42 protein-coding genes and 2 riboswitches (1 of these 44 cut by a window edge) are annotated in these 52,044 nt (G+C 63.0%); of the genes, 18 read left to right on the top strand and 24 right to left on the bottom strand.

Going from position 1 to position 52,044, the window contains the following annotated elements; translation table 11 throughout:
- Positions 1-413 precede the first annotated feature (413 nt).
- Entirely contained in the window at positions 414-2,585 is a 2,172-nt protein-coding gene (locus Q4G32_RS09305) for a 3-hydroxyacyl-CoA dehydrogenase NAD-binding domain-containing protein (RefSeq protein WP_303350914.1), read from the bottom strand.
- Positions 2,586-2,691: 106 nt separating this feature from the next.
- On the opposite strand from Q4G32_RS09305, the gene Q4G32_RS09300 reads away from it, so the two are divergent.
- On the top strand, positions 2,692-3,300 hold the full coding sequence (locus tag Q4G32_RS09300; protein WP_303350912.1) for a GNAT family N-acetyltransferase: 609 nt from the start codon (positions 2,692-2,694) through the stop codon (positions 3,298-3,300).
- Between the two features lie 64 nt (positions 3,301-3,364).
- On the opposite strand, the gene Q4G32_RS09295 is transcribed toward Q4G32_RS09300, so the two are convergent.
- The 4 genes from Q4G32_RS09295 to Q4G32_RS09280 all read right to left on the bottom strand — a co-directional run bounded on the left by Q4G32_RS09295 (position 3,365) and on the right by Q4G32_RS09280 (position 8,430).
- Positions 3,365-4,195: a DUF4870 domain-containing protein gene (locus Q4G32_RS09295; protein WP_303350911.1), complete on the bottom strand. Its 831-nt coding sequence runs from the start codon at positions 4,193-4,195 to the stop codon at positions 3,365-3,367.
- 32 nt (positions 4,196-4,227) lie between these two features.
- Complete coding sequence (locus Q4G32_RS09290; RefSeq protein ID WP_303350910.1) at positions 4,228-5,469, bottom strand: cystathionine gamma-synthase; 1,242 nt, start codon at positions 5,467-5,469, stop codon at positions 4,228-4,230.
- Positions 5,466-6,935: an O-acetylhomoserine aminocarboxypropyltransferase/cysteine synthase family protein gene (locus Q4G32_RS09285; protein ID WP_303350909.1), complete on the bottom strand. Its 1,470-nt coding sequence runs from the start codon at positions 6,933-6,935 to the stop codon at positions 5,466-5,468. The genes Q4G32_RS09290 and Q4G32_RS09285 overlap by 4 nt, the downstream gene beginning before the upstream one ends.
- Before the next feature lie 49 nt (positions 6,936-6,984).
- Positions 6,985-7,094, bottom strand: a riboswitch (SAM riboswitch).
- A 10-nt stretch (positions 7,095-7,104) separates the two neighbouring features.
- Positions 7,105-8,430, bottom strand: coding sequence for an acyltransferase family protein (locus Q4G32_RS09280; RefSeq protein ID WP_303350907.1), 1,326 nt, complete (start codon positions 8,428-8,430; stop codon positions 7,105-7,107).
- 365 nt (positions 8,431-8,795) lie between these two features.
- On the opposite strand from Q4G32_RS09280, the gene Q4G32_RS09275 reads away from it, so the two are divergent.
- The 4 genes from Q4G32_RS09275 to Q4G32_RS09260 all read left to right on the top strand — a co-directional run bounded on the left by Q4G32_RS09275 (position 8,796) and on the right by Q4G32_RS09260 (position 12,952).
- A complete protein-coding gene (locus Q4G32_RS09275; protein ID WP_303350905.1) occupies positions 8,796-9,233 on the top strand; it encodes a hypothetical protein in 438 nt (145 codons plus the stop codon).
- Positions 9,234-9,383: 150 nt separating this feature from the next.
- Entirely contained in the window at positions 9,384-10,634 is a 1,251-nt protein-coding gene (locus Q4G32_RS09270; RefSeq protein ID WP_303350903.1) for an NAD-dependent epimerase/dehydratase family protein, read from the top strand.
- Between the two features lie 8 nt (positions 10,635-10,642).
- Positions 10,643-11,851, top strand: coding sequence for a glycosyltransferase family 4 protein (locus tag Q4G32_RS09265; protein ID WP_303350901.1), 1,209 nt, complete (start codon positions 10,643-10,645; stop codon positions 11,849-11,851).
- A 60-nt stretch (positions 11,852-11,911) separates the two neighbouring features.
- Positions 11,912-12,952 carry a serine hydrolase gene (locus tag Q4G32_RS09260; RefSeq protein ID WP_303350899.1) on the top strand — a complete coding sequence of 347 codons (1,041 nt, stop codon included), beginning with the start codon at positions 11,912-11,914 and terminating at the stop codon, positions 12,950-12,952.
- Positions 12,953-12,964: 12 nt separating this feature from the next.
- Here the strand turns inward: Q4G32_RS09260 and Q4G32_RS09255 are convergent, their stop codons facing one another.
- From Q4G32_RS09255 to Q4G32_RS09230, 6 genes are all read right to left on the bottom strand, one after another.
- Positions 12,965-14,029, bottom strand: a complete 1,065-nt coding sequence (locus Q4G32_RS09255; RefSeq protein ID WP_303350898.1) for a hemolysin family protein — start codon at positions 14,027-14,029, stop codon at positions 12,965-12,967.
- Positions 14,026-15,474, bottom strand: a complete 1,449-nt coding sequence (locus Q4G32_RS09250; protein WP_303350896.1) for a hemolysin family protein — start codon at positions 15,472-15,474, stop codon at positions 14,026-14,028. Before Q4G32_RS09250 ends, Q4G32_RS09255 begins: the two co-directional genes overlap by 4 nt.
- Positions 15,471-15,608, bottom strand: coding sequence for a hypothetical protein (locus Q4G32_RS09245; RefSeq protein ID WP_303350894.1), 138 nt, complete (start codon positions 15,606-15,608; stop codon positions 15,471-15,473). The genes Q4G32_RS09250 and Q4G32_RS09245 overlap by 4 nt, the downstream gene beginning before the upstream one ends.
- Before the next feature lie 245 nt (positions 15,609-15,853).
- Entirely contained in the window at positions 15,854-16,528 is a 675-nt protein-coding gene (locus tag Q4G32_RS09240) for a C40 family peptidase (RefSeq protein WP_303350892.1), read from the bottom strand.
- A 1-nt stretch (position 16,529) separates the two neighbouring features.
- Positions 16,530-16,705, bottom strand: a riboswitch (cyclic di-AMP (ydaO/yuaA leader).
- Positions 16,706-17,072: 367 nt separating this feature from the next.
- Positions 17,073-17,852 (bottom strand): FadR/GntR family transcriptional regulator, encoded by a 780-nt coding sequence (locus Q4G32_RS09235; protein ID WP_368660384.1) that lies wholly within the window; start codon positions 17,850-17,852, stop codon positions 17,073-17,075.
- Between the two features lie 5 nt (positions 17,853-17,857).
- The gene (locus Q4G32_RS09230) at positions 17,858-19,531 is read right to left on the bottom strand and encodes an L-lactate permease (RefSeq protein ID WP_303350891.1); all 1,674 of its coding nucleotides are present in this window, start codon (positions 19,529-19,531) and stop codon (positions 17,858-17,860) included.
- Positions 19,532-19,681: 150 nt separating this feature from the next.
- Here Q4G32_RS09230 and Q4G32_RS09225 point away from each other — a divergent pair, with 150 nt between their 5' ends.
- From Q4G32_RS09225 to Q4G32_RS09210, 4 genes are all read left to right on the top strand, one after another.
- Complete coding sequence (locus Q4G32_RS09225) at positions 19,682-20,536, top strand: (Fe-S)-binding protein (protein WP_303350889.1); 855 nt, start codon at positions 19,682-19,684, stop codon at positions 20,534-20,536.
- Entirely contained in the window at positions 20,533-22,356 is a 1,824-nt protein-coding gene (locus Q4G32_RS09220; protein ID WP_303350887.1) for a LutB/LldF family L-lactate oxidation iron-sulfur protein, read from the top strand. Before Q4G32_RS09225 ends, Q4G32_RS09220 begins: the two co-directional genes overlap by 4 nt.
- Entirely contained in the window at positions 22,353-23,000 is a 648-nt protein-coding gene (locus Q4G32_RS09215; protein WP_303350885.1) for a LutC/YkgG family protein, read from the top strand. The genes Q4G32_RS09220 and Q4G32_RS09215 overlap by 4 nt, the downstream gene beginning before the upstream one ends.
- A 108-nt stretch (positions 23,001-23,108) precedes the next feature.
- The gene (locus Q4G32_RS09210; protein WP_303350883.1) at positions 23,109-23,591 is read left to right on the top strand and encodes a glutathione peroxidase; all 483 of its coding nucleotides are present in this window, start codon (positions 23,109-23,111) and stop codon (positions 23,589-23,591) included.
- 97 nt (positions 23,592-23,688) lie between these two features.
- Here Q4G32_RS09210 and Q4G32_RS09205 read toward each other — a convergent pair whose 3' ends face one another.
- From Q4G32_RS09205 to Q4G32_RS09185, 5 genes are all read right to left on the bottom strand, one after another.
- Complete coding sequence (locus Q4G32_RS09205) at positions 23,689-24,663, bottom strand: hypothetical protein (protein ID WP_303350881.1); 975 nt, start codon at positions 24,661-24,663, stop codon at positions 23,689-23,691.
- 150 nt (positions 24,664-24,813) lie between these two features.
- Positions 24,814-25,581 (bottom strand): aquaporin Z, encoded by a 768-nt coding sequence (aqpZ, locus tag Q4G32_RS09200; RefSeq protein ID WP_303350879.1) that lies wholly within the window; start codon positions 25,579-25,581, stop codon positions 24,814-24,816.
- Between the two features lie 599 nt (positions 25,582-26,180).
- A complete protein-coding gene (gene galK, locus Q4G32_RS09195; RefSeq protein ID WP_303350877.1) occupies positions 26,181-27,419 on the bottom strand; it encodes a galactokinase in 1,239 nt (412 codons plus the stop codon).
- A complete protein-coding gene (galT, locus tag Q4G32_RS09190; RefSeq protein ID WP_303350875.1) occupies positions 27,416-28,537 on the bottom strand; it encodes a galactose-1-phosphate uridylyltransferase in 1,122 nt (373 codons plus the stop codon). Before galT ends, galK begins: the two co-directional genes overlap by 4 nt.
- On the bottom strand, positions 28,518-29,300 hold the full coding sequence (locus Q4G32_RS09185; protein ID WP_303350873.1) for a DeoR/GlpR family DNA-binding transcription regulator: 783 nt from the start codon (positions 29,298-29,300) through the stop codon (positions 28,518-28,520). The genes galT and Q4G32_RS09185 overlap by 20 nt, the downstream gene beginning before the upstream one ends.
- A 137-nt stretch (positions 29,301-29,437) precedes the next feature.
- Between Q4G32_RS09185 and Q4G32_RS09180 the strand changes: the two genes are divergently transcribed.
- Positions 29,438-31,687 (top strand): alpha-galactosidase, encoded by a 2,250-nt coding sequence (locus tag Q4G32_RS09180; protein ID WP_303350918.1) that lies wholly within the window; start codon positions 29,438-29,440, stop codon positions 31,685-31,687.
- Between the two features lie 81 nt (positions 31,688-31,768).
- Here the strand turns inward: Q4G32_RS09180 and Q4G32_RS09175 are convergent, their stop codons facing one another.
- From Q4G32_RS09175 to Q4G32_RS09160, 4 genes are all read right to left on the bottom strand, one after another.
- Positions 31,769-34,903 carry a glycoside hydrolase family 2 TIM barrel-domain containing protein gene (locus Q4G32_RS09175; protein ID WP_303350872.1) on the bottom strand — a complete coding sequence of 1,045 codons (3,135 nt, stop codon included), beginning with the start codon at positions 34,901-34,903 and terminating at the stop codon, positions 31,769-31,771.
- A 74-nt stretch (positions 34,904-34,977) separates the two neighbouring features.
- Positions 34,978-35,871: a carbohydrate ABC transporter permease gene (locus Q4G32_RS09170; RefSeq protein WP_303350870.1), complete on the bottom strand. Its 894-nt coding sequence runs from the start codon at positions 35,869-35,871 to the stop codon at positions 34,978-34,980.
- Entirely contained in the window at positions 35,871-36,809 is a 939-nt protein-coding gene (locus Q4G32_RS09165; RefSeq protein ID WP_303350868.1) for a carbohydrate ABC transporter permease, read from the bottom strand. Before Q4G32_RS09165 ends, Q4G32_RS09170 begins: the two co-directional genes overlap by 1 nt.
- A gap of 117 nt (positions 36,810-36,926) precedes the next feature.
- Complete coding sequence (locus Q4G32_RS09160) at positions 36,927-38,267, bottom strand: ABC transporter substrate-binding protein (protein ID WP_303350865.1); 1,341 nt, start codon at positions 38,265-38,267, stop codon at positions 36,927-36,929.
- Between the two features lie 452 nt (positions 38,268-38,719).
- Between Q4G32_RS09160 and Q4G32_RS09155 the strand changes: the two genes are divergently transcribed.
- Both Q4G32_RS09155 and Q4G32_RS09150 read left to right on the top strand, forming a co-directional pair.
- A complete protein-coding gene (locus Q4G32_RS09155) occupies positions 38,720-39,880 on the top strand; it encodes an ABC transporter ATP-binding protein (RefSeq protein WP_303350863.1) in 1,161 nt (386 codons plus the stop codon).
- A gap of 300 nt (positions 39,881-40,180) precedes the next feature.
- On the top strand, positions 40,181-41,335 hold the full coding sequence (locus tag Q4G32_RS09150; RefSeq protein WP_303350862.1) for a peptidoglycan recognition protein family protein: 1,155 nt from the start codon (positions 40,181-40,183) through the stop codon (positions 41,333-41,335).
- Positions 41,336-41,417: 82 nt separating this feature from the next.
- On the opposite strand, the gene Q4G32_RS09145 is transcribed toward Q4G32_RS09150, so the two are convergent.
- Entirely contained in the window at positions 41,418-42,116 is a 699-nt protein-coding gene (locus Q4G32_RS09145) for a M50 family metallopeptidase (protein WP_303350860.1), read from the bottom strand.
- Positions 42,113-42,637: a GNAT family N-acetyltransferase gene (locus Q4G32_RS09140; protein ID WP_303350858.1), complete on the bottom strand. Its 525-nt coding sequence runs from the start codon at positions 42,635-42,637 to the stop codon at positions 42,113-42,115. Before Q4G32_RS09140 ends, Q4G32_RS09145 begins: the two co-directional genes overlap by 4 nt.
- A gap of 271 nt (positions 42,638-42,908) precedes the next feature.
- Between Q4G32_RS09140 and Q4G32_RS09135 the strand changes: the two genes are divergently transcribed.
- From Q4G32_RS09135 to Q4G32_RS09110, 6 genes are all read left to right on the top strand, one after another.
- Positions 42,909-43,226, top strand: coding sequence for a hypothetical protein (locus tag Q4G32_RS09135; protein WP_303350856.1), 318 nt, complete (start codon positions 42,909-42,911; stop codon positions 43,224-43,226).
- Positions 43,223-44,833, top strand: coding sequence for a HAMP domain-containing protein (locus Q4G32_RS09130; RefSeq protein WP_303350854.1), 1,611 nt, complete (start codon positions 43,223-43,225; stop codon positions 44,831-44,833). Before Q4G32_RS09135 ends, Q4G32_RS09130 begins: the two co-directional genes overlap by 4 nt.
- On the top strand, positions 44,830-46,377 hold the full coding sequence (locus Q4G32_RS09125) for an SLC13 family permease (RefSeq protein ID WP_303350852.1): 1,548 nt from the start codon (positions 44,830-44,832) through the stop codon (positions 46,375-46,377). Before Q4G32_RS09130 ends, Q4G32_RS09125 begins: the two co-directional genes overlap by 4 nt.
- 31 nt (positions 46,378-46,408) lie before the next feature.
- A complete protein-coding gene (locus Q4G32_RS09120) occupies positions 46,409-47,644 on the top strand; it encodes a glycerate kinase family protein (protein WP_303350850.1) in 1,236 nt (411 codons plus the stop codon).
- Positions 47,645-47,850: 206 nt separating this feature from the next.
- Positions 47,851-48,942, top strand: coding sequence for an alanine dehydrogenase (gene ald / locus Q4G32_RS09115; protein ID WP_303350848.1), 1,092 nt, complete (start codon positions 47,851-47,853; stop codon positions 48,940-48,942).
- Positions 48,943-49,341: 399 nt separating this feature from the next.
- A complete protein-coding gene (locus tag Q4G32_RS09110) occupies positions 49,342-50,076 on the top strand; it encodes a CPBP family intramembrane glutamic endopeptidase (RefSeq protein ID WP_303350846.1) in 735 nt (244 codons plus the stop codon).
- 85 nt (positions 50,077-50,161) lie between these two features.
- Here the strand turns inward: Q4G32_RS09110 and Q4G32_RS09105 are convergent, their stop codons facing one another.
- Together Q4G32_RS09105 and Q4G32_RS09100 are read right to left on the bottom strand one after the other, a co-directional pair.
- The gene (locus Q4G32_RS09105; RefSeq protein ID WP_303350844.1) at positions 50,162-51,262 is read right to left on the bottom strand and encodes a HoxN/HupN/NixA family nickel/cobalt transporter; all 1,101 of its coding nucleotides are present in this window, start codon (positions 51,260-51,262) and stop codon (positions 50,162-50,164) included.
- A 5-nt stretch (positions 51,263-51,267) separates the two neighbouring features.
- Positions 51,268-52,044 carry the 3' portion of an urease accessory protein UreD gene (locus Q4G32_RS09100; RefSeq protein WP_303350842.1) on the bottom strand. It continues 78 nt past the right edge of the window, so 777 of the gene's 855 nt are visible here — the last part of the coding sequence; its start codon lies off the right edge, out of view; its stop codon occupies positions 51,268-51,270.

Below are 52,044 nucleotides of genomic sequence, written 5' to 3'. Positions count from 1 at the left end.
ACAAACCAGTAGAACCAACCACCCACCAACACGGCAGACAACCAGAACCCCGGGGTTTGAGCCCGCTTCTCAGCGAGCCACGGCCAGAAAACTATACCCTACTCCGCCATCCCGTGCAACTAGCTCATGGAGCGCAGCGCAACTGACAGCTACAGAAGTAGTGGAAAGTTTGCCGACCGGCTGGGCCGCCACCGTTGAATTTGTCCTGTTGGACGCCTCTCCGGCTCGCGGCGACAGGTGAATACATTACACAGGCCCACGAGCCTCCGCAAGGCGGGTGCGGGCGATGCCCATCACACCCCACTGCTCTTGGCTGCCGAGCGTCCGAGTTTGGTCGTTTTCGGAGCCAGAAAGCGACCAAACTCGGACGCTCGGCAGCCAAGGGGCAGTCATGGGGTGGGGGGATCCGGCCGTTAGGCGCTCAGGCGCCGTCCGAGCATCCGCTCGCTCGCACCCACCCTGTCCAGGTGGGGCGTGATGCCACCCAGGTAGAAGGGCCAGTTGGCCCCCAGAACCATGCAGACGTCCACATCTTCAGCCCGAGCCACCACACCTTCCTCCAGCATCAGGCCGATTTCCCCGGCAAGGGCATCCTCGACCGACTGGAGCAGTTCTTCTGCGGTGGGGACTTTGGCATCAGACGTATCGGAGAGACCGCCCAGCGTGCTCTTGCGCAGCTCTTCGGCTGCCTCAGTCAAGTAGGTTCCTCCCGCAGTCGCTGGAGTTCCCCGCTGCGGGAGCACGTGTGTCTCCCCCTCCTTGACCACGGCCTCCATCCACGGTGACACATGGAAACGCTCCGGGTAGGCCTGGTGCATGCGCTCCCCCACGTGATGCAGCACGGCGGGCCCCACAAAGTCGAGCAGTTGCAGGGGCGTCATGGGCAGGCCCAAAGGATCCAGCGCGTGATCGGCGGCTTTCGGGTCCATACCTGCATCCAAGGCCACCAACACGGGGTCGAACATGCGCAGCAACAACCGGTTGACCACAAAGCCCGGCGCATCACTGACCCGCACTGCCGTTCGCTTCATGGCTTTGGCCAGATCAAAGGCCGTGGCCAAGGCCTCTTCGGAGGTCTGTTCGGTGGTGATGATTTCCAGCAGGGGCGTGGCATCCACCGGGTTGAACACGTGGAACCCCACAAATCGGCCCGGATTCTCCACCGCCTGGGCCATCTCTGTCACGGACAACGACGACGTATTGGTGGCCAGCACCGCATCCGGCCCCACAATGGTGGCCCAGTGGGAGAGCACTGCCTTCTTGATCTTCATTTCCTCCGGTGTGGCTTCAATCAGGAAGTCCACATCCGCCAGATCGGAGTCCTGCTGCGCACCGGTGACCAGTTCAGTCAAAGCTCGTGCTTGTTCCGGCTTCAGCCTCCCGCGGTCAACCTCCTGCTGGAACTTGTCAGCCACCCACTGCACGCCTTCGGCCAGACGCTGTGCGTCAATGTCCGTGAGGACCACTGGCACCTGCAGGGATCGCGCGAACAGAGCGGCCAGTTGCCGGGCCATGAGACCCGCACCGACGACGGCGACCTTCTTGATCTGGCGCCCGGCAACATCGGGCCGGTCGGGGGTCTTCCGCGACCGTGAGTCCACCAGTTGGAACGTCCGCAGGCTCGCCCTGGCAATGTCGCCGGTGACCAGATCACCAAAGCAGTCGATGGCCGCCTGCCCGTTCTCCACTCGACTCTGAGTGGCAGCGGCTTCAATCAAATCCAGCGCTGCCAAAGGCGCTGGAGCCGCACCGCGCCACACTTTCTGGGCTTTGGAGCGGGCGGCATCCACTGCAGCTTGCCACTGCTGCGCGTGCTCTGCGTCCAATCCAGAGTTGGCATCCGATCCAGGTGCAGTGTCTGCGGCGGACTCCCCCGCGCCGTGTTGTTTGCCTTCGGCTTCCCGGTTCAGCAGCTCAACGACGGCGCTCTGCCAGGCCTCCGTCCAGCCTTCCTGCCCGGGGGCTACTTCAAGGAGCGTGTCCAGCAGACCGATCTCCTGCGCCTTGGCCGGTCTGACGTATCGCCCTTTGAGTGCGTCAAAGGTGATCATGTCAATTGCGGCCTGGGGGCCAATGAGATGCGGCAACAGGTACACACCGCCCCAGCCGGGAAAGAAGCCGAGGCGGCATTCGGGAAGGCCCAACACAGCCCCACCGCGATGACCCACGCGGTGGTCCGCGTGGAGAGCCAGCTCCAGCCCACCGCCCAACGCCTGGCCCGTGATCACGGCAATGGTTGGTACAGAAGCCTCCGCCAGTAGCCCAAACACTTCATGGCCGGCGGTGATAAACGCTTGGCCGTCACCGTTGTTCTGGGCATGACGGATCTCGTCAAGATTGGCCCCGGCACCAAAGGACCGCCTATTGCCGATCACCACCACGGCCTCTACCGCACTTTGCTCAATCCCCGTCAAGGCTTCTTTCAGGTCAGCCAACGCTGCTGAACTCCACAGGATGAGCCCATTGGACAAGGTTGAATCCAGCTGAAGCACCGCCGTGGGGAGTTCGCGTCCGGGAAGGGTCACGTTCTCCACGGAGATGGACACGGTGGATGGAAACTGTGCGCTGGGGGTGGGTGAGGACATCGTCGTCGTACTCCTGGCAGGTGACTGGAAAATTATCTGAGTCAGACGGTATCACTTAGTTTTGTGACCTCACGCACAGTGCGCTGCGGCAAGACGGACAGCGGGCATGGGACGTAGGCTGATTGCTGTGAAGGACCTGCTGCCCTTGGAAACTGAGCGCCTCTACTTTCGGCGTTTCACGGAAGCCGATCTTGAAGAGATGCACTCCTATCAGTCCCGGGAGGATTACGCCCAACATGCTTGGCGCGGACCCCGCACCTGGGAACACTCCTACCGGGTGATCGCCGAACACCGCGGTCCGCGTGCTTTTGTTGGCGACGGCGATTCGGTGCGATACGCCTTTTCCCCCAAGGGCGGAGACGGCGAGTTGTACGGCGAGATTGTGCTGACCCTGGTGGATGCCGAGTCCAAGCAAATAGAGATGGGGTGGGTGGTCAACCCCGCCTACACGGGACAGGGATTGGCCAAGGAAGCAGCGACGGCGGCCATCAGGGCAGTCTTTGAACGGCTGGGAGCCCACCGCGTTTTCGCCCGACTGGATGCCCTCAACGTCAGCTCAGCCAAAGTCTGCGAGCGCCTTGGGATGCGCCGCGAAGCCGAGCTGAAGCAATCTCACTATCAGTTGGGTGAATGGCGCGACGAGTACATCTACGCAATCCTGGCGCACGAACTGCTGGGTCCGGAGGCCGCACAGTCCGTGGCTGAGCAGCCCTGATCCGGGCCTGGCCCAGGGTCAGATCAGACCAAAGTGGGTTGGGCTGATCTGACGCCGGGTTGGGTCACTTCAGGATGCCGACCTGGAAGGGGTACTTGTACGCCTCACCCTTGTTGCCCGCTATGGCGCCCAGGACCCCAAAGACCACCTGGACAATGAAAACAATCATCAGCACCAAACCGGTCAGGGGCATCAGCAGACCCAAGGTCACAATGCCCACGGCCCAGGCTCCGATGCTGACCAGCATGAGCGCAAAGTTGAAATTGAAGGAACCGGCGGCTGCCTGCCGGACCAGGGGATCCTTTTCCTTGAAGATCAGCCACAGCACCAACGGTGCTATGAATCCCGCAAAGCCCGCCGAGAGCAGGTACAGCGCGGGGGCGGCAAGGTGGGTCAGGGTGGCCCACAGGCGGGCATCTTGCGGCTGCATCCCACTGAAGTGATACGGGCCCGACTGGTAACCCCCTTGAGCCCCCTCCCCGTAAGGCCCGGAAGCATTGCCGTACGGCGGAACCCCGTATTTCTGCTGGCCGCCGGCCTGGTATCCAGATTGTTGGCCAGCGCCTTGGTAACCGTACTGCGGCCCACCCGGCTGCTGGCCCGGCTCTGAGCGGCCCGGCTGATAGCCGTACTGCTGATCGCCGGTGGGCTGCTGCCCATGGTGCTGACCACCAGAGGGCTGCTGCCAATACTGCTGCCCGCCGACCGGGGGTTCGTACTGCTGGCCGCCGGTCTGCTGACTTCCCAACTGCGGCTGCCCCGCAGACGGTTCAGCACCTTCTTGCTGGCCCTCGGGTGTCTGGGCAGGCTGCTGCGTTTGGTGCGCGCCGGCGTCGTCGGAATTCGGTTGGGGGTCAAAGTGCGGGGGGCGTGCAGTGGCGTCGTCATTGCTCATGGCGAGCATCTCCTTGATCGTGGATCTGGAAGTCAACGTGCAAACGTCCGAGTGTCTTTACCCACCAGCCTAAGCGCATCCGACACCGCGCCAGAGATTGTGAACGCCTTTTCCAAATCCTCCAGGTGATCCTCCAGGTCCTCGATACCCACCGAAAGCCGGACCAGATCTGTGGGGACAGCCTGCGCGGTTCCCACCACGCTGCCGTGGGTCATCTCCGACGGCCAGCAGATCAGCGACTCCACACCACCCAGGGAAACGGAGAGCTTGTACATCTGGGTGGACTCCGCAAACTGCCTGGCCGCAGCCTCTCCCCCGCGCAATCTGAAGGAGACCATGCCGCCAAATCCGTCCATCTGCCGGGCTGCCAACTGGTGACCGGGGTGATCGGGCAATCCTGGGTAGAGAACCTGAAGCACCTCCGGGCGGTCGTACAACCATCGAGCAATCTGCCCGGCGTTCTCTTGGTGTCTTTGCATCCGCAGGGACAGCGTTTTGAGCCCGCGCGCGGCCAGGTAACTGTCCTGTGGGCCAGCTACGGCACCCCCGGCAAACTGCTGGAAGCCCACCAACTCAGCCAGGGTGGTCCCGGGGGTGAATCCGTGGGCGGGGTCCACGGCCCACTCCCGGTCCGCCACCACCACGGCTCCTCCCAGCACATCCGAATGGCCCCCCACGTATTTGGTGGTGGAATGCACCACCGCATCCGCCCCGTACGCCAGGGGGCGCTGAAGATACGGGGAGGCAAAAGTGTTGTCCACCACCAGCAGGGCATGGTGTTCATGAGCCAGCTCGGCAAGACCCGCCAGATCAGCAATACCAAGCAGGGGGTTGGTGGGAGTTTCCACCCACAGCAACCGGGTTTTGGGGGTGATGGCCTGGCGCACTGCATCCAGGTCCGTGGCATCAACCGGCGTGTGATCAACCTGCCACGGGGCAAGAATCCGGCTGATCAAGCGGTTGGTGCCCCCGTAACCATCAGCGCCCAGCACCACATGATCACCGGGTCGCAACAGCGCACGCAGCAGGGCATCCTCGGCAGCGATTCCAGAAGCGAAAGCAAAACCGCTGGCGCCGCCCTCCAAAGCGGTCAACTGCTGTTCCAGTCCGTTACGGGTTGGGTTGGAACCGCGGGAGTATTCGTGGCCGTCGCGCAGCACATTGATGCCATCCTGCACAAAGGTGGACGTCTGATAGATCGGTGGAATCACGGCCCCCGTCAGACGGTCCGGCTCTTGGCCCGCGTGGACGGCCAGTGTGGTGAAGCCACTCATGCCCCAACCTCCCGGTGTGCAGCGGCCAAGCGGGCCTCGGCCGCTGGAGCCCCCACGTGACTGCTGGCTGCCGCTTGAGGAGCACCGGCAGCGGTTCCGGTCTGACTGCCGCTGGTTCCAAACCGAGCAGCGTTGCTGCGCAGCAAATCGTCCAGAGAGGACTGCAGGTCCGCAATCAAGTCATCCACGGACTCCAACCCCACGGACAGCCGCAGCGTCTCCCAGGTGATGCCACCGGCCAACCGCTGCTCCTCCGTCAGCCGACAGTGAGTCATGGCCGCCGGATGGGCAATCAGTGAGCGGACATCACCAATATTGGCCACCAGCTTGAACAACCGCAGAGAATCAACAAACGCGGGGACACAGTCGCGGGCGCAATTCAGTTCAAAAGCAAACACCGAACCCGTGCCCAGCGGATAATCCCGCAGGGCGATTTCCCGGTCCGGGGAGGAATCCACCGCCGGGTGATGAACGCTGCGCACTGCGGGATGCGACTCCAGGAACCGAGCAATGAGTGCGGCGGACTCCGTGTGGCGGCGAATCCGCAGATCCAGAGTTTCCAGACCCTGAATGATCTGAGATGCGTTGAACGGGGACAAGGTCAAGCCCAGGTCATGGACAAACTTGGCTCGGCACAGGTGCAGGAAAGGTGAGCCGCCGCGGCATTTCTCCACCAGGCTCACGTGCCCCCAGCGCTCGCGGGGTTGGGTGAATTGCGGCCAGCGCTGCGGCTCCTTCTCCCAGTCAAATCCCCCGGAGTCCACGATCACACCGGCCAATGCGGTCCCGTGACCGCCAAAAAACTTGGTGGCTGAATGCACCACGATGTCTGCGCCGTGCTCAAACGGCCGATAGAGCACGGAGGTGGCCAGCGTGTTGTCCACCACCACAGGAACCCCCGCTGCGTGCGCCACGTGCGAGATGGCGTCAAGGTCCGCCAAGGTGGACAGCGGGTTACCAATCGACTCCAGGAAAAAGCCGCGGGTCTGCGGTGTTACGGCCTGCTCCCACGCGGAAGCGTCCGTGGGGTCAACGTACGTGACCGTGACACCGAGATCCGCCAGCGTGTCCCCCAGGAGATCAACGGTGCCGCCATAGATTTTTTCCGAAACCACCAGGTGCTTTCCGGGACCCGTGCTCACCAGTGCCAACAGGGCAGCTGCCACCGCGGACTGCCCGGAACCCAGTGCCAGCCCAGCAATGCCACCTTCCAGGTCTGCCGCCCGAGCCTCCAACACTGCAACGGTGGGATTGCCGGTCCGCGAATACGTGAACCCCGGTTGCGTTTGAGCAAACATGGCGGCCGCAGAGGCATGGTCTGGAAATTCAAAAGCAGAGGATTGGTAGATCGGGACGGGCAACGTGGCCTGGGTGGGGGCGTCAGCGGAACCTGCACGGCCGGCATGAATCTGCCGCGTGGCCAATGAGGACGAACCGTTGATGTCTGCCGATGGTGCCAGAGTCATCTGGAAACTCCATGGGGTGAGGTGCTCTTGACCTGCACGGTTACCCACGGGAATGTTCGTGCACTGCGGGCGTAGCAGGCCGCTTCGTCATCCGAACCACCCGTGAACATGGGGTTGGTGTGCGATCAAGTCGGAGCTTGGCGAACGCATCTCGTGAAGCTCCGCCAGATTAGCCCACGTCAGTGGCGCCGCGCCAGCGCGCACGCCAAGAGATGGCCACAGCCCGCCATGGCGCGCGTAACACTACGACGGCGCCCACGTAACTCACCGCTCCACCGACCACCAACCACGGGGTGAGCAAGTATCGAATTTCCAGTACCGCAGGGATCACCACCAGACCCGCAGCCAGAAGTACAGCAGACCAGGATCGGGGTGTTGTGTGGCCCGCTGGGAGGACCGCAGTGGCTTCAACCGGTCCCACCAGACGAACCACCAGCAGTACCGCCAACCAGCAGATCCCCGCAATGGGGACACGCCACCACCACCACGCTGCGCTTGGCACAGCAGGCTGGGGCCCGTCCAGCAGCCACCACACAGCGGTGACGCACACGATGACCGGGAGGTGCCACAGATACAGCGAAACCGGTCGGGCACCAATCAACCAGGCCGAACCCTGCGCGGGCCGCAATGTCATCACTGCACGCAAAGCCGGAGTCAGAACTTGCAGCAAACAGGCCTGCCCCAGTCCCAGCAGGAACAAGGTCAGCGTGGGTGGATTCAAATTGGTCAGCATGTCCCGTGACCAGGCAGGAAAAGAAGTCAGCACGGCGAGGCCCGCGTAACTGGCGGCTGCCAGGAGAAGCAGGCCCCACAGAGGGCACCGGGCAAAAGCCCCGTCCGCCCGGAAATAGCCCAGCTGATGGATCGCCAGCCAGATGGGAGCCAACCCCAGCAGCCCCCACCACGGCTCATCCAGCGCAATGCGCAGCACCTCCACCGCTGCTCCTGCAGCCACCAACAACCCCAGGGTGAGCAGGGGACGGGATCGGTGGGCCGCGACTGTGAACGGAACCGCCATCACGCACAGCGTGTAAGCACCCAGAAACCACAAGTGCATACCGATCCCGGGCAGGGCCGCATCCACATACTCCGGCGGGGCGCCGGCCACCCGCGCCAGGAGATAGACCACTGCCAGAAACACCCACAGCAACGCCGCCGGCTGCGCCAGTTTCAGCACACGAGCTGCCACCCAAGCAGTCTCACCCGCCCCGCCGGTCCCGCCACCCCCTTTGGCCGTGACTCTGTTCCAGGAAACGGCGGAGGCATAACCACCCACCACAAAAAACAGCGGCATGATCTGCACCATCCACGTGACCCACCAGAACCACGGATACTGCGTGGGGACCATGACGTTGGTCACGTGCCCGGAGACCGGATCGGTCATCAGGGTCACCAGGAGAATGTGTGCGCAGACCACAAAAGCCAGAGCGGCCACCCGGGCGGCATCCACTGCAACGTCACGCTGATCACCCTGCCCCACCCCCGGCCGGACCATCCACCACGCCCCCTTTCTCAGACCCCTGCACCCTGATGACTCCTGCAACTCCTGCGACCACAAGCACCCGGTCACGGGCATGAGTCTGCCAAACAGTGAAGGCCCACACGCCTGCGAGCCAGTGTGTGACAACGGCAATGCAGTCACCCTCATCTGCACTGATCAGACGGCTTATTACTAATTGGTAGTTGTCATGTCAACATGTGCGGTAATTCACCCGACACCAGCCCTGTACGGAACGCGGGCGGTGGCCTAGCCTTGGATTGGGTTCCGATCAACAACGGAGTCGACACACACCCCAATTACCGCATCTGCGGAAAGCACGACGCCCACCCGCAACACCGATCCCCCACGGAGTCGAAACGATGCCCACCTCCGCCCAACGCCTTGGACGGCTTGGCTCGCCGAACCAGCGCCCCACCGCGTTGCGGACGCCAACGTGCCAACAGTGCACCACGGACTACTACCTGAAGTTCATGGCTATTGTGCCCACGGGGATCGCCACCGCAGCTGCACCAGAGCGCCGCTCGGGCTTGACTGCTTTCCGCACCCTCCTGAACAAGCTGCGTCACGGTGCACGCACCGTGGCATCCGGCGGACACGTCAAATACTTTTGCCAGAAGTGCGGGACTTTCCACCACCACGAATTCCCCCAGGGTTGGGAGCCCACAACCCGTGAGCCGAGTCCCAGCGACTTTGAACAGCTACCCACCCTCTACGTGGGCCCCGGGGAGTCCAGGCAAGCCCGTGACATCAATGAAGTGATGGTGCGCGTTCGGCAGAGGCGATCCGTGGCCTCCTGAAACCGCACGTGCTGGGGCACAAACCGCTGCACCCGCGCCACCGTCTGCCAGAATTGGCACGGGCGGGACATTGAAGTGCGATCAGCGCAGAATCCCGTCCGGATGACTCACGCACAACTTGTGTGACGCGGCGGCAGAAACGGAGACCAAGTGAAGATCGCAATCCTGGGTGGAGACGGATTCTGCGGCTGGCCGGCGGCCCTACATCTGTCCAACCAGGGGCACGATGTCACCATCGTGGACAACTTCTCCCGCCGTCAGATAGATGACGAATTGGGTGCACAATCCCTGACGCCCATTCGGTCCCTGCCGGACCGCCTGCAGGCATGGCGGGAGGTCACAGGTCACCAGATTCAAGCGGTCACCCTGGATGTGGCCCAGGACTACGACGCACTGTTGGAGTTGCTGCGTGAGCAGCGTCCTGATGCCGTGGTGCACTTTGCCGAACAGCGTGCAGCCCCCTACTCCATGAAGTCTGCGCGCACCAAGCGCTACACCGTGGACAACAACGTCAACGCCACCCACAACCTCCTGGCAGCCATTGTGGAGGCTGACCAGGACATCCACGTGGTGCATTTGGGCACCATGGGGGTCTACGGCTACGGCACGGCCGGGATGAAAATTCCGGAAGGTTATTTGGATGTGGAGATCCCGCAGGACGAACGGGACAACATAGAGACTCAGATCCTCTACCCCACCAACCCCGGCTCGATCTATCACATGACCAAGTCCCTGGATCAGCTGCTTTTTGCCTTCTACGCCAAGAACGACCGTGTCCGGGTCACAGACCTGCACCAGGGCATCATCTGGGGCACCAACACAGCAGAGACCCTGTTGGACGAACGCCTGATCAACCGGTTTGATTACGACGGCGACTACGGCACCGTGCTCAATCGGTTCCTGATGCAAGCAGCCGTGGGCTACCCGCTGACCGTGCACGGAACGGGTGGACAGACGCGCGCGTTCATCCACGTCCAAGACATGGTCCGGTGCGTGGAAATTGCGCTCAGCAACCCGCCCACCGTAGGGGATCGGGTGATGATCCTGAATCAAATGACGGAAACACACCGGGTACGTGACCTTGCCGAGCTGGTGGGTCGAATCTCCGGCGCCACCGTGGAGATGGTGCCCAACCCGCGGCAGGAGTCCGCGGAAAATGATCTGCATGTCTCCAATGACACGTTCCTGGACCTGGGGCTGGAGCCCACCACGCTTTCTGAGGGGTTGCTGCTGGAGGTCGAGGACACTGCCCGGCGTTACGCGCACCGCGCCGATTTGGCCAAGATCCCCGCGACTTCCTTGTGGAACCGGCGGACCCATGCGGGAGTACCTGCTTCTTTGAACCACCCGGCGGCTGCCGAGGGCACAACTGACCAGCCCACACCGGATCACGGAAACTGAGCCACCCGGTGCGCATTGCCCTCTACACAGAGGTCTTCCTACCCAAAATCGACGGTGTGGTCACCCGGATTCTGCGCTCTTTGGAGCAGTTGGAAGCCCTGGGCCATGAAGTTGTGGTTTTTGCCCCCGGCAATCCTCCGTCCAGCCATGCCGGGCACACCGTGGTGCCAGTCCGCTCGGTATCCTTCAAACCCTGGTATCCGGAGATCAAGTTGGGGCTGCCCACTGCCCGGATTGCCACCACCATGGCCGATTTCCGGCCTGACCTTGTGCACGCCGTGAACCCCGTCTGGCTGGCCGCCTACGGTGTGCTGGCAGCGCGGCGCCGTGACCTTCCGCTGCTGTCCTCTTTCCACACCGATGTGCCGCATTACGCGGATGCCTTGGGCCTGCACATGCTGCGCCACCCATCCGAAACCTGGCTGCGCTGGCTGCACAATCAGTCCGAGGTCAATTTGTGCACCTCCGGCCCCATGGTGGAGCGGGCACGTTCGGTGGGGGTGCGTGACGTCGATTTGTGGCCCAAGGCCGTGGACACCGTCACCTACCACCCATCCCGGGCGGACAGGGCGTTGCGCAACCGCCTGACCAACGGGAATCCAACGGATCCGCTGATCGTGTACGTGGGCCGGGTGTCCAAAGAAAAAAACCTGGACCAGTTGATTGAACCCATGCGTCGGCTGCCCGGTGCCCGCCTGGCGATTGTGGGGTCGGGCCCCCACAAGGAGCATCTGGAAAAGCAGTTTGCCGGTACCAATACGGTGTTCACGGGCTACATGTCCGGTGCCGAATTGGCCGCGGCTTATGCCTCAGCGGATATTTTTGCGTTTCCCTCCCAGTCGGAAACGCTAGGGTTGGTGGCTCTGGAGGCTTTTGCCTCCGGGGTGCCCGTGGTGGGAGCCCGGGCCGGAGGCATCCCCTTTGTGATTGACGACGGCGAAACCGGGTTTCTGGTGCAACCCGGAGATGCCGATGATCTCACGCAGCGCTTGCGCCAGCTGGTGGAGGACCCCCACCTGCGGGCCCGCATGGGTGCTGCGGCACGCGCGGAGGCTGTTAAGCACTCCTGGGAGACTTCAACTCGTAAGCTGGTTGACTATTACCAGTTGGCCATCAGCCGGCACCAGCAGCGCCATGTCCCTCCAGGTCCTTTCCTGAAGACTTTTGGGGCTGCGGAGTACCGGAAGGTGCGGCTACCGCGGCGTCGTCGCGGATAGCTGTCAAAGCTCCTGGTCCGGCATGAACCCGGTGCGGGCAGCACCGGGGAGGGGGTTCACATGGTTGCGCAGGCAGCTAAGACCAAGGTACGGCTGGCTTTTGGTGCGGTGGTGGCCCTCACCGTGACGGGATGTGGTGGGGGACAGGATTCAGCGGAGGACCCGTATCCATCCTCCCTGACCACCGCAGAGGCAATCGAAGACGATGTGCAGTTCCGCCCCATTCCCGCCACGTGCCTGGTGGAGCCCAGCGGGGATGGGCTCACCGCGGAGCAGGTCCAGGAAGCACAGGAAACTGACAGCGATCTTGTGGCCCCGTGGTTGGCCGGGCAGGATGACCAAAACCTGGAGGAGGCCCTCCAAACCGCGGTGCAAGGGGCGCAAGGAGATCTGGACACGGACATTGGTGTGGTGGTGCTGAACCGCAGCACGGGTGAGCAATTGCAGATCAATCAAGATTCTCGGGTCCAAGCCGCCAGCCTTTCCAAGGTGAGCGTGGCGTTGAGCTTCATGCGTCATCTCAAAGAAACCGATGAGGAGCTCACCCCTGTGGACAGCGGACTGCTGGAAGACTCCCTGGCCAACAGCGGCAACGAATCCACCGCTGCCCTGTTTGAACGCCTGGGTGAGGACGATCAAATGGCTACCGATTACCTCACCGAGACGTATCGGATGCTGGGTGCCACGGAGACAACCCTCCAGCTGGGGTGGGGAACAGAATCCACCACGGCCGCTGATCTCAGCGCCGTGCTGGATGCCCTCACCGACACCCCTGACTGGGTCCGGGCGCAGGACATGGACGTGATCCGCGAATACCTTGACCCGGCCCAGGGCTACGACAGCTACACCCAAGATTTTGGGGTGGGGGTTCTGGCCCGTGCCGACCGCGTGCCACCCGAGCTCGATGTGCAAGAAGTAGCGGTGAAAAACGGATGGCTGCCCGGGGACGACGACCGCTGGAACGTGGGCACCATGGGTCAGGCCACCATCAACGGAGAGGTCCACGACATTGTGATCACCACCTACGGTGCACCGAATGCCGAATGCGGCTACGCCCTACTGGATGACTTGGTGCTCATGACTGCGCGCAAAGCATCCTGATGGCGTAGTCCTCTAGGCGGTACCTGCCGCAGTGGGGGTGGTGGCATCACGTACCTCACCCACCAGTTCCTCCAACACATCTTCCAACGCCACAATGGCGGGCTGACCGCTGTCCGATTGAGGCCCATCCACCAACGCCAGATGAGCGTTGTTGGCCTGCATCCGCCGCATGACGTTTTGCAGCTTGGCTCCTTCCGGAACACGGCCCAGCGGGTGCAAGATGCTGCGATCGAACGGCTGATCCCGCTGCGCTGCAGCCACACCCAGAACATCCTTGGTGTGGATATAGCCCTGTAGACGGCCATCCGGGCCCACCACGGGAAAGCGCGAGAACCCGGTGTCCGCAGTCATCTGCTCAATCTCAGCATTGGTGGCTGCATGGTCAATGGTGCGAATCCGGCTGAAGGGGATGGCAACATCCGCTGCCGTCAGAGCCTCAAACTGCAGAGCACCGGTGAGCAACCGGATTTCATCCGCATCCAGAAGGCCCACGCGGCCGGACTCGGCCACAAAACCCGCCACCTCATCGGAAGTGAAGGCAGATGCCACCTCATCCTTGGGAGTTGCCCGCAGGATGTAACGCACCACCAGGTTGGCCAGGCTGTTCATCAGCCAGATCACGGGGCGCAGCACCACCACAAAGATCCGCAGCACGGGCCCCAGTAGCAACGCGGAAGCCGCAGGCTGTGCAATGGCAATGTTCTTGGGAACCATCTCCCCGATCACCATGTGCAAGAAAGTGACCACCAACAAAGCAATCACCAGGGCGATGGGATGCACCAGGAAACCAGGTACTCCCATGGCTTCAAAAGCCGGCTCAATCATGTGCGCAATGGCGGGTTCACCAACGGAGCCGATCAACAACGAACAGGCTGTGATTCCCAACTGGGTGGCGGCCAAGGACGTTGAAACGTCCTCGATTCCCTTCAGCGCGGAGCGCGCGGAGCGGGAACCGTCCGCTGCCCTGGGCTCCAGCTGATCACGGCGGGCGGAGACCATGGCGAATTCGGCGCCCACAAAAAAGGCGTTGCCCAACAGCAGCAGGAGCAGTACCAGGATGGCCGTGGCGTCATTCATCGCGCATCCTCCCGGTCGGTGTCCGTCATCTCCGGGTCCTCGACCGTTTCATACTGCACCGGGGGCTCATCCGAGTCTTCATCCTCCGCCGGTTGCGGCAACCGATCCACGATCACCCGCTCCACGCGGTACTGGTCCATGGCACCCACTCGCAGAGACAGGCGTCCCTGGGTGGGGAGATCGTCGTCGTCGCGGTGTTCGTGGTCGGTGCCGTCAATCACCACTTCATCCCCGACTTCCGGGAGGCGGTCCAACATCTCGCCGATCAAGCCACCCAGGGTGTCAGTTTCCTCCCCTTCCGGGAGGTCCAGTTTGACAATGTCACCCAGTTCATCCGGGCGCAGCAACCCCGAGACCACAATGGAGCCATCCGGACGACGCCGGAACTTGGACAGTGTGGTGTCTTGTTCGTCATCAATCTCCCCCACGATCTCCTCAATGAGATCTTCCAGGGTTACGATTCCAGCGGTTCCGCCGTATTCATCCACCACAATGGCAATCTGCAGACCGGGCTGACGCAGTTCACGCAGCAGCGGGTCCAAGGTCATGGATTCAGAGACCACGGTGGCTTCACGGGCAATGCTGTGCGCGGAGGTGCTGACACGCTGCTCCAGCGGAACGCTGAGAGCGTCCTTGAAGTGGACCACTCCCACAATGTCATCCACGCTGTCACCCATCACGGGATACCGAGCGTGACCCGTGCGCGCAGTCAGGTCCAGAACATCCTGGACGGACTCCTCCTCCACAAAGGTGACCCGCGGGCGGGGCATCATCACATCCGCTGCGGTGCGGTCACCGAACTCAATGGACCGCGCCACCAACTCAGCGGTCCCGGCATCCAACGTGCCTTCCTCCCCCGAGCGGGAAACCACGGAAGCCAGTTCCTCCGCCGTACGGGCGTTGGCCACTTCCTCCTTGGGATCAAAGCCGAGCATGCGCAAAATCCAGTTGGCTGAGGAGTTCAGAACGTGAACCAACCAGCCGAACAGGAACATGAAAATGTTTTGCGGGCGAACCACCAGGCGTGAGACCTTGACGGGTTCAGCAATGGCCCAGTTCTTGGGCACCAGCTCACCAAAAACCATCTGCGTGAAAGTCACCAGCACAAAGGCACCGGTGGTGCCGATGGCCGTCACCAAAGTGTCTGAGAGCCCCGTGATACCCAGGCCCTCCGTGAGCAAAACACCCACTGAGGGGGCGGTGAGAAAACCCGCCACCAAGCTGGAGACCGTGATACCCAGCTGGGCCCCGGAAAGATTGGTGGAAGTCCGGGTCAAGGCTTTGTCCACGGCCGCAGCAAGCTTGTCCCCGTCCTGAATCCGCTCCCGCACTGTATTGCGATTGACGGTCAGGTAGGCGAACTCCACGGCCACAAAGATGGCGTTGACAAAAACCAGAAGGAGAACCACCGCGGTCAGCAGTAACGCTGAACCCAGAACACTCACCGGGTCATCACCACCGGGAGGTCAAAACGTAAGGACTGGGAGGAGTTGCGCAAAGCGCAACTTCGATACTCCGCATCTTCCGGCGCGGTCACACGGCGAGCGCCGGGAACCGTCCGGGACGTGTCATGAGGCATGGAGCCAAGTGTAAGGGGTAACAACGTTCACTTTCGATGATGCGTTCATCACGTGAGAAAACCGTATGACTGGTGCTGCGGCGTCGTGAATGGATGGGGGTGTCTGGGGGCTCAGACGCCCCAAAGGCGGCGGACCGGGTGGTCCGCCGCCTTTGGGCAGGACATCTGAGAAGTGCTCAGATCTCAGGCGCGATCACGCGCCGGGGTGGGCGGCCACTTCAGTGGCCAACCCGTTTTCACCGAACTCAGGCGAAAGTGGCGTAGTAGTCAACGCTCATGGCGGAGACCGGGTGCACCTGGGTGCCCTGGCCCGGGTTCAGAGCGGAGATCATCTGGCCGTTGCCCAGGTAGATACCAACGTGGCTGCCGCCGTTCTGGATGACCAGATCGCCGGGCTGCGGGTTGGAGGTGGGGGTGCCGGCTTGGCCCTGGGCGGAAGCGATACGGGGCAGCTGGATGCCGTGCTGGGCGTAGACGTACTGGGTGAAGCCGGAGCAGTCCCAGCCACCCGGGGTGGTGCCACCCCAGACGTAGGGGGCACCCACGAAGGACTGGGCGGTGCCGGCGATGCCGCCGGTGTTGGCCACAGACTGGGTGGAAACGCCGGAAGCCTGAGCAGCCGGGGCTTCAGCAGCGGGAGCCTGGTAAGAGGTGGAAGCTGCCGGAGCGGCGGAAGTGGCGCCGTTTCCGTAGGTGTAGGTGGTGTTGCCGTTGGCGTCCGTGCTCCAGGAGTAGTTCCAGCCGGAAGCCTCAGCGGCGGAGTAGTCGAAGCTCGTGGTGTTCGAGGGGACGGTGCCGTTGGTGGTGGCGCCGGGAACCTCAGCGTAAGCGGAAGCCGGGGCGATGGTGGCTGCGGTGGCGATACCGGCTACAGCGATACCCAGGCCGGCGCGGCGAGCAACAGTCTTGACGTTCTGCATTGGTTTTCCTCCAGATTGCCTGCGGGGTGAGCTGTCGGGTTCGGTTCGGAGTAAACCGGCCGAGGCTCAGCGGGTGGACAGCCTCGGCTTCACCCCAAGTCCCGTTCTGTGATTCAGAATCGGGACGGGAAGTGGGTCCCTCGCTCCTGCCATGTCCGTGTTCGGGATCAACACCGGGGAGCGACAGGATGCGGCATCTGCCCCGGCGGTGCCGCCCGTTCGAGTGGCACGACGAAAACCATAACGAACAGATCACGGATTGTCACGAACAAATAACGTTGAAGTGCGTTCCAGGGACCTGATTTACCCCCGCACCAGCCTGTCCGGGATGCCAAATGGCTACATTTACCCATGTCAGAGCCTTTTGGTGCGAGTTCTTGTACCCACATGTGTGGGATCGCTTACATCACGACTTCATCACGGCGAGCCTGTTACACGATCACGCCAGGGCAGATACACACAGTTCCGGGCATGGACTCAACGGCAGAACGGGCATGCCCGACGCCTCCGACCCTTTTACTGCGCAAACCAAGAGCGGAGTCCGCTAACCGCGGGCTTTGGTGACCGTGGAGTGGAAACCCTCTATGTGCTCCCGCAGCAATCTGGCCGCAGCCACCGGATCTCCTGATTCAAAAGCGCCCAGAATGGCCCAGTGCTCCCGTTGCAGCCGCTCGCGCAACGCAGACCAGTCCGGGACATCAGCCACGGACTGCTCCACGTAACCGATCACGGCATCCCGGAGGGACTGCATCACGGTGGTCAGCACCACGTTGCCCCCCAGAGAGGTCAGGTCCACATGGAATCGCGCATCCAGATCATGGAAGCGGGCATTGTCAATGGTGGGGCTGTCCATCTCCTGCAGATACTCGCGTGCCCGTTGCAGAACCTGCGCACGGTGCGAGTCCCCCTCCACCGGAACTGCCGCCAAGGCGGACTGGGTTTCCAGCAACACTCGCATGGCCACCACATCCGCCATGGGCAATGCCTTGGTGGCCACGTGCATCCGCAACGCCCAAGACAGGGCCGCGGAGGGCTCAGAGACAACGACGGCGCCGGCCTTCGGCCCGGAGCCCGTCCCCGAGCGAACCAGCCCCATGGCAACCAGCACGCGGATGGCCTCCCTGACGGAGGCCCGGGACATGGCGAACTGTTCCGCCAGGGCGCGCTCCCCCGGAAGTTTCTGCCCCACCACCAAGGCACCGGAGCTCAGCTGAGTTTCCACCCAGGCCAAGATCTCCGTGTACGTGGGGGCATGTTCTTTACTGCGACCGTGCCCGGCCCCCACCCCCGCTTCACCGAGCGCAGGTGGGGACACCGGGTTCACGTGACTCACTGCGGGGGCAACATCCAAGCCAGAACGTTGGACTGCAGGAAGACCAGTGCGCACAGCACGATCAGCATGCCGATGGACCAAGGCAGCACCTTCTTGAAGATGGTCGACTCCTGGCCGGGCATGCTCACAGCGGTAGCGGCAATGGCCAGAGATTGCGGAGAGATCATCTTGCCAACAACACCGCCCGTGGTGTTAGCCGCCACCATCAGATTGGGGTCCAGCCCTGCCGCTTCCGCGGCAGTCTGCTGCAGGTTGGAGAACAGCGCGTTGGCGGAGGTGTCCGAACCTGTCACGGCTGTTCCCACCCAGCCCAGGACCGGGGAGAAGAAGGCGAAGGCAGCACCCAGGCCGGCCACAAAACTACCGATGGCCAAGGTCTGACCGGAGAAGTTCATCACGTAGGCCAGAGCCAGCACCAGCATGATGGTCAGCGCGGAGTAGCGCATCTTGTACATGCAGGCCCAGATCTCCTGGAGGCCCTTGGCGATGGTCATGGGGAATCGGCCGTTGCCGTTGAACACGGTGTAGATGACCGTGACCAGCAGGCCCGTGATGAGCAGCAGTGTGCCCGGGGAGGACAGCCACGTGAAGTTGTAAACCGTGCCCGTGATGGGCTCACCGGTTGAGGCGCTGAGCAGGCGACCGTCCAGACCCGGCCAGGGGATCTTGATGTCCGTGCTGGCCAGCCATTGCGGAACATTGACACCCACGGTCCACAGCTTGGCAATGCCGAACACGGCCACCACCAGCACATATGGCAGCATGGCCATCCAGACTCGGCCCGCGGTGAGGTCGGAGACGTTGTCCACCTCTTCAATACCCAAACGCTGCTTGGCTTCCGCGGCACCGCGCGGCTTCCAGAAGCGCAGCAGAATCACAGCACCGGCCACACCGGCAATTGCGGCCACCACGTCCGTCAGCTCGTAGGCAAAGTACGTGGCGCACCACCACTGGGCCACGGCAAAGCAGAAGCCAATCACCAGGGCGGCCGGCCAGGCTTGCTTCAACCCCTTGAATCCGTCAATCAGGATCAACAGCAGGAACGGCACCACGAACGCAAAGAGCGGGGCTTGGTGTCCCACGACTGCACCGATGTGAGCGGGGTCCAGCCCGGTGAGCTTGCCCGCCGTCGTGATGGGGGTGGCCACTGCACCGAATGCCACGGGCGCGGTGTTGGCAATCAGCACCACCACGGCGGTCTTCAGCGGCTTGAGGCCGATGGCCAGAATCATGGTGGCGGTAATGGCAACCGGGGCGCCAAAGCCCGCCAGCGCTTCCAGCAGACCGCCAAAACAGAAGGCGATCAGGATGGCCTGGATACGCACATCTCCACCACCGATGGTGTCGAAGATGGAACGCATGTCCTCGAATCGGCCAGCAGCCACGGTGATCTGGTAGAACCACAGCGCCATGACCACGATCCACACGATGGGGAACAGGCCGAACACGGCACCTTGGGTGGCGGAGAGCAAGGCGAGATCTGTGGGCATCCCGAATGCCAAGATGGCCACAAAAATGGCGGTGGCCAGCGCGATCAGACCGGAAATCCAAGCGCTGCGCTTGAGTCCGACCAACGCGATGAAGAAGGCCACCAGGGGCACAATGCCGACCAGTGCCGAGAGCCCCAGGCTGCCGGCAACCGCGTCAACCTGAGCGGTGTAGGTGTTCACGAACGACTCCTGGAAGTGAAGCGGACCGGCTTGAGGGGGACACCTGAGGACAGTCCGAAATGCGATGTGGGTCACGAACGAGTATGGTCGGACCACATGAGGTCGTGGGAAACTGTACATGACCTGAGTCACAAAAATCGCGGAGGACCCATGAGAATCGCCTTGTTCGCAACGTGCATTGTGGACGCGATGTACCCCAAGGTTGCTTTAGCCACCGTGCGCGTACTGGAGCGCCTGGGACACCAGGTGGTTTTCCCCCCGGGCCAAGGGTGCTGCTCGCAGATGCACGTCAACAGCGGTTACATGGAGGAGGCGCTGCCCGTGGTGCGTAACCACGTGGAGGCCTTCACCGCCGCTGACTACGACGTCGCCGTGGCGCCGTCCGGGTCCTGTGTTGCCTCCCTGGGCCACCAGCAACCCATGATTGCCCGGGCCAATGGGGACGAGGACCTGGCTCGCGCCGCGGAGCAAGTGGCCGGAGGCACCTACGAATTGTCTGAACTCCTGGTGGACGTGCTCGGCGTGACCGATGCCGCCGAGCAACTGGGGTCCTACTTTCCGCACCGCATCACCTACCACCCGTCCTGCCACGGCTTGCGCCTTCTGGGCTTGGGGGATCGCCCCACCAAGTTGCTGAGCAGTGTGGGGGGACTGGAACTGGTGGAACTGCCGGACGCCCAAGAGTGCTGCGGCTTTGGCGGCACCTTCTCCTTCAAGAACCCGGATGTTTCCGGGGCCATGGTGGAGGCCAAAATCAAGAACATCGAGTCCACCGGCACGAACTTGTGCGCCGGTGGCGACTCCTCCTGCCAGTTACACATGAGTGGGGCCGCGCGGCGTCGTGGATCGGATGTGAAAACCATCCACCTGGCCGAAATCCTGGCCTCCACCCGGGCCAACCCCCTGGAACTTTCCGAGATTGCCGAACTGTCCATCCCGCGGGTTCACGCCACCGTCACCCCGTCAGCCGTGAGCGCCGCAGCAGCTACAGGAGAGAACCGATGACCACCGTTGATCTGGGAATGCCCGGCACCCGCGTGGCCTACGGCTCCGGGAACCTCTACGAGGAAACCCCGTTTCCCGAACATGCCCGCGAGGAACTGAAAAACGCACAGATGCGGGCCAACATTGGCCACGCCACCCACACCATCCGCGGCAAACGAGCGCGTGTGGTGGGCGAACTGCCGGACTGGCAGGACTTGCGTGATGCCGGTTCCGCCATCAAACAAGAGGTGGCGGCACACCTGCCGGAGCTCTTGGAACAGTTTGAAACCAATGTGCGCGCCCGGGGTGGTGTGGTCCACTGGGCACGCGACGCCGCAGAGGCCAACCGCATTGTGACTGAGTTGGTACAGGCCAAAGGCGCCCAGGAAATCATCAAGGTCAAGTCCATGGCCACCCAGGAGATCGGGCTCAACGAACACCTGGAAGCGCAAGGCATCACGGCGCATGAAACGGACCTGGCCGAGCTGATTGTTCAGCTCGGTGATGACAAGCCCTCCCACATCCTGGTTCCCGCCATCCACAAGAACCGGGATGAAATCCGGGAGATCTTCTCCCGCCGTATGCCGGGCACCGGCAAGGAACTCACCAACGAGCCCGCCGTGCTGGCTGAAGCCGCCCGCACCTACCTGCGGGAAAAGTTCCTGGAAACCACGGTGGCGGTGTCCGGTGCCAACTTTGGCATTGCTGAAACTGGCACTTTGACCGTGGTGGAATCTGAAGGCAACGGCCGGATGTGCCTGACCCTGCCCAAAACTCTGATCACCGTGATGGGCATTGAAAAGCTGCTGCCGCGATTTGCCGATCTGGAGGTCTTCACCCAGCTGCTGCCCCGATCCTCCACCGGCGAGCGCATGAACCCGTACACCTCCATGTGGACAGGGGTTGCAGAAGGGGATGGACCGGAAGAATTCCACCTGGTGCTGCTGGACAACGGACGTTCCGCCGTCCTGGGTGATCCCGTGGGCCGCTCCGCGCTGCACTGCATCCGGTGTTCGGCCTGCCTCAACGTGTGCCCGGTGTACGAACATGCCGGCGGACATGCCTACGGGTCCACGTATCCGGGGCCCATTGGCGCAATCCTCTCCCCCCAGTTGACCGGTGTGGCCGCGGAGCAGAACAACTCCCTGCCCTACGCCTCCTCCCTGTGCGGACGCTGTTATGAGGTGTGCCCGGTCAAGATCGACATTCCCTCCATCCTGGTGCACCTGCGGGATGAGGACGTTCGCACCAAGCACGGTCAGCGTGATGCCGCTGCCACCCAGCAGCGGGCCACCGTGATTGAGGCCCGGGAAGCCGAAGCCCAAGCTGCCGGTACGCCCCCCGAACCGTCTGAACATCCAGCGACAGCCCCGAAGAAGCGTGTCCCCTCAGAGATGGATCTGCTCATGAAAGCCGCCGGGACCGTGATGTCCTCCGGGACGCGCATGGGCCTGGCCGAACGGGCACTACCCCTGGGCCGCGGGGCACTCAAACCCTTTGGTGGCGCCAAGTGGCTGCCCGGCACGGTGGGCGGCTGGACCCAGGAACGCGACATCCCCGTGCCCCCCAACCAGTCCTTCCGCAACTGGTGGCGCAAGCACGGTGAGGACTCCGAACAACGCGTGGCCCAGGACTTGGGTGGGGCCCAGTTGGCGCCGAGTGCGGGAGGTGAGGTGGCGGCGTCGTCGTTGGCGGCGGCGATCCACGAGCACGCCGCCTGGGGTGCGGAGGCTCAGGCGGTGGCCAAGCTGCGGGCCGAGCGATCCTCCGCCGAAGGCGCCACCACCAAGGACAGCCCCACCACCAGCACCGGCGAGCACCACGGAGGGCAGCAGGCATGAGCCAGACCGAAACCACTGAAACTGCTGATGCCAAGGCCACCATCCTGTCCAGGATCAACCACGCGCTGCGCGATCAGCCACCTGCCCCGGAGGTACCGCGGCTCTACCGCCGCCACTCCACGCTGGATCACGCCCAGGTGGTGGACATGCTGGAGGACCGGCTGGTGGACTACAAAGCCAATGTGTACCGGGAGGATGCTGACTCTTTGCCGGGTCGGATCGCTGAACTGCTGGGCGAATCGGTGACCGTGGTGCCCGACGGCCTGGCGCAATCCTGGCTTCCGGAGGGTCTGCACATGGTCCGCGACCACAACGACGACGGCGCCCCCCTGACCGCACGTGAACTCGATGCGCTGGGGGCAGTTCTGACATCGTCCACCGTGTCCTGCGCGGAAACCGGAACCATATTTCTCAACGGTGCCGCGGATGAAGGACGGCGGGCGCTGAGTCTGGTTCCGGATCACCACGTGTGTGTGGTGCCGCTGGATTCCGTGGTGGAGTTGATCCCGGAGGCCTTTGAGCGGGTGACTGACAAACATCCGATCACCATGATTTCCGGGCCTTCGGCCACCTCAGACATTGAGCTGGAACGTGTGGAAGGTGTGCACGGACCCCGGCGTCTGGATGTCATTCTTTTCGGCTGAGTGCGATCTGGCTCACGGTTTGTGCTGAGTGTGCCCCAGACTTGCCCCTGAACGTGTTTGTTGACTGACAAGCGGTGCCACGGCCGCCGTGACATCTGAAAGGTATTGATGACCAAGCTGCACGACTTCACCGCGGACACCATCTCCGGGTCACAGGATGTTTTTGACCGTTTGGGCGGGCAGGTGGTGTTGATTGTGAACACCGCCAGCGAATGCGGATACACCCCGCAGTACGACGGCCTGGAGAAGCTGTACGAGGAGTACAAGGACCGTGGTTTCACCGTCCTGGGCTTCCCCTGCAACCAGTTCGGTGAACAGGAACCCGGCGAAGGACAGGAGATTCAAGCCTTCTGCCGCTCCCAGTTCGGCGTGGAGTTCCCCCTCTACAAGAAAGTGGATGTCAACGGGCTGCACACCCACCCCCTGTGGGAATGGCTGAAGGCGGAAAAGCCCGGGCCCAACGGGGCGGAGATCGAATGGAACTTCACCAAGTTCCTGGTGGATCAGTCCGGCACCGTGGTGGCCCGCTACGAACCCGCCACGGAGCCCTCCGAGCTGCGCGCCGACATCGAAGAGCTCTTGGAAGGCTGAGATCTGGCCCTGAGTGCTGGCCCCAACGGGCAAGCCGTGCGCAGTTTGATACCCCATCAGGGCTGATGGGGTATCAAACTGCGCACGGCTTTACTCACTACATGGTGTGGATGGCTTCACGGACCAGTTGAACAATGCGTGGCTCCGTCTGTCCCGGCTGAACAAAGAGATCGGCTGCCGTGACACGAATCTCGATCCACCCAGCGGCCTGGGTCACGCGCAAACGCTCAATGTCCCGGATGCGTTGTCCGGACTGATCGTGGTGGGGTCCCTCAATCTGGATGGAGATTCTGCGGCGTTCATCAGCCAGGTCCGGGTGAACGGGCCGCAGACCGGGAACCCTGATTTCGACGTCGTGGTGGAAGTCTGTGAAGCCTGCTGCGGCCAAGGCCAACCGGGCGTAGGTTTCCAGCGCCGAATCGGCCCCCACCTGCACGTGGTCCAAGGCGGCGCGGACTCGTCTGATGCCATCCGTGTGGGCGAACCGTTGAAGATCAGTGTGAACCTGAGCCAAAGAACAGGTGGGGACCATGCCGCGGTGCAGCCCCACCTTGTGCTCGCGCACCATGCCGTCCAGCAGCGCCACCAACGCCGTGTGGGAAATCAACGGTTGACCGGCAGCGTTTGTCATCTCCGCCACCTGCAGAGCACTCAGCACCGGAGCGGTGAGGCGCACACCAGCCAGAATTCTACGATCCTCTGGGGCAACGCGGGCTCGATGCCCGGACACTCCCTCAATCCTCGGCGCGCACCGGCCATCCCACCGCGTGAGATGAAGCCCGGGGTCACGCCACAGTCCGCCGGGCAACGGTAACCCCAGCAAGGCTGCCGCGGTGGTGTGGCTGGCCACGGTCTGCGGGGCCACATCCTGCAAAGTGCCCAAGATCTCCACCAAACGATCCCGCGGATGGTCCGGGAGTTTGAAGTCGCGGGTGGCCCACACGCCACGCATGATCCGGCGGTACCCGGGGCCAGCCAATTGGCGCGGGGTCACCCCCAGGACTGCAGCTTGTGCAGCTGTGAAGCATCGACCATGCAGGGCGCGAGGGGGCACATGAGCTTTGGCGGGCATGTACCGAGTCAATCCAACGTGAAAGCGGAGGTGAAGCCTCCTGTCAGACCTGTGGATAACGCAGGTGGATCACGCAGAAGAGTGAAGCCGTGCGCAGTTTGATACCCCATCAGGGCTGATGGGGTATCAAACTGCGCACGGCTTGCTACGTCAGGCTGCGGGAACTTCCGTGTTTTGGTCGCGCTCCAGGATTTCGCTGGACACATTGGGGAAGAACACCTTGTAGAGCACTCCCGCAATGGCTGCCCCGATCAACGGGGCCAACAGGAACAGCCAGACCTGCCCCAATGCCTCCGGCACAAACCAGGCAACGGCAAGGGAACGTGCCGGGTTCACCGAAGTGTTGGACACCGGGATGGAAACCAGGTGGATCAGAGTCAGGGACAAACCGATGGCCAGCGGTGCAAAGCCCAGGGTGGCGCGGTCATCGGTGGCACCCAGAATCACGAACAGGAACACACAGGTCAGGACCACTTCAGTGACAAAGACCGCCAGCATGCTGTAACCGTCCGGGGACAGGGCGCCGTAACCGTTGGTGGCAAAACCGGAGTCGACGGCGGAGAACCCGTCCTTGCCGGAGGCGATCACGAACAGTACCAGCGCGCCCAGGGAGCCACCAACAATTTGGACCAGCCAGTACGGGAGCACGGCTTTCCACTCGACTCGCCCGGCAAGAGCGGCGCCCAGTGTCACGGCAGGGTTGAAGTGTCCACCGGAGACAAAGCCCACGGCGTAGGCCATGACCACCACGGTCAGGCCGAAAGCCAGTGCTACGCCCAGGAAGCCGATACCCATGTTGATGTTGGCATCACTGATCACGGACGCCGCCAGAACGGCTGAGCCACAGCCGCCCAGGACAAGGACAAAAGTTCCCAGGGCTTCCGCCAACAGCCTGGCGGTCATGGAATGAGTAGGCATGGTGTTACCTCACGATCGGGGGTTGAGGAGGGTCTCCAGGTGTGGTGGACCCGGTGCGCTGCTGCAGGAGGACATCCAGCCAGTGCCGTTATGTGCAGCAGCAAGGATTTGACTCTACAACAGCGGTGATGCGGAGAGGACTAGGAGAAACGTGGTGATGGCTACATCCTGGCGCAGCAGAACACCTCCGGTAACGGGGATGCAGGGTTTTGCCGCCATCTTCCACCGGGGCCATGCTGGCCAGTGGTAACGCTGAACCGTGAAGTCGCACAGGGAACCCGCGGGGTGTGCAACCCTCTCCCGGATCGCACACCCCGCCAAGCCCCGGTACGTGGCCTCTGCCTGACCACATGCCGCGTCGTGCCGGCCCCAACCGTCACGACCACCGAGCTCTGTGGCGTTGGTGCCCACCACCGCCACATCACCCGGCTGCCTCCACCCCGTGCCCACGCGGTTTTGGAGCATCTCTCCTGCACCTCGGGTGCAAGGGCCGTTGCCGGCCCTTGATGTGTAGACGGGATGGATGGGAAATCGTGACGGAAGTTCGGGAACTTTTTTTGGAAACTTTTTGCTGCCTGCTCAGCCGTCCAACGGGCCACTCACAGAAGGCGATCCGCCCCGGGGCCCGGCAGCACAGTGAACAACCGCGGGGAGTCCCAACCCGCCTGGGCAAATGACTCCAGGACAGCTGCCTGACCGGACTCCACATCCTCCGCCCGGAACAGTCCAATGGCCGAGCCGCCGAAACCCGCACCAGTCATCCGGGCCCCCAACGCACCAGCGCCCACCATGGCGTCCACTGCGGTGTCCAACTCCGGGCAGGACACCTGATAGTCATCCCGCAGGGAAACATGGGAACCAGTCAGCGCCTCCCCCAGCTGCTCCCACGCACCGTGGCGCAGATCAACGACGGCGGCATCCACCCGCGCACGTTCGCTGAGCACATGCTGTGCTTTGGGGCGGATCTCTTCCGGCAACTCGGACAGATCCGTGTCCACCGGCAGGTCACCGAGGGAGTCCACACCCAGCAGCTGAGCTGCTTGTTCGCAGGCGGAACGACGAGCGGCGTAGCCGCCGTCGTCGTTGCTGTGGGCCACGCGGGTGTCCACCACCAGCAGGCGCAGCCCGGCTTCCTCCAGGGGTAGGGGAATGTACTCGGCGTCCAAGGTGCGGCAATCCAGGAGGATGGCGTGCCCGGCAGTGGAGAGCAGGGAGGCGGATTGATCCATGATCCCGGTGGGGGCGCCCACAAAGTCGTTTTCGGCGCGCTGGGTGATACGGGCCAGGTCGCGGCGGTCCACGGCTACCCCCGTGAGTTCGGCCAGCGCAATGGCCACGGAGACCTCGACCGCATGTGACGAGGACAGGCCGGAGCCCACCGGCACCGTGGAATCCACCAGCAGCTCAAAGGTAGGGACCGCAGTGCCCGTGGCCTCCTGCAATGCCCACACCACCCCGGCCGGGCCACTGGCCCAACCTGTGATGGCGCCCGGCTTCAACTCACGGGGATCAAAGTCGGCCCGCGCCTGCTCCCCCGTGGTGGGATCGGTCCAGGTGGAGACCAGATGTGAGCGCTGCTGCTCCGGACGCAAACGAACGGCGACCATGGCGGAGCGGTCGATGGCAAAGGGCAACACCAGGCCGTTGTTGTAGTCAAGGTGTTCGCCGATCAGATTCACCCGCCCCGGCGCCCGCCACACACCATCCGGTGCGCCGCCAAACAACTGTGAGAAGGCTTCGGTGAGGCCGCGGGCGCGCTGCTGATCTGTGGTTGGCTGATCTGTGTTGGGCTGGTCTGTGCTGGTTGGCTGATCGCCCGTGGAAGGCTGCTGGCTCATATTGCGCTCCTGAGACGTGCGGCGGTTTCTTCCGGGCTGACGTCCCCGATGAAGGCGCCCATGGCGGCTTCTGATCCGGCCAAGAACTTCAGCTTGTGTTCGGCCCTGCGCGGGCTCACGATCTGCAGGTGCAGCCGCGATGCCTCCCGCAACCCCTCCACCAGCGGAGCCTGATGCCACGCAGCAATATAAGGAGTGGGACTGGGGTAGAGCGCATCAAGCCTGGTCAGAACATCTTGGACCACCGTGGCCAACTCATCCAGTTCCGCGGGCTCCAATGCCGCCAGGTCCGGGACGTGACGATGCGGCACCACGTGAACCTCCAGCGGCCAACGCCCCGCCCACGGAACATAAGCGCTCACGTATTCCCCAGAGGTGATCATGCGTTCACCAGATTCCTGTTCAAACTCCAGGAGATCCTGGTGCAGCGTACGGCCGGTGGTGCGCAGATGTTCGGCTGCCCTCTGCGCCGTCTTCAACGCCGTGGGCGTCACATACGGGTAGGCATAAATCTGGCCGTGCGGATGGTGCAGGGTGGTGCCGATCTGCTCACCGCGATTCTCAAACGGAAACACCTGTTTGATCCCCGGCAGTGCAGACAGCGCCCGAGTGCGCTGGGCTAGTGCGCGAATCACCAACTGCACACGTGCAGGGTCGAGTCCGGCCAAGCTGCCTTCATGCTCGGGAGTGAACACCAAGACTTCGCATCGGCCCCCCGCCGGGTAGGTGACCCCCACCTGCGGAGGCGTGTCCGGGCCGGGCAGCTCCACCAGTTCCGGACCCAACGACGGGAACCGGTTTTCAAAGGCAACCACATCAAAATCTGCGGGAATCTCAGTCTCTCGCCCTGGTTGCATGGGGCACAGCGGGCATTGATCCGCCGGAGGCAGGTGAGTGCGGTTCTGCCGGTGGGTGGCCAGCGCAATCCAGTCTCCGGTCAGGGGGTCCTGCCGCAAATGGCCGTGACCTGCACGATCGGCAGGCGGACGAGGGTCATGCAACTGCACGGGCAGCTGCCCGCGGTCATGGCTGAAGAACACGATCTCCCGGCCATCGAACAGCCGGTGGGTCACGTGGGGGACCTCCCCGACGGATGAGTCAAGCGACGCGGTGGACACGAGTGATCTTCTCCTCAAGTTCGGTAACGGCGTTGTCCGGCAACCGCGAGTCAGTCACCAAATCGTCCACGGCATCCAAGGGCGCAAAGCCGTACAACCCCACCGTTCCCCACTTGGTGGAATCAGCGACGACGACGCCGCGGTGAGACTGATTCAAAAACATGCCGTTGACCTGGGCTTCCAACATGTTGGGGGTGCTCAACCCGGCGTCCAGGTCAAAACCGTGCACACCCATCAGGCAGATGTCCGCGTGCAGAGTTTCCAGGCTGCGAACTGCCAGTGGGCCGACCAACGCATCCGATGGCGTGCGCACACCACCCAGCATGACCACCTGCGTTCCGGCGGCAGGACGGTCCTCAAAGACCTGTGCGATTCTGGGTGAATTGGTCACCACGGTCAGATCCTCCACCGAACGCAGTTCACGGGCCAGCGCAAACGTGGTGGTGCCCGAATTGATGAACACAGACATACCCGGCTTCACAAAACTCGCAGCCGTGCGGGCCACCGCACTCTTCTGCACCTGCTGCAACCGGGACTTCCGCAGGAAGCCCGGCTCTTCCGACGCCGAACCCGGAGCCGCCAACCGCGCGCCGCCATGAACCTTGTGCAACTCCCCCTGCTGGGCCAGTTGGTCCAGGTCACGGCGGACCGTCATCTCCGAGACGTTCAACGTTTGAGCCAGATCGGCCACGCGGGACGAGCCCTGGGCGCGGGTCTGCTCCAGAATGCGAGCCCGGCGCTCCGCGGGCAGTAGGTCGGTCACGACTGTCTCCTCGGTTGTGCCATTTTCGGCGCTACATCCAGCCCTCGACCGATGATTGTTCCATCAAATCGGATGTGCGATTATGTTCATAATAGAGTGAATCAGGACACATTTTCCAACACCTGGAGGGCCACTTGGTGGAACCCACGCCGTTGAATGCCGTACACCCCAGCACCGTCCCCGGTAGTGAACAACATATTCACCTGCGGTCTGGCGGGGTCTCCCTGCTGTTGAGTCGACCAGACGGACGAATCCCCACAATCGCACACTGGGGTGCCGACCTAGGCGCATTAACCGAAGAAGATGTGCGCCAGATCAGTAATTCACTCAAGGCCGCTCAAGCCATCAACTGCCCGGACGCGCCCATGCACGTGGGCCTGGTTCCGGAAGCGCGCTGGGGATGGGCCGGGAGGCCGGGGCTGGTGGGGCACCGGGACGGTCAAGCCTGGGCCCCTGATTTTCGGGTGAGGTCCACGCGTTTCTTGGCTGCTCCGGGACCTGAGACCGAAGCGGACGGCGGAGGCGCAAACCAGGCCCAGGAGGACTTGGCCGCGCCGTACGTGGAACGCGGGGCAGGCCAACTGTTGTTGACGGTTGATTCCCCGGAGGACGTGGAATTGGCCATCACCATCCATCTGAGCACTGAAGGGGTGGTGCGTTTACGTGCCACCGTCACCAATCGGGATGTCAAGCCGTATCACCTCGAAGAGCTCGGGCTGGTGCTGCCTGTTGCTTTGAGTGCAACCGAGCTGCAGGACTTTGCCGGCCACTGGGGGCAGGAGCGCAGAGCTCAACACAGTCCATTCACTGTTGGTCTGCATCTGCGGGAGGGGAGAAAGGGCCGCACCGGTGCAGATGCAGCCCATCTCATGATTGCGGGAGAGGCAGGCTTCGGCTACCGAACCGGCCAGGTCTGGGGTGTGCACACGGGCTTCTCCGGCAATCACAGAACCTGGGCCGAACGTGAGTACTCCGGACAAAAAGTGCTGGGTGGCAGCGAACTGTTGCTCCCAGCCGAGATGGTGCTGACCCAGGATCACAGCTACACCACACCCTGGATCTACGGCGTGTGGGGAGAGGGCTTGGATGATCAAGCACATCGGTTGCACGGGTGGATTCGATCCAGACCTCAACATCCGAACACGACTCGCCCCGCAACGCTCAACGTGTGGGAGGCCGTGTACTTTGACCACGATCTGGAAAAGCTGACCCAGCTTGCCGAACGCGCCGCCCGCATTGGCATTGAGCGCTTTGTGCTCGACGACGGCTGGTTTGGTTCCCGCCGCGATGACACCTCCGGGTTGGGCGACTGGGTGGTTTCACCTGATGCCTGGCCCAACGGCCTGACTCCGTTGATCGAACGGGTCAATGAGTTGGGTATGGAGTTCGGCCTGTGGTTTGAACCCGAGATGATCAACGTGGACTCTGAACTGGCCAAGCACCACCCGGAGTGGATTCTCGGTCCCTCTCAGCGATTGGCCATCTCCAGCCGCAGCCAACAGGTTTTGGACATCGGCAACCCAGAGGCATACGCCCACGTCCGAGATCAGATGATGGCCGTTCTGGCCAACAACAACATCAGCTACATCAAATGGGACCACAACCGAGATCTGGTGGAAGCAGGGTCTTCCGTGGACGGCAAGACTTCCGTGCACCGTCAGACCCTTGCCGCCTACCGGCTGATGGCGGAACTCAAGAGTCATTTCCCGGGTCTTGAGATCGAGGCCTGTGCATCCGGTGGTGGTCGCGTGGACCTGGGGATCATAGAGCACACGGACCGTTTCTGGACCTCGGACTGCATTGACCCCGCCGAGCGGCAGGAAATGCACCGCTGGACCCAGCAGCTGGTGCCACCCGAACTGATGGGCAGCCACGTGGCCGCCGGTAGGTCCCATGAAACGGGGCGCCTCCACGACCTCAACTTCCGGGCGGGCACTGCCCTGTGGGGACACTTTGGGGTCGAGTGGGACCTCACACAGGCCACTTCTCAAGAGATGAGGGAGCTGGCCGAGTGGATCGCGGTCTACAAGCGGTACCGCAATCTGCTCCACACCGGAAAGGTGATTCGGCTAGATCAAGTGGATCCTGAGTGGGACATCCACGGTGTGGTGACCTCGGACGGCACTGAGGCTCTGTTCGCCGTCGTCTGCACGGGAGTGTCCATCACTGATCCGGTGGGTCGTTTGACGCTGGCAGGGTTAGTGCCAGACCTTCGGTATCGCCTGGAGGACATCACACCTGACGGTGCTGAATCCGACTTCATGGCTCCGGGCTGGTGGCCCGACGGCGGGGTGGTCAAGGGCAGTGTGCTGCTCAACAGTGGCATCCACACTCCCCGCCTGTGGCCGGATCGGATGCGACTGCTACATCTGACCGCCACCACGTGACGTGTTGAACTTTGAGCCTGGTGAATGCGCTCCAGCAAGGGCCTGGGCGCATTCACCATGCTCAAAGTGGGCAGAGCTGGTCTACTGCAGCCCCTCCACCCGGACCACAATGCGGGCGCGACGCGCCTCGATCCGGGCCTCCGGACTCACATCCACACCGCAGGTTCGGCTACCCAAGCCTTCGTAAGCAGCATCCAAGTGCAGCACCCAAGCCCGATCACTTTGGCCAGCATCAGGTAGCTGATCCGCGTGAGTTGCCCGTGCCAGTTCCGTATCTGTCCATGGACTCAATGACCACCACAAGCCCTGGGACGCGCGCTGCCCATCTAGTTCCACCGCCAAGACCTCCAGATCAAGTACGCGTCCCCCGGCCAGAGGAACGTGCAGATGCCGCAGATCGTGCCTTTCGCCGGCTGATTGCGGAACAGGGTAGGCCGTGGTCAGCTCGGTTGCGGCGCGGGACCACGTGCCGTATCGGGAGGATCGCAACGAATCGGGGGCAGTCTCCCCCGGCCCACCGCCGCTCCATTCCACAACACCACTGGGATCAACGGGGAGACCCAACTCCAGCCCAATACGTCCCAACCGGGGCCCGTCGTCGAGGTCGATCACAGCCTCAAGAATCCCCGCCCCGTCGTCCTCCACCCATGTCAGACACAGACCGCCTGTCCATGGTGCAGCCGGTCCACCCGCAGGGCGCCACATGCTGATCAGCGCGGGTTGCTCCGCCACGGCCTCTGCAGTCGCATTGCGACGCGGCACCAAACGGTCCAGGCCAGCAATCTTCCACCGTTCAGCCAACGACACCACAACATTGGACCCGTTGCCGAACACACTCTCCCTGGGGTCGGTTCCTGCCCAGAGATCCCAATCCACACGAGGGTCATCACCGAACCGCTCACGTGCGGGCTCGATCCATCCGGCGTCGTTGTCCGTGGGTGCCCGCCACACGCTCAGCCGAGCGCCGCGCACGGCATCAGGCCAGCGGTCTGTGTCACTGGTGCTCTCAACGGGTGCGGAACCGGGTAGCGGGCCGGCCCACGAGTCCTGTCTGGTCCGCAGACCCCGCTGTGTCCCGCACACGACGGCGGCACGAACCTCCACGTCGATCCGCTCACCAGGCGCCGCATCAGCAAGCTCCATGGTGTGCCACTCACCTGGGCGCAGCGGTGGAAGGGTGTGCTCCACCGTGGATTCTTCCGCATCAGAGTATCGGCGCACACGAACCACGGCGTCTTCCAGAACGGAATGGTCATAGCCGTTGCCGATTTGAAGGGTTCCGGACCGGCCGCGGATGCCGTCGCCCACCCGCTCAATCCAAACCGGATCGACCACGGCAGCGAACTCGGCCAGGCCCGGGCTGGGCGTTCCGTCAGCAAAGCACAGACCGTCCAGCACAAAATTGCCGTCATGCACCTGCTCGCCGAAATCCCCACCGTAGGCAATCCTTGTGCCGCCACCGGGTGCAGGAACGCGCAGCCCTTGATCCTTGAACTCCCACGCAAAACCGCCGCAGGCTCTTGGGAACTGACGGAAGATCCGTTCATAGTCGCTCAGCCCACCGGGGCCGTTCCCCATGGCGTGGGCGTATTCGCACAGCAGTATCGGGTGCCGGGCAACTCGCCGCGCGGTGGCCGGTCCCCAGGTCGGATGCCCCGTACCGGCCGCCAACTTCTCCCATTCCACGGAGGTGGCGTACATCCGGGAGTAGACATCCGTGTATGCCATATCGGCATCGCCCTCGTAGTGCACAGGCAATGAGCTGTGGGCATGCAGCCAATCGGCGGCAGCGCGCAGGTTGGCGCCCGTGCCGGATTCATTGCCCAACGACAACATGGCGACACTGGGGTGATTCTTGTCCCGGTGCCACATGCGTGCCGTGCGATCCAAAATGGCAGCCCGCCACGCAGAGTCGTCGCAGGGGTTGCCAACCCAGTCACGCTGCACATATCCGTGGGTTTCCAGATCACTCTCCAGGACCACCCACAGACCCATCTCATCAGCCAGGGCAAGGGCATGTGCGGCCGGCGGATAGTGGCTGGTGCGCACCGCATTAGTGTGATGTTCGAGCATCACGGTGAAGTCCTGCCGGGTGTCCTCCACGGTCACCGCTCGGCCTCGCTCCGGATGGAACTCATGTCGATTGATGCCGCGGAAGCGCAATGGATCGCCGTTGGCGCGCAGAACTCCGTCGTCGTCGATCTCTACCCTGCGAACTCCAGCCTGCAATTGCACCGTTGCCCCGGTGTTGGTGGTGAGTTCCACGTCCAGCAGCGCAGGATCTTCAGGAGACCACGGACGGGCACCTGGTACGACGACGTCCATCCTGCTCTCGTCAGTGATCACCACGGACACGGGCGAAGCATTGTCCGGGCGAATTTCAACGGTCACGGGGAAGGCTTGCGGCTCGGCATCGAGCTGAACATGCAGCAGACCGGTGCTCGAATCGACATCCCAGTCACCATCAAGGTGGAGATCCCAGATGTCCCCGGGACGCTGGACCAGCAGTTCCACGCTGCGGAAGATCCCCGGCAGCCACCACTGGTCCTGGTCCTCCAGATAGGACCCGGCGCTGAATTGATGCACCAGCACGGCAATCTCGTGATCGTCCTCGGACGTCCCGCGAGCACCGAGGGCATCGGTGATGTCGAATTCGTGGGTCAATCGTGATCCCATGGCCTGGCCGACCCATTGCCCATCTATCCACACACGGTAGGCGGATTCCACCCCTTCCAACCGCAGGATCACGCGATCAGACGGGGTGTCGGCCTGCGTATTTACCGCGGGGGTCAGCCGATCAGTCATTCCCGCCACCGTGAAATGGCGCCGATACCAGGCCGTTGGGTTCTGATCGGGGACGTACGGGGGGTCCACGGGAAATGGGTAGGTGACATTGGTGTACCAGGGCTTGCCGTGCACGCTCTCATCACCCAACCGATCCAGCACCCAGTGCGCTGGAACCTTGGCCAACTCCCCCAAGGACGGGAGGGGGTCCGGCCAGGCGCAGAAACGCCGAGCACACTCGGCGTCCGCAAAGCTGCGGAACTCCCATTGCCCGTCCAGAGACAACGACGGTGCGTCGGAGGTGAAATGGGCCCTGGGCTGTAAGGCGCCCAGACCCCCGTCAGGATCTTGGTACCAGCCGTGGTCAGGATTTAATGCCGTCGGCAACTCACGATCCCGAGTTCTTGCCCCCTGCCGCAGCGCGTCAGACATTTCTGGCGTTCTCCTGTTCTTGATCTGTGTGGTGCTCATGGACAGCCGATCTGCCGGCACGCACTGCGCTTGTCTTACTTGTTGGCGCCCATGGTCAAGCCGGCCACAAAGTGCTTCTGCAAGAGGATGTAAATCAACACCGTGGGCAGCGCGATCATGATGGCGCCCGCTGCCACCAGGTTGTTGTCCGTGAAGAAATTGCCCTGAAGGTTGTTCAACGCGGAGGTCACAGGCATGCGATCACCGTCACGGACCAAGACCAGTGCCCAGAAAAAGTCGTTGTAGATCCAGGCGAACTCCAACGTGGCCAATGCAGCCAGTGCCGGACGGGTCAGCGGCAAGACAACCTGCCAGTACTGCCGCCAGGGTCCCGCTCCGTCAATCTGGGCGGCCTCAGTTAATTCCTTGGGGAGGGCCCGCATGAAGTTGGACAGCACGAACACACAGAAGCCCATCTGAAAGGCCACATTGATGACCACCAGACCCGCGTAGGTGTTGTACAGACCGAGCTCCAGGTAAAGCCGGTACAGCGGTGTAATCACTACCTGCTGCGGGAGCAGATTGGCCGCAGTGAAGAACATCAACATGGGAATGTTGAACTTGAAGCTGAACCGGGCGAGCACGAACGCCGCGCAGGAGGCCAAGAACAGCACCACGATCACCGCTGGTACGGCGATGATCAGCGAGTTCAGGAAGTACTGGCCCATGTTTCCCTGGGTCCAGGCCGTCGTGTAGTTCTGGAAGGTCAGTGTGTCAGGCAGCGACACATAGCCTTTTTCCGCAGTCTCTGAATACGGGCGCAAAGAGGTGTACAGCGCCCACAGCAGAGGAACCATCCAGGCAAAGGCCACGCACGCCAGAACAATCTGAAACACAAGTTGGCGCCCGGGCTTGGACCGGCGTCGAGTCTTGGAGCCAGATTTCTCAAGCCCGGTGGTTGGCAACTGAGTGTCGGTGACAGCGCTCATCAGTCATCCCTCCGCAAAGTCTGTACCAGGTAGGTAATGATGAAGATCAAAGAGATAACCAGCAGGATCACGGCGATGGCGGAACCGAACCCAATACGACTGGCCTCACCCAGAATGTTGTTGGTGATCAACACCGAAAGCAACTCAAGTCCGTTGGTTCCCTTGTTGATCACATAAACGATGTCGAAGGCTCGCAACCCCTCGATTACCGTGACCACCAGGACCACCACGTTGATGGGCTTGAGAGTGGGAAAAATAACTTTGAAGAATGTCTGCGCCGGTCCGGCACCATCCAGAGCTGCAGCTTCTCGCAAGGAGTTGTCCACACCCTTGAGACCGGCCAGATAGAGCACCATGATGTATCCCACGTGTCGCCAGGATGCGGCCACCAAGACAGCCCAGATATTGACATCAGGGTCACCCAGCCAATTGACGCTTGAGCCGGTGAGATTATTGATCAGACCTTGCTCTGTGGAATAGACCAGTTGCCAGATGAAACCCACCAAGGCCAGCGACAGTACAACGGGTAGGTAAAAAATTGACTGGTAGAAGCGGGTCCCACGAATTTCACGGTCCAACACAATGGCCAGCAACAACCCCAACGGCGTAGCCACCAGCAGCAGCACTGCCAGCCACAGGATGTTGTTCTTGAAAGCCGGCCAAAACGGGGGGTAGGTCTGGGTGACGTTCTGATAGTTCTCCACCCCGATGAACGTGGGGGCAGTGATGCCGTTCCACCTGGTGAAGGACAAACCTACGGAGGCCAAAGCTGGGCCCCAGATGAACATCAGCACCACGATGGCAGGGATGCCCAACATCAACGCCAGTGTCACCTTGTCCCGGGTGCTGCTGCGTCGACGTCGCCGGACGGGTTCGTGAGTGTCCCGCCTGCGATCAGGTGGTGTCCCGGCTTCCTCGGGTGTGGCTGTGGCAGACAACGCAATCCTCCCTGGCTTCTACCTGATGTATTGCTCCAAGAGCGTGTCCAGCACAACGGTGTCCCGCGCAGACCTACATGACCATTGGAGTAGCCCTGCGCGGGGCACCGTGTGTGATCAATCGACGAAGATGGTCTTCTTCTGTTCCTCAATGCTCGACAGAATGTTGTCGATGTCCTGGGGATTTCGGATGAAGGACTGAATGGACGGGATCATCACCGTGGAGGCAAAGTCGGGGCGAGTATCACGATCCAGGAACTGCGCGATGTGCTGGGCATTGTCCACAATGTCCTTGGCGTCTTGTTGCAGCTGCGAATAATCCGCCGTGTCAGTGTCATCATTGGCCGCAACCAAGCCCTTGTCGGCATCAACATTGATCTTTTGGGCCTCTGGGCTGCCGAAGAACTCCAAAAGCTGACGCGCCGAACCGCCGTTATCCGTCTGTGCCGACATCATGAACCCGTCAATGGGGGCATCAATGGAATCAGTGCCGTAATCAGAATTGATTTCGGGGAAGGTGAAGAACCCAAGGTCTTCCAGCTGGGAGGGGTCATTGTCGTCCTGGAACTGCTGAGAGACGAAAGTACCCAAGAAGTACATGCCTGCGTTGCGCTGCTGTAGCGCCTGTGCAGCCTCCTGCCAATCACGCCCAAGAGCGCCATCCTGATGGAGGGGCAGCAAGTCTGCCCAAGTCTGGAAGACCTCCTTGACCTCGCTGGAAGTCCAGTCCTTCTCGCCAGACATCAAAGATTGATGAAAGTCAAAGCCATTGATGCGCATGTTCAAGATGTCAAACGTGCCAAAGGCTTCCCATCCTCCACGGTCCGCGAACGCAATAGGAGTCAACCCAGCTTGCTCCATCTCAGAGCCCAGTTCCTTGAGCTCATCCAAGGTGGTCGGAGGCTGCCAGCCATACTCCTCGAAGACACTCTTTCGGTAGTTCATCACCCACGGGTAGTAGGAGTAAGGCACAAAGTACTGGCTTCCGTCGGAGGCAGAGGATGCCTCCTTCATGGACTCGGAGAACATGTCACCAATGTTGTCCCACACCTCGTCAATGGGTGCCACAAGCCCCTGATCAGCAAAGTAGCGCATGCGATAACCCGCAAACCAGGTAAAGACGTCGTCGGGAGCGCCCTGCAAGTATGAGTTGATCTGCTCCTGGAATGTGTTGTGATCAATCGTGTTCACGGAGACATCAATGCCTGAGTCTGCGATGAACGCATCAATGGCCTTTTGGTAGGCAGCCTTGGGTACGGCATCAGACTGGTTGGAACCAAAGGTAATGGCCCCCGTACCGTCTGAATCGGCGCCTGTCCCGCCGCCGCATGCAGTAAGGGCGCCCAGAGCGCCGAGGCCAAGAGCACCGGCCAGGACATTTCGCCGATGGACGGGGACCGTCAGCGCGGACGGCAGGGCAAGGGGTGAGGGGCTGCGGCGAGCGCGCGAGGCCTTCATGACAACTCCTGTGGTCAGCCGGAAAGAACGATCCGGTGATCAATGCTGTTCGTTCAGCAGGATAATCGAACAGCTACGAACAGATACAAATGTGGCACAGCACACACAAAACGTCAACGTGTGCCACCATCATGGCGTCGTCCGAGGTCACGCCCCTTGTCAGATCCATCTCCCCGTTCATCTCGCTGTTCAGTGCGCACAAGGGGCCAAGCGGCTCCCTGCTTCGCGCGTGTTCGAGTGAACAGCAGGCTTAGCTCGCCCATGGTTCCACTTGCCACACAGCGTCTAGGAGTTTCCAGCAGTCCCAAGCGCGCATCCATCCGAACATTTTTTGACATTTTCAAACATCACGCCCTGCGATCTGTAAGCTGGGCCACGTGGCCCAGGCCACATTCCATCTTTCCAACGGATCGTCCGGCACGTACCTGCCGGGAAAGAAAGCGAGACTCACCATGGCTACCGTCACCTATGACCGCGTGACCTGTCAGTACCCCGGGGCAGACAGCCCCTCCGTTTCCAACTTGGACCTGGAGATCGCCGACGGCGAGTTCCTGGTGCTGGTTGGCCCTTCCGGCTGTGGGAAGTCCACAACCTTGCGCATGCTGGCCGGGCTGGAAGATGTGACCACCGGGGCCATCCGCATCGGCGACCGTGATGTCACGGACGTTGATCCTCGTGATCGGGACATCGCCATGGTGTTCCAGAACTATGCGCTCTACCCGCACATGACCGTGGCGGAGAACATGGGCTTTGCGTTGAAGATCGCCAAGGTACCCACGGCGGAGCGTCGTCGTCAGGTTGAGGAAGCGGCCAAAATCCTGGACCTGACCGAGTATTTGGACCGCAAGCCCAAGGCTCTGTCCGGCGGTCAGCGCCAGCGCGTGGCCATGGGCCGCGCCATTGTGCGCTCCCCCCAGGTGTTCCTGATGGATGAACCGCTGTCCAACCTGGACGCCAAGCTGCGTGTCCAGACTCGCACTCAAATCGCCTCCCTGACCCGCAAGTTGGGGGTGACCACGGTCTACGTAACACACGATCAGACCGAAGCCATGACCATGGGCGACCGCGTTGCAGTCCTGAAGGACGGGCTGCTCATGCAGGTGGACACTCCGGCCGAACTCTATGACCACCCCGCCAATGAGTTCGTGGCCGGCTTCATCGGCTCCCCCGCCATGAACCTGTTTCGTGCCACCCCGGATGAAAACGGTGTCCTTCAGTTGGGCTCCACCAAGATTCAGCTGACGGAGGCACAGCGCGGTGCGGTCACCGGCAAGGAGGTCACCATCGGTATCCGGCCAGAGGATCTGCACGTTGGCGCCGAAGGTGATGGCCTGCCCATCAGCGTGGACGTGGTGGAAGAACTCGGGGCGGACGCATACCTATACGGAGCTCTGGCGCCCGTCACCATGGCCAACCAGATTGTGACCACCCACTCCTCGGCCGCTGAAGCCGAAGGTGGAGAAGATGAGGCCGCAGCAGCCAACACGCTGGTCGTTCGCACCGCAGGCCGCAGCCGCGTTCAGTCCGGAAACACGGTATGGGCAGCTCCGGCCGTGGACCGCATCCACCTGTTCGACACCGCCACTGGCGCGCGCCTGCCCGATCGGGGCTGAGCAAAAGTCCGTACGCTGACAAAGCCGTGCGCAGTTTGATACCGCATCAGCGCTGATGGGGTATCAAACTGCGCACGGCTTTGCCGCATCCAAGACATCCAGCACCCACGGCAACTTGTTACGCCTCACCCCCTCGCAGCACGTGGGCACATTGTCCGAACCCGTCCCCACTAGCGCATCAATCCAGGTCAAACGCGGATTCTAGGCATTAGACAAGAGAGGTGCCCAACTCGCAGGGCACCGGATGGCGCCCCAATGCCACCGCTTGCACCCAATTCCGCACCTGCCAGGGGGACTACCGTGAAACCAACCCGCCAGCCAGCACCGTCCTTGAACCGCCGAAACCTCTTACGGGGCAGCGCCCTGCTGGGCGCCGCAGGCGCGCTGGCCCTCACCACGGCGGCACCGGGCTGGGCTGCGGGGCTGGCCGCGCCGTCGTCGTTGGTGGCGACTACCGCGTGGGGTGCCCAACCTCCACGGGGAGAGCTGGTGACCCACGGGTATCGACCCACATTTCTGGTGATTGACCAAACGTGGACGGCCAACACCGGTGCGTACTCGCTGGGGGCCGCGCAGCAAGTCGCACGCGCCGCCCAGGACGCTGCCCTGGCGCAAGGGCAGCCGGATTCAGCGCACCATTTTCTGATTGCTCGGGGAAGTCAGATCATGGAGGGTCGCCACGGCAGCATGGCTGCGGCGGCACGCGGGGATTCCTTTGTGGAGGGATCACTGATCGGTGGACACAACGCACAAGTGGTGACAGTGCTTGTGGAGGGCGATTACAGCGTCGAACGGCCCACGCAGGCCATGTACGCCAACCTGGTTCACCTCAGCGCCTACCTCTGCCAGCAGTACGGGATGGCACCAGCCAATGTGCGCACCCCGTTGAACATGGACGGTCAGCCCGTGAGCGATCCCCACTGGAACGAACTGGTGGAGCTGCTGCAGATGGATGTCACCCGGTCTTTGGAGGCAGGTGCCGTGCGAGTTTCCCTCCTCAGTTCACCGCCACGGGGGCCGGGGGCCGCGTTCTACCCGGTACTGACCCCGGGCGACACCGGTGATGCCGTGGGTCGCCTCAAACAACTGCTGCGTGCCCGCGCCGTGGAGCCTGGCAGCACCGATTGGACGCTGGACCCCACCACAGCGGCGGCGGTTTCCACCTTCCGCAGCAACGTAGGTCTCAGCGATTCACCCGTGGTGGACGCTGCCACTTGGACGGCGTTGGAGGCCGGGGCCGCACGTGGCTCGGGTCTGCAGCGCGGTGCCTCCGGCGCGGAGGTGGCAGCCCTCCAGCGGGCCCTCAACGCTCGTTTGGGTGCCGGCTTGCCGCCGTTCGGCTTTTACAACCTGGCCACTGAGTCCGCCGTGGCCACCTACCAGCGTCAACTCGGTCTTCCCGACGACGGCGCCGCCTCCCCCACCGTGTGGGATGCCCTGAAGGCGGGGCGCTAGCCGTAATACAGGTAAGCCGTGCGCAGTTTGATACCGCATCAGCGCTGATGGGGTATCAAACTGCGCACGGCTTACCCACCGGTCAGATCCAAGCTCCCACGATCCAGAACCCGCACAGCAGGATCACACCCAAAAAGGCCAACAGCCACAACCATGCGGGCACACCCGTACCAGCAGCCAACAGGGTGGCATCAGATGTGGGCACCCGCCGCGAGCGCGCATGCTGGCGAGCCAGATTGATCCACGCGCGCAGTGCCCCGATCCACAGTGCAGCACCCACGGCCAGCATGAACCACCGGCCCGGAGTCACTTGGTACCAGGCAAGCGCAAGGAGGATGACCGCCGTCGTTGTGGTGACAAGCCAGGAGAGCCACCCGCGCATGACCAGCAAGGAGACCACCAGCACCACAGCGGAAACCACTGCGGCCAGGGGCCAGTACCCGGCACCGACTGCGGCGGTCCAGGCTGCACCGACCACAGCCGGGAACGGGTAACCCCAGAAGGTGGACCACATGGCTGAGGCGCCGCGGCCCATGGAATGGGTGACCCCGGAGTGATCCGCGTTGATCCGAATCTGCATGACACGGCGTCCGGTCAGCAGCCCGGCCAGGGCGTGGCCGAGTTCGTGAACCACGGTGACCACCAACCCGAACCATCGCCACGTGCCCCGGGGAATGCTGATCACCACGGCAGCTGCGGCGCACAGCACCAGAACCCAGGTGTCCGCCGGTGGTACAGGACTGGGCGTGAACAGACCGCCCAAGAATTCGGACAGTGTCACGCGGAGGTGCCTTTCGGTTTTCCGGCCCAGAGCATGGGCACATGGTCCACGCCTTCTTCCAGGAAATTGGGGCCTGTGCGCTGGAACCCGAACTTGGCGTACCAGTCCTCCAGATAGGCCTGGGCGTGAATCTCCACGGGACGCCCGGTTTCCTCCGCCCGCTCCAGGGCCGCCCACATCAACTGCTGTGAGTAACCACGACGCCGGTGCTCGGCACCCGTGGCCACCCTGCCAATGCGAACCACGGGGCCATCCAGCAGCAGCCGCAGCACGGAGACCACCTGCCCGTTGGCCTCCAACCAGATGTGCTGGGTGGTCTCTGCGCGATCCAGGTGATCAATCTCCTCACAGATGATCTGCTGCTCGGCCACGAACACCGTGACCCTGAGCTGAAGAATCTTCTGCATCTCCACACCGGTCATGTGCTGGGCGGTACTGCTGCGCAGCTGAAGTTCGGTGGCGTGACTGTTGGGTTCAGCTGCAGGGTTCGCCTGGGCTGCCTGATGAGGGGGCTGAGTCATGTCCGCGATCTTAGGAGCCCCGGCTGGATGGACACCGAACAACACCTGATGCCACCGTCGCCAGCACCTACCCACGGGGATACGCCTTGATACGCCGGCAGCCGATCACCCTTGTGGTTCATGAGAGTTTTTGAAGGATTCTTGGGGATCACCTGAATGTCACCTGTACCCCGGATTCTGGCGGCAGATAGCTCTCATCTGTGCCGCAGAAAGTGTTTTGCCCAGTCACGGCCTCATCCAGCTTTCATAATTCTCCGGTTCACTCCCGCCCATGATCAGGCGACTAACCCTTCTGCTGGTGGTGATGGCCATTCCCGTGCTGACTGCGTTGGGCACACAGCAGTTGGCCCGCACCACGGCTCCCCCGGCCTTACCCACCGATCCCGTGACTTCCCAGACGGTCCAGGACGGAGGGGACACGGCACCTCCAAGCCCCTCCAACAGCGCCACCAACGGCCCGCGTTCCGGCTCGGTTGCCCCCGTGGTGCCGGGCAGCGTGGACTCCAATGGTGAGGTGACCGACCCCGGTATGCCCAGCACCGTGGAGGACACCGGGGACCTCCCGGAGACCGGGACGGTGGACCGATGAGCCGTTCCACACCGATTGGCCCCACTCCCGGTGGTGCCACTTCAACGCCAGCTGATTCCGCACCAACAGGCGGTCAAACAACGGAGAACCGTGGTTCCAAGGTCTCTGCACGCTGGCGCATTGTTGGCTGGATGGTGCTGACCACGGGCATTGTGCTGTTGGCCATCGTGGCTTCCATGCGTTCCATCCTGTTGGGGCAGGTGGCCCAGGCCGCCAATGAGGGCATTGTTCAGGAAGTTGAAGAGTTCCAGACCTTTGTGGGAGAGGGCGTGGACCCCACCACTGCCGAACCGTTCACCTCGGAGACCGAACTCCTGGAGCGTTACCTCTCCCGTCAGACCCCCGCCACGGATGAAGCCTTCATTGCCGTCACGGATGAACGCATCATGTTTTTGGACAATGCCGCCCATGATGCCGGTGAACTTCTGGCCCAGGACAACGCGGAAATCGAACGGCTGATGACTTCCCCGGCCGCCTCCGGCGTGGATGACACCGAATACGGAACCATGCGGTGGGGCAGGGCCGAGACTGAGGGTGGCTCCGCCCTGCTGGTCTTGCAGTTCACGGACCCGGCGCGGGAACAGGTCAATCAACAGACCTTCATTCTGGTTGCTGTTGCCGCCGGTGGTCTGGTGCTCACCGCAGCTATTGCGTGGTTTGTGGCGGGTCAGATCCTGCTGCCCGTGCGCCGTATCAGCGAGCTGGCCACCGCCATTGACGATCAGGACCTTTCGGCCCGTATCCCGGTGGATGGACGCGACGACATTGCCCGCGCCGCGCACTCCGTCAACGGCATGTTGGACCGGTTGGAGTACGCCTACGGACGCCAACGCCACTTTGTGGCCGAAGCCCGAGTGCATCTGAACCGCCCCTTGGACCAAAGTCTGCGCGCGTTGGACGGGGTCACCGGCCAGGGGCCATCTAACGCCCGCACCTCCCTGCTCGACATGCGCCGCACCCTGGGCGATCTGGCTCTCCTGGCGGATGCTCAGACTCCCGGTTTCCTACACCGCAAGGAAATTTCCGTGCCCGCCATGATGGTCCACGTCCTGCAGGAATCCACCCGCATGAGTCCGCAGCACAACTGGATCCTGAACACGGTGCCGGAAACCAGCGCCCATCTGGACAGGGAGGCCGTCCAGGCAGCCCTGCTGCAACTGGCTCGCAACGCCGCTGACCACACGGCCACAGCCGAGACCATCACACTGTCTGGAACGGTCCTGGACCCGGAAGACACCGGGATGTACGCCGGTGCCGTGGTTCCCGAATCAGCCGAAGCCTCCGCACTCAGCGGTCCCGTGCTGCGCGTTGCCGTGGCCAACCAGGGGCAACCGCTGGCCCCGGAGGCCGCCCGCGCCATGATCGAGGACTACCGCTCGGCTGCCCAAGAGGAGATTGATCAGGACCGGGTGCTCGGCATGGGCCTGGGTTTGGCCGTTGCCCGCAGCGTGGCCGATGCCCACCACGGCAGTTTGTGGGTCACCTCCGACCCCTCCGGGATCACCACCGTGGGGCTGGACCTGCCACTCGCACCGGAACACACCGCAGCATCCACTTCCGAGCAGCACCAGGCCCAAGTTGCCGAAGCCATGGAGGCGGACCGATGAGCAGCACCGCACGTGGCAAGGTCGCATCGACCGCTGAGACCACTGAGACCGCACCTGTCCGCTGGGCCTCCCTACCGCCGCAGGGTCGGGAAGAGGCCCCCAAACGACGTCGCCCGTTCCGGCCTGCGCCGTTGATCGTGGCCTTGGTCCTGATGGGTTTTGCTGTTTGGTGCATCTGGGCTGCCACGGGCGGTGACCTCGACCCCATGGGCGCACTGACCCTGGTGGTGTTTGCCGCTGCCGTGTGGCTCTGGATCTTCTCCCCGTTGGACGACACCTACGTGGCGCTGGGGGCTGCACTGGTTCTGGTGGCCACCGGGGTGGTCACGGACAATGAGCTGTTCTCCTCCTTGGGCGAGGACACCGTGTGGCTGCTTCTGGCCGCTTTTGTGATTGCCGCCGGAGTCACCGCATCGGGTTTGGCCACCCGCATTGCCGGTTTTGTGGTCACGGGCGCCAAGTCCGTCAACCAGCTCTTCCACCTGACCACCCTGGTGCTGGTGGTCACCGCCTTTGCCGTGCCCTCCACCTCCGGTCGCGCCGCCCTGGCTTTGCCAGTGTTCGTGGCACTGGCCACGGTGCTACAGGAACGACGACGCGTTGTGCTCGCCCTGTCCCTTCTGTTCCCCTCCGTGATTCTGCTCTCCGCAGTGGGGTCCTACCTGGGCGCCGGCGCCCACCTGATCACCTCCCAGATCTTGGCGGCAGCCGGTGAACGCAGTTTTGGTGTTGCCTCCTGGTTGCTACTGGGCCTGCCCTTGGCGCTGCTCTCCTCTCACGTGTGTGCCGAGTTGATTCTGCGTCTGTTCACGGACAAAACCGACCGGCAGCTGGGGGTCTCCATCACCCTGGATGATTTGCAGCGGCACGCCCCCACCCCCATCACCGGGCCCATGACCACGGCACAGTCGCGGTCGGCCATGTTGGTCGCCGTCGTTGTGGTGCTGTGGTGTTCCGAGCCTCTGCACGGGCTGCACCCGGCGGTGGTGGGTTTGATCGGGGCGCTGCTGGCTGCCAGCCCCAAGTGGGGTTCGGTCAAGCTGGCCAAGGCGCTGAAGTCCGTGCCGTGGTCCCTGCTGGTGTTCATGGCTGCCACGTTGACGCTGGGCACAGGCCTGGTGAATTCGGGGGCGGCGGACTGGCTGGCGCGGCAGGCCCTTGGACCCGTGCAGTCGGCAGGCGCCACGGCCCCTGCGTTGTTCGTGATCCTGGTGGTGATTCTCTCCACCGCGGCTCACCTGGTGATCCAGTCCCGTTCGGCTCGTTCAGCGGTGTTGATCCCGATCATTGTGGCTCTGGCCCCGGGGCTCGGTGTGGATGCGGCAGCCGCTGCCTTTGCCTCCACCGCTGCTGCCGGGTTCTGTCACACGCTGACCAGCTCGGCCAAGCCCGTGACGTTGTTCTCCGATGTGGAAGGCATTGAGACCTTCCAGCCCCAGCACCTGCTGCGGCTTTCGGCCTTCCTGGCCCCCATCAGCGCCGTGCTGGTGCTGATCTTCTCCTTCTGGATCTGGCCCCTCATGGGCCTGCCCCTGTTCCTGTAATTACCTGTTTTCCGCCAAAGGAGTTCCGCTCATGACTTCCATGCCGTCCACCGCTTTTGTCCGCCGCGTCCTGGTGGCGCCCTCCGGATTCAAGGAATCCCTGGATGCTGAACAAGTTGCCCGCGCCATTGGTGCCGGGGTTCGCCGGGCCGTACCCGGTGTTCGGGTGCGCACCGTCCCCATTGCCGACGGCGGCGAAGGAACCGCCCGCACGCTGGCCGCAGCCACCGGTGGTTCGATCGTGAACCGCACCGTGACCGGCCCCGTGGGAGATCCCGTGGATTCGCACTGGGCGCGGCTCGGCGGTTCATCTGAAGGTCGAGCCGTGGTGGAGATGGCCGCCGCAGCCGGCCTGCGGCTGGTGCCCCAGGACCGCCGCGATCCCACCCTGACCACCACACGCGGTGTGGGTGAGCTGATCGCCGCCGCCCTGGACACCGGGGTCACCTCCGTGGTGGTGGGCTGTGGTGACTCCGGAACCTCCGACGGCGGGCTGGGCGCCCTCCAGGCACTCGGCGTCCGCGTGTTGGATGCCTCCGGGGAGGAAGTGGGGCAGGGAGGTGCAGAGTTGTCCCGCGTGGATCGGCTGGATCTCTCCGGTCTGCATCCGGCCCTGGCCTCCGGGAAGGCCCAGGTGGTGCTGGCCCTGAACCCGCACAATGTGTTGACCGGTCCGCGCGGTGTTGCCCGGGTGTTCGGGCCGCAGAAGGGCGCCACCCCGGAGCAGGTGGAGCAGCTGGCTGCCGGATTCGACAACTGGGCTCGGGTGCTGGAACGGGACTGCATTGACACCGCTCAGGGCACCGACTTTGCCCAGGGAGTGGGTACGGGTGCCTCCGGTGGGCTGGGAGCGGGACTGGCCGCCGTCGGCGCTTCCCTGGTTCCCCGTTTTGAGGCCCTGCTGGATTCCGGACTGGCCGGGATTGACCTGGACAAGTCCATTCGCGGTGCCGATCTGGTGATCACTGCGGAGGGCGCCATCGACTTCCAGACCCCGCGCGGCAAGGTTCCGGCGGAGGTGGCCCGCCGCGCCTCCGATCAAGGCGTGCCCGTGATCGGGCTGGCCGGCACGCTGGGGCAGGGTTCGGATGCGGTGCATGGAATCGGAATCGACGCCGTGGCTTCCATCCTTCCCGTCCCCATGAGCCTGTCGGAGGCCGTGCGCGACGGCGAAGACCTCCTGATTGCCGCCACCGAACGGTTCATGCGCACCCTCATGCTGGGCGCCTCCATTGCGGAGGCCCGTCTGGTGGGGGATGACTGGTGAGCTGAAACTCTCCCCCTGACCGTTGGGAACACGCCTTTGGCCGCCGTCCGGGGCGGTTGTGCGGCTCACAGCGTGTTCCAAACGGTTGTAGCAGATTGGTGAGCTGCGCCACACTGGAGTGTGCGGGTGCTGATCGGCCCCCGCACGGTTCCGGTTCCGCCCACCGGCGGCACCTGCTCGCTTACCGGCTCCACGAAAGGCGCACCATGCTCATCGGCATTCCCAAAGAGACCAAGAACCAAGAGGACCGCGTGGCCATCACGCCGGCAGGTGTGCATCAGTTGGTGTTGCACGGGCACGACGTCGTGGTGGAGCACGGCGCCGGGGTGGGGTCGCGGATTCCGGATGAGGAGTATGCGGAGGCCGGTGCCCGCATGGTCTCTGTGGAGGAAGCCTGGGGTGCACAGCTGGTGCTCAAGGTCAAGGAACCGGTGCCTGCCGAGTACCAGTACCTCCGCTCCGACCTGGTGCTCTTCACCTACCTGCATCTGGCCGCCTCCGAAGAACTCACCCGAGCCCTGGTGGAGGCAGGCGCCACCGCCATTGCCTACGAAAACGTGGAAACCAACGACGGCGCCCTGCCCCTCCTGGCGCCCATGTCCGAGGTGGCGGGGCGGATGGCCGCGCTGGTGGGAGCCCACTTGTTGCTGTCCACCAGTGGCGGACGAGGACTGCTGGTGCCGGGCATCCCGGGCGTTCGACCCGCTGTGGCCACTGTGATCGGTGCGGGCAACGCAGGGTCCAACGCGCTGAGTCAGCTGGTGGGGCTTGGGGCTGATGTGACCGTGCTCGATCTGTCCATTGATGCCCTGCGGCGGGTGGATGACCAGTACGGGAGCCGGGTGCGCACCGTGGTCTCCAGCCCGTTGGAAATCGAAAAGTGCCTGCTGCGCTCCGACCTGGTGATCGGTGCCGTGCTGGTGCCAGGCCGTAAGGCTCCCAAAGTGGTTCCCCATGATCTGGTGGAGCGCATGATGGAAGGCTCCGTGCTGGTGGACATTGCCGTGGATCAAGGTGGCTGCTTTGAGGACACCCGCGCCACGTCACACGATGACCCAACGTTCACGGTGGGACCTGCCACGTTCTACTGCGTGGCCAACATGCCCGGCGCTGTGCCCGTGACCTCCACCAACGGGTTGACCAACGCCACTTTGCCCTACGCGCTGCAATTGGCCGATGCCGGCTGGGAGTCCGCCTGCGAGTCCAACCCGGCGCTGGGACGGGGCGTTCTGGTCTCCGGCGGCAAGATCCAGCATTCAGCCATTGCGGCGGAGTTCCCGGAGTTGCCCGCCGCCTGAGCCGCAGCGCGCGAGCGCGCCGTCGTCCCTCCCTCTCTCCTCCCTCCCCCGCCGAGATCACCGGTTGTTGTTGAGATCACCGCCTGTAACCGGTGCTCTCAACAACAACCGGTGATCTCATGGTTCACTGCAGCTTGAGCAGCGCCCGCGCCGTTGTCCGTAGCGTTTTTGCTGACTCACCCCACAAGAAGTTCGCGGATACATGAATTTCTATGTGAGCACCTAGAATGGAAGCAGCAGATGGAACCACTTGGGCTGCTCAGTCCTCTCACGCACCTCACATGAGACGACTGATCAAAGGTTCCCTGCGGACCGGGGACCGCACACTGTCTCCGGAACCGGGGCACTCCATTGGGGAGGGGAAATGGGAGAACGGGTGTCATGGTCACCGCAAAATTCGTGGCTTCAGAAACAGAACCCCGCAGTTGGATGGACGGGCAACGCAAGAAGGCCCAGGCTGCTGGCCTGGCGCCAAAACCTACGCTTTGGGATGGGCTCTACGCCGCACTGCTCATTGTGTTGACGGATCTGGGCACATCGGTCGGCGTGGTTCTGGGTGGGCTTGCCTTCGGCACCACCGGCGCCCTGGCGACCAGCCTGGTGACCAGCATTGCTGTGGCCACCACGGCCTTCTGGTTCCTCTTTCTACGGAGGTGGACGTGGCATGACCTGGGGTTCCGCCCCGGTCGGCACTCGCTGTGGCACCTGACGTGGCAAATCCCCGTGGTGGTGGCCCTGACCACTTTGCTGTTCACCACCATTGGACTGGCACTGAACGTCATGAGTTTGCGCCCCGGCACAGGGCCCCAGGCACAGATCAGCCCCGAAACTCCATATGGATTGATCTTGGTCCTGGTGCCCAGTCTGGTTCTGGCACCGATTCAGGAAATCCTCTTCCGCCGAATCCTCCTGGACTGGCTGCTGCAGTACATGCCCATCCTTGCCGCCGCGGGCATCACGGTGGTCATTTTTGCGGCGGTCCACCTGGACGCCACCGCGATCCTCTACAGCCTGCTGCTGGGCGTGGCTCTGACGGCGGCAAGGCTCTGGTACGGAAACCTGTGGGCACCGGTGATCATGGCTTGCGTGGTTGATGCGACGGTCCTGGGTATTGTGCTGCCCTACTTCTCATGACCTGGCCCGCACCCGCACCATGAGGTCACCGGTTGTTGTTGAGATCACCGCCTGTAGCCGGTGATCTCAACAACAACCGGTGACCTCACGCGGGACGGCGGGTGGAGCGGGTCAGGGCGCGCATCACGACGACGCCGATCCACGCCACCAGCAACACCCCGGCCAGTGCAAAGCCCCACGCCTCCAGACCGACCGAGTCCGTCCACGCGAAGACATCCGGCACCCCGAACCATTGCGCCAACGCCCCGGACAACGACGCCGCACCCACCACCAGCGCCACCATCACGGACACGGTGGTGATTCCGATGTTGTAGGTCAGCAGCCGCTTGGGATCGGAGTCGGCCCACCCATAGGCCCTGCGTGCCACCCAGCCTTGTGCCAGATCAAAGGTGCTCATCCCGGCGGTGAACAGCAGCGGCAACGTGAGCACCGCCCACCATGGAACGGCCGCCAGTCCTGCGGTTCCAGCCAGTAGGAGCAGGCTGATCTCCGTGGCGGTGTCGAACCCAAAACCGAACAGCAGCCCCACCACGTACATCTGCCGCGGCGTACGGATTCGCGCTCCGATCCGGTCCAGCAACCGTGTGACGGGACCGCCCGCAACGTGTCCCTCCGCACCGGGATCAGCCACCGAGTCCGACGACGAACCCGTGCGCGCCCCGCGCGAAGCCAATATCCGACGCAACGTGACAATGTTCAGCGCCGCGATGGCCAACAGGAACAGTCCCGCCACCAGCGGCCCCCAGACTCCGGTGAACTGGTGCCAAGCGGAGCCCTCATCTGCCACCGGTCCCATCAGAGCGGAAAGCCCAAAAGCCAACAGGAGGCACAGCCCCACCACCACCGTGGAATGTCCCATGGAGAACCAGAAACCAACGGTGGAGGCCGGCCGACCTTCAGCAAGCAACCGCCGAGTGGTGTTGTCGATCGCGGCAATGTGGTCAGCATCGAAGGCGTGGCGCACCCCCAGCAAAAAGGCCGTGACCCCCAACGCACCGGTGAACATTGCGGTGGTGCCATCGGCCTGCACCCCCAAGCTCAGATCAGCTGGCATCACAAACAAGAGCAGAGTCCCCCACCCCAGGGCGTGCAGGACCAAGACGGTCAGGGACACCAAGAGCGTGGATCTGCGTTCGCGCACCTGGACTTCCGCAGGCTGGGTGCCAACCTCAAGAGTTGCAGTCATTGATCTCAGTACTTTCGTAGATTCAGGCGTGGCTGATTTCCCCAGTGACCACGCAAGATGGCGTGAGCATCCAAGAGCAGGTTGTGAATGACCTCCGTGGATGGCCCCAAAATCCGAACAGCCAAGCCGGGTTCACTCAGCGGCGTGACCCCGCATCGCAACCCAGGTTCCGTGGCTTCACGTTGGGTCAACAGCTGGTGCACGGCTTCCACCACACGTGCATCAATCTCCGGGGCCACCGCCAACAACGTGCCCAGATGGGTGCGCCCAGCCATGAAACCGTGATCAGCCACGGCGTCGTCGTGGGGAACCAACCGCAGTGTGTCCAGGGTGATCAGTCTCCCGTCCGGCCGCGCCACGGTGGTGCGCAGCAGCACCGAAGACCACCGATAGAGCGAACCGTCCGGCGCCCACCCCGGGGTGATGACGTCCGTGAGCACCACGCGTGCGCTCGGTGACACGGTGACGTGGGTGCGCTGGAGGTAGTCGGCCTCCGCGTAAGCGATCAGAGCATCCGGAACCACCTCCAGGGTGGCACCGGGGCCCACGGTGAACGATTGTTCTTGAACCACAACCGATCCGGTGCTGCGGTAGACCTTGGTGGCCGATTGCGTGGTGACCAGCGCTGATGCACCCGAGCCCACATTCACGCAGAGTGAATACCTGTCCCCGCCGACGTAACCGCCACCGGGATTGACCACGGTCAGACACGGCTGTCCGGAGGAGTCCAGATACAGCGGACGCAGGAGCCGCAGGGCCCCGTGATGGCGCTGGCCGGTCAC

Source organism: Kocuria sp. (genome assembly GCF_030538595.1).
Taxonomy (GTDB): domain Bacteria; phylum Actinomycetota; class Actinomycetes; order Actinomycetales; family Micrococcaceae; genus Kocuria.
The sequence above is the reverse complement of the archived record's forward strand: the minus strand, read 5'-3'. Positions and strand labels throughout refer to the sequence as shown.

What these genes read in the sequence shown, in the direction of transcription:
- Q4G32_RS09215 (WP_303350885.1), top strand. Translation starts at nt 22,353, where the DNA reads ATGAGCCAGACCGAAACCACTGAAACTGCTGATGCCAAGGCCACCATC.
- Q4G32_RS09140 (WP_303350858.1), bottom strand. Translation starts at nt 42,637, where the DNA reads ATGACTCAGCCCCCTCATCAGGCAGCCCAGGCGAACCCTGCAGCTGAA.
- Q4G32_RS09155 (WP_303350863.1), top strand. Translation starts at nt 38,720, where the DNA reads ATGGCTACCGTCACCTATGACCGCGTGACCTGTCAGTACCCCGGGGCA.
- Q4G32_RS09275 (WP_303350905.1), top strand. Translation starts at nt 8,796, where the DNA reads ATGCCCACCTCCGCCCAACGCCTTGGACGGCTTGGCTCGCCGAACCAG.
- Q4G32_RS09220 (WP_303350887.1), top strand. Translation starts at nt 20,533, where the DNA reads ATGACCACCGTTGATCTGGGAATGCCCGGCACCCGCGTGGCCTACGGC.
- Q4G32_RS09300 (WP_303350912.1), top strand. Translation starts at nt 2,692, where the DNA reads ATGGGACGTAGGCTGATTGCTGTGAAGGACCTGCTGCCCTTGGAAACT.
- Q4G32_RS09290 (WP_303350910.1), bottom strand. Translation starts at nt 5,469, where the DNA reads ATGAGTGGCTTCACCACACTGGCCGTCCACGCGGGCCAAGAGCCGGAC.
- Q4G32_RS09175 (WP_303350872.1), bottom strand. Translation starts at nt 34,903, where the DNA reads ATGTCTGACGCGCTGCGGCAGGGGGCAAGAACTCGGGATCGTGAGTTG.
- Q4G32_RS09285 (WP_303350909.1), bottom strand. Translation starts at nt 6,935, where the DNA reads ATGACTCTGGCACCATCGGCAGACATCAACGGTTCGTCCTCATTGGCC.
- Q4G32_RS09240 (WP_303350892.1), bottom strand. Translation starts at nt 16,528, where the DNA reads ATGCAGAACGTCAAGACTGTTGCTCGCCGCGCCGGCCTGGGTATCGCT.
- Q4G32_RS09305 (WP_303350914.1), bottom strand. Translation starts at nt 2,585, where the DNA reads ATGTCCTCACCCACCCCCAGCGCACAGTTTCCATCCACCGTGTCCATC.
- Q4G32_RS09170 (WP_303350870.1), bottom strand. Translation starts at nt 35,871, where the DNA reads ATGAGCGCTGTCACCGACACTCAGTTGCCAACCACCGGGCTTGAGAAA.
- Q4G32_RS09160 (WP_303350865.1), bottom strand. Translation starts at nt 38,267, where the DNA reads ATGAAGGCCTCGCGCGCTCGCCGCAGCCCCTCACCCCTTGCCCTGCCG.
- ald (WP_303350848.1), top strand. Translation starts at nt 47,851, where the DNA reads ATGCTCATCGGCATTCCCAAAGAGACCAAGAACCAAGAGGACCGCGTG.
- Q4G32_RS09210 (WP_303350883.1), top strand. Translation starts at nt 23,109, where the DNA reads ATGACCAAGCTGCACGACTTCACCGCGGACACCATCTCCGGGTCACAG.
- Q4G32_RS09260 (WP_303350899.1), top strand. Translation starts at nt 11,912, where the DNA reads ATGGTTGCGCAGGCAGCTAAGACCAAGGTACGGCTGGCTTTTGGTGCG.
- Q4G32_RS09125 (WP_303350852.1), top strand. Translation starts at nt 44,830, where the DNA reads ATGAGCAGCACCGCACGTGGCAAGGTCGCATCGACCGCTGAGACCACT.
- Q4G32_RS09130 (WP_303350854.1), top strand. Translation starts at nt 43,223, where the DNA reads ATGAGCCGTTCCACACCGATTGGCCCCACTCCCGGTGGTGCCACTTCA.
- Q4G32_RS09280 (WP_303350907.1), bottom strand. Translation starts at nt 8,430, where the DNA reads ATGGTCCGGCCGGGGGTGGGGCAGGGTGATCAGCGTGACGTTGCAGTG.
- Q4G32_RS09225 (WP_303350889.1), top strand. Translation starts at nt 19,682, where the DNA reads ATGAGAATCGCCTTGTTCGCAACGTGCATTGTGGACGCGATGTACCCC.
- Q4G32_RS09295 (WP_303350911.1), bottom strand. Translation starts at nt 4,195, where the DNA reads ATGAGCAATGACGACGCCACTGCACGCCCCCCGCACTTTGACCCCCAA.
- Q4G32_RS09245 (WP_303350894.1), bottom strand. Translation starts at nt 15,608, where the DNA reads ATGCCTCATGACACGTCCCGGACGGTTCCCGGCGCTCGCCGTGTGACC.
- Q4G32_RS09205 (WP_303350881.1), bottom strand. Translation starts at nt 24,663, where the DNA reads ATGCCCGCCAAAGCTCATGTGCCCCCTCGCGCCCTGCATGGTCGATGC.
- Q4G32_RS09105 (WP_303350844.1), bottom strand. Translation starts at nt 51,262, where the DNA reads ATGACTGCAACTCTTGAGGTTGGCACCCAGCCTGCGGAAGTCCAGGTG.
- galK (WP_303350877.1), bottom strand. Translation starts at nt 27,419, where the DNA reads ATGAGCCAGCAGCCTTCCACGGGCGATCAGCCAACCAGCACAGACCAG.
- aqpZ (WP_303350879.1), bottom strand. Translation starts at nt 25,581, where the DNA reads ATGCCTACTCATTCCATGACCGCCAGGCTGTTGGCGGAAGCCCTGGGA.
- Q4G32_RS09120 (WP_303350850.1), top strand. Translation starts at nt 46,409, where the DNA reads ATGACTTCCATGCCGTCCACCGCTTTTGTCCGCCGCGTCCTGGTGGCG.
- Q4G32_RS09135 (WP_303350856.1), top strand. Translation starts at nt 42,909, where the DNA reads ATGATCAGGCGACTAACCCTTCTGCTGGTGGTGATGGCCATTCCCGTG.
- Q4G32_RS09255 (WP_303350898.1), bottom strand. Translation starts at nt 14,029, where the DNA reads ATGAATGACGCCACGGCCATCCTGGTACTGCTCCTGCTGCTGTTGGGC.